This is a genomic window from Bartonella sp. AU16XJBT, from assembly GCF_028618665.1.
Lineage (GTDB): Bacteria > Pseudomonadota > Alphaproteobacteria > Rhizobiales > Rhizobiaceae > Bartonella.
In genome coordinates, this window is the sequence record NZ_JAQITF010000010.1 from 1 (window position 1) to 57671 (window position 57671).

Annotated in this window: 38 protein-coding genes and 2 pseudogenes (1 of these 40 running past the window's edge); 26 read left to right on the forward strand and 14 right to left on the reverse strand. The window is 37.5% G+C overall.

Going from position 1 to position 57671, the window contains the following annotated elements:
* The 7 genes from PVV66_RS06605 to PVV66_RS06635 form a co-directional block, all read left to right on the forward strand.
* Positions 1-3635 (forward strand): autotransporter outer membrane beta-barrel domain-containing protein (locus tag PVV66_RS06605; RefSeq protein ID WP_338070265.1); only part of this gene is annotated, 3635 nt, incomplete at its 5' end.
* Between the two features lie 2335 nt (positions 3636-5970).
* On the forward strand, positions 5971-6150 hold the full coding sequence (locus PVV66_RS06610; RefSeq protein ID WP_273719006.1) for a hypothetical protein: 180 nt from the start codon (positions 5971-5973) through the stop codon (positions 6148-6150).
* 449 nt (positions 6151-6599) lie between these two features.
* On the forward strand, positions 6600-9077 hold the full coding sequence (locus tag PVV66_RS06615; protein WP_273719007.1) for an autotransporter outer membrane beta-barrel domain-containing protein: 2478 nt from the start codon (positions 6600-6602) through the stop codon (positions 9075-9077).
* 667 nt (positions 9078-9744) lie between these two features.
* Positions 9745-12078 (forward strand): autotransporter outer membrane beta-barrel domain-containing protein, encoded by a 2334-nt coding sequence (locus PVV66_RS06620; RefSeq protein WP_273719008.1) that lies wholly within the window; start codon positions 9745-9747, stop codon positions 12076-12078.
* 146 nt (positions 12079-12224) lie between these two features.
* Positions 12225-14087, forward strand: coding sequence for an autotransporter outer membrane beta-barrel domain-containing protein (locus PVV66_RS06625; RefSeq protein ID WP_273719009.1), 1863 nt, complete (start codon positions 12225-12227; stop codon positions 14085-14087).
* A 131-nt stretch (positions 14088-14218) separates the two neighbouring features.
* Positions 14219-17581, forward strand: coding sequence for an autotransporter outer membrane beta-barrel domain-containing protein (locus PVV66_RS06630; RefSeq protein ID WP_273719010.1), 3363 nt, complete (start codon positions 14219-14221; stop codon positions 17579-17581).
* A 1047-nt stretch (positions 17582-18628) separates the two neighbouring features.
* A complete protein-coding gene (locus PVV66_RS06635; protein WP_273719011.1) occupies positions 18629-18952 on the forward strand; it encodes a helix-turn-helix domain-containing protein in 324 nt (107 codons plus the stop codon).
* Between the two features lie 3048 nt (positions 18953-22000).
* Here PVV66_RS06635 and PVV66_RS06640 read toward each other — a convergent pair.
* The 9 genes from PVV66_RS06640 to parA form a co-directional block, all read right to left on the reverse strand.
* Complete coding sequence (locus PVV66_RS06640; protein WP_273719012.1) at positions 22001-22405, reverse strand: flagellar protein FlgN; 405 nt, start codon at positions 22403-22405, stop codon at positions 22001-22003.
* A gap of 3685 nt (positions 22406-26090) precedes the next feature.
* On the reverse strand, positions 26091-26303 hold the full coding sequence (locus PVV66_RS06645) for an EexN family lipoprotein (RefSeq protein WP_273719013.1): 213 nt from the start codon (positions 26301-26303) through the stop codon (positions 26091-26093).
* 141 nt (positions 26304-26444) lie between these two features.
* Positions 26445-26591, reverse strand: coding sequence for a hypothetical protein (locus PVV66_RS06650; RefSeq protein WP_273719014.1), 147 nt, complete (start codon positions 26589-26591; stop codon positions 26445-26447).
* A 20-nt stretch (positions 26592-26611) separates the two neighbouring features.
* Entirely contained in the window at positions 26612-26935 is a 324-nt protein-coding gene (locus tag PVV66_RS06655; protein ID WP_273719015.1) for an EexN family lipoprotein, read from the reverse strand.
* 3 nt (positions 26936-26938) lie between these two features.
* Entirely contained in the window at positions 26939-27205 is a 267-nt protein-coding gene (locus PVV66_RS06660) for an EexN family lipoprotein (protein ID WP_273719016.1), read from the reverse strand.
* Positions 27206-27250: 45 nt separating this feature from the next.
* Positions 27251-27463, reverse strand: coding sequence for an EexN family lipoprotein (locus tag PVV66_RS06665; protein ID WP_273719017.1), 213 nt, complete (start codon positions 27461-27463; stop codon positions 27251-27253).
* Positions 27464-27649: 186 nt separating this feature from the next.
* Positions 27650-27937, reverse strand: coding sequence for an EexN family lipoprotein (locus tag PVV66_RS06670; protein ID WP_273719018.1), 288 nt, complete (start codon positions 27935-27937; stop codon positions 27650-27652).
* Between the two features lie 1087 nt (positions 27938-29024).
* The gene (locus PVV66_RS06675; protein WP_273719019.1) at positions 29025-29252 is read right to left on the reverse strand and encodes a hypothetical protein; all 228 of its coding nucleotides are present in this window, start codon (positions 29250-29252) and stop codon (positions 29025-29027) included.
* Positions 29252-29878, reverse strand: a complete 627-nt coding sequence (gene parA / locus PVV66_RS06680; protein ID WP_273719020.1) for a ParA family partition ATPase — start codon at positions 29876-29878, stop codon at positions 29252-29254. The genes PVV66_RS06675 and parA overlap by 1 nt, the downstream gene beginning before the upstream one ends.
* A 1285-nt stretch (positions 29879-31163) precedes the next feature.
* On the opposite strand from parA, the gene PVV66_RS06685 reads away from it, so the two are divergent.
* Positions 31164-31493, forward strand: coding sequence for a TIGR01244 family sulfur transferase (locus PVV66_RS06685; protein WP_273719021.1), 330 nt, complete (start codon positions 31164-31166; stop codon positions 31491-31493).
* A 617-nt stretch (positions 31494-32110) separates the two neighbouring features.
* Here the strand turns inward: PVV66_RS06685 and PVV66_RS06690 are convergent.
* On the reverse strand, positions 32111-33112 hold the full coding sequence (locus tag PVV66_RS06690) for a bifunctional riboflavin kinase/FAD synthetase (RefSeq protein WP_273719022.1): 1002 nt from the start codon (positions 33110-33112) through the stop codon (positions 32111-32113).
* Positions 33112-33957 (reverse strand): TIGR01459 family HAD-type hydrolase, encoded by an 846-nt coding sequence (locus PVV66_RS06695; protein WP_273719023.1) that lies wholly within the window; start codon positions 33955-33957, stop codon positions 33112-33114. The genes PVV66_RS06690 and PVV66_RS06695 overlap by 1 nt, the downstream gene beginning before the upstream one ends.
* A 1260-nt stretch (positions 33958-35217) precedes the next feature.
* Here PVV66_RS06695 and PVV66_RS06700 point away from each other — a divergent pair.
* Positions 35218-35588 (forward strand): annotated as a pseudogene (locus PVV66_RS06700) (helix-turn-helix domain-containing protein).
* A 660-nt stretch (positions 35589-36248) separates the two neighbouring features.
* On the opposite strand, the gene PVV66_RS06705 reads toward PVV66_RS06700, so the two are convergent.
* From PVV66_RS06705 to PVV66_RS06715, 3 genes are all read right to left on the reverse strand, one after another.
* Complete coding sequence (locus PVV66_RS06705) at positions 36249-36485, reverse strand: EexN family lipoprotein (RefSeq protein ID WP_273719024.1); 237 nt, start codon at positions 36483-36485, stop codon at positions 36249-36251.
* 140 nt (positions 36486-36625) lie between these two features.
* Positions 36626-36880 carry a hypothetical protein gene (locus tag PVV66_RS06710; RefSeq protein ID WP_273719025.1) on the reverse strand — a complete coding sequence of 85 codons (255 nt, stop codon included), beginning with the start codon at positions 36878-36880 and terminating at the stop codon, positions 36626-36628.
* Positions 36881-37526: 646 nt separating this feature from the next.
* On the reverse strand, positions 37527-38252 hold the full coding sequence (locus PVV66_RS06715; protein ID WP_273719026.1) for a hypothetical protein: 726 nt from the start codon (positions 38250-38252) through the stop codon (positions 37527-37529).
* A gap of 393 nt (positions 38253-38645) precedes the next feature.
* Here PVV66_RS06715 and PVV66_RS06720 point away from each other — a divergent pair, with 393 nt between their 5' ends.
* The 17 genes and pseudogenes from PVV66_RS06720 to PVV66_RS06805 form a co-directional block, all read left to right on the forward strand.
* Positions 38646-38966 (forward strand): TrbC/VirB2 family protein, encoded by a 321-nt coding sequence (locus PVV66_RS06720; RefSeq protein ID WP_273719027.1) that lies wholly within the window; start codon positions 38646-38648, stop codon positions 38964-38966.
* 1 nt (position 38967) lies between these two features.
* A complete protein-coding gene (locus PVV66_RS06725) occupies positions 38968-39276 on the forward strand; it encodes a type IV secretion system protein VirB3 (RefSeq protein WP_273719028.1) in 309 nt (102 codons plus the stop codon).
* Between the two features lie 22 nt (positions 39277-39298).
* Complete coding sequence (locus tag PVV66_RS06730; RefSeq protein ID WP_273719058.1) at positions 39299-41653, forward strand: VirB4 family type IV secretion/conjugal transfer ATPase; 2355 nt, start codon at positions 39299-39301, stop codon at positions 41651-41653.
* Positions 41650-42189: a type IV secretion system protein VirB5 gene (locus PVV66_RS06735; protein ID WP_273719029.1), complete on the forward strand. Its 540-nt coding sequence runs from the start codon at positions 41650-41652 to the stop codon at positions 42187-42189. Before PVV66_RS06730 ends, PVV66_RS06735 begins: the two co-directional genes overlap by 4 nt.
* A complete protein-coding gene (locus PVV66_RS06740; protein WP_273719030.1) occupies positions 42176-43156 on the forward strand; it encodes a type IV secretion system protein in 981 nt (326 codons plus the stop codon). The genes PVV66_RS06735 and PVV66_RS06740 overlap by 14 nt, the downstream gene beginning before the upstream one ends.
* 211 nt (positions 43157-43367) lie before the next feature.
* Positions 43368-43682, forward strand: a complete 315-nt coding sequence (locus tag PVV66_RS06745; RefSeq protein WP_273719031.1) for a type IV secretion system protein VirB7 — start codon at positions 43368-43370, stop codon at positions 43680-43682.
* Positions 43636-44340, forward strand: a complete 705-nt coding sequence (locus tag PVV66_RS06750) for a virB8 family protein (RefSeq protein WP_273719032.1) — start codon at positions 43636-43638, stop codon at positions 44338-44340. The genes PVV66_RS06745 and PVV66_RS06750 overlap by 47 nt, the downstream gene beginning before the upstream one ends.
* Positions 44337-45203, forward strand: coding sequence for a P-type conjugative transfer protein VirB9 (gene virB9 / locus PVV66_RS06755; RefSeq protein WP_273719033.1), 867 nt, complete (start codon positions 44337-44339; stop codon positions 45201-45203). The genes PVV66_RS06750 and virB9 overlap by 4 nt, the downstream gene beginning before the upstream one ends.
* Positions 45196-46374 carry a type IV secretion system protein VirB10 gene (gene virB10 / locus PVV66_RS06760; RefSeq protein WP_273719034.1) on the forward strand — a complete coding sequence of 393 codons (1179 nt, stop codon included), beginning with the start codon at positions 45196-45198 and terminating at the stop codon, positions 46372-46374. The genes virB9 and virB10 overlap by 8 nt, the downstream gene beginning before the upstream one ends.
* Positions 46371-47441 carry a P-type DNA transfer ATPase VirB11 gene (gene virB11, locus PVV66_RS06765; protein ID WP_273719035.1) on the forward strand — a complete coding sequence of 357 codons (1071 nt, stop codon included), beginning with the start codon at positions 46371-46373 and terminating at the stop codon, positions 47439-47441. Before virB10 ends, virB11 begins: the two co-directional genes overlap by 4 nt.
* Before the next feature lie 68 nt (positions 47442-47509).
* Entirely contained in the window at positions 47510-47716 is a 207-nt protein-coding gene (locus PVV66_RS06770; protein WP_273719036.1) for an antitoxin VbhA family protein, read from the forward strand.
* Between the two features lie 10 nt (positions 47717-47726).
* A complete protein-coding gene (locus PVV66_RS06775; RefSeq protein WP_273719037.1) occupies positions 47727-49343 on the forward strand; it encodes a BID domain-containing T4SS effector in 1617 nt (538 codons plus the stop codon).
* Positions 49344-49491: 148 nt separating this feature from the next.
* Positions 49492-51411 (forward strand): Ti-type conjugative transfer system protein TraG, encoded by a 1920-nt coding sequence (gene traG, locus PVV66_RS06780; RefSeq protein ID WP_273719038.1) that lies wholly within the window; start codon positions 49492-49494, stop codon positions 51409-51411.
* Positions 51412-51945: 534 nt separating this feature from the next.
* On the forward strand, positions 51946-53574 hold the full coding sequence (locus tag PVV66_RS06785; protein WP_273719039.1) for a BID domain-containing T4SS effector: 1629 nt from the start codon (positions 51946-51948) through the stop codon (positions 53572-53574).
* A 252-nt stretch (positions 53575-53826) separates the two neighbouring features.
* Positions 53827-54009: pseudogene (locus PVV66_RS06790) on the forward strand (type IV secretory system conjugative DNA transfer family protein); the annotation flags it as partial.
* A gap of 1554 nt (positions 54010-55563) precedes the next feature.
* Positions 55564-57162 carry a BID domain-containing T4SS effector gene (locus PVV66_RS06800; RefSeq protein ID WP_273719040.1) on the forward strand — a complete coding sequence of 533 codons (1599 nt, stop codon included), beginning with the start codon at positions 55564-55566 and terminating at the stop codon, positions 57160-57162.
* 307 nt (positions 57163-57469) lie between these two features.
* Positions 57470-57671, forward strand: partial view of a BID domain-containing T4SS effector gene (locus PVV66_RS06805; protein ID WP_273719041.1) — the beginning only. Its footprint extends 899 nt past the window's final position; only the first 202 of its 1101 coding nucleotides appear in the window; the start codon lies at positions 57470-57472; its stop codon lies beyond the right edge, outside the window.

Consider the following 57671-nt stretch of genomic DNA (forward strand, 5'->3'; position numbering starts at 1 on the left):
AAGAAAACAAACTGGAAAATGTAACCATATCAAGTGGTAAAGACGATGCACCACTCATCTATGGAATAGACGCAAACCAAAACAGTATCGTCGCTTTAACAAATGTAACCGTAAAACAAGCAGAAAGCGCCATAATCGCAGATGATCAATCGACAGTAACAGTCTCTGGAGGATCATTTGATGCAAAAGATGCAACAGTAACTTCTCACAACAACAGTATCATTACTTTAACCAACAATGCTCACATTACATCATCTGAAGCCCCCGGACTCTGGGCAAACAACAATGGCGCAATCAGTATGACAGGCGGAACCATTAAAGCTTCAATAATTGGTGCTACCTTTGAGAACAGTGAGAGAGAAGAAAACAAACTGGAAAATGTAACCATATCAAGTGGTAAAGACGATGCACCACTCATCTATGGAATAGACGCAAACCAAAACAGTATCGTCGCTTTAACAAATGTAACCGTAAAACAAGCAGAAAGCGCCATAATCGCAGATGATCAATCGACAGTAACAGTCTCTGGAGGATCATTTGATGCAAAAGATGCAACAGTAACTTCTCACAACAACAGTATCATTACTTTAACCAACAATGCTCACATTACATCATCTGAGGCCCCCGGACTCTGGGCAAACAACAATGGCGCAATCAGTATGACAGGCGGAACCATTAAAGCTTCAATAATTGGTGCTACCTTTGAGAACAGTGAGAGAGAAGAAAACAAACTGGAAAATATGACAATATCGAGCGTTAAAGACGATGCACGACTAAACGTAGGAGTATCTGCAGATAAAAGTATCGTCGCTTTAACAAATGTAACCGTAAAACAAGCAGAAAGCGCCATAGTCGCAGATGATCACTCGACAGTAACAGTCTCTGGAGGATCATTTGAGAGCGCAAGCAATGGAATATACGCAAAACAAGGAAGTTCCATTACTTTAAATAATTCTACAGTCACATCATCTCATGGAAATGGTGCCTATGCGGACGGTTCAGATTCAAAAATTATAATGATCGGAGGAAATGCAACTGCAAAAAATGGCAATGTTGCATTGCTTACAAAAAACAAGGGACAGATCGATGCCACAGATGTTACGCTCACAACAGATGGTATAGGAACCGGCGCACTTGCACTTGGTGAGAAGAGCACCATTGAATTGCATGGCAATACAACGATTAACAATACTTTTAACGGTCTTGGAGCCGTTGATGGCGGCAAAATTACCAGCGAAAATTTAATAATCAACGGTGGAAAGCCAATCAATTCGGGGACAGACACAGAACGCTCTGGTCTAACAACAGAAGGCGCTGAGAGTGAAATTAACTTAACTGGCAAAACAATCATTCAAAATGTTGATGAAGGTCTTTATGCAGATGGTGGAAGCAAAATCACCAGTGGAGATCTAACAATAATCGGTGGTGAGAGCGAAAAAATAACCAGTGCTGTAGGCTCCCACGAGTCTGAGAGCAAAATTGAATTAAATGGTAACACAATCATTAAAAATTTTGATCTTGGTCTTGGTGCCGCTGGTGGCGCCTCAATTAAAATGAAGAATGGTACTAAAAATGAAATAGACGCAAAAAAAATTGCACTATCCGCAGTAGGCACGGGAAAGATTGACCTAGCAAACACTTTTGCAAAAGCAGGAAGCATAGGTATGCAACTGATGGCTTTATCGAAAACCAATACAGATGAATTAGATGATCTACAAACATATGGAAATAATGAAATCAATCTAACCAATACAGAGACTCATGTTGACAATGGCACTGGAATTCTCGTTGGAGCTCTTGCTAAAAAGAGTATTGGAGATATTCCTACTCTATCAATCGGTACAGTTAATCTTCATAATTCAGAAATCCATGCCGATATTTTATTAAATGACGGTGTTTTTTGGGACAAAATTTCTTGGCAAGAGGAAAATGTCTGGAATGATAAAAACGTAAAGGAGATAGCCAACGGCAGCTTCACGTTAAATGCAGATCACTCTACTTTAGAAGGCAGAGCAAATATTGCACAAGAAAGAAACGTAAGCTTCAACCTGAAAAACGATACACAATGGTTCTTAAAAAACAGCACACAAGAAAAAGATGATGATGGGAATCTGCTTGATATTGCTCAAAGATCACGCTCTGATATTTCTGTGCTGAATCTTGAAAACAGCTCTGTTATTTTTAAAGAACCAACAGAAGATCATTATCATACATTGCATATAGGCTCTGGAAAACCGGATACCAAAGCCGTCTATAATGCAACAGGCGATGCAAAAATTTATTTCAATACAAAATGGACTGATGGCACGCCAATAGCAGAGCAAGAAACCGATCATCTTCTCATTCACGGTGATGTTTCAGGCTCCACAACAGTTTACATCAAAAGCGATTTAGGAGATAAAGACAGTGTTGTAAATGCTTCCGACCCCTCAAACACTGGCGGGCTTTCACTTATCCAAGTTTCTGGAAAGGCTGATGAAAATTCCTTCAAATTAGCTCATGGCTATATCACAAGAGGTGGTTCGCCTTACAAATATACGCTAACCGGTTACGGATCAGCATCAAGCCATGGCAAAGCGAATATTGAACAAAGTCTCTTTGATGAAAAGGATGAAAATTTCTGGGATTTCCGCTTACATAAAGAATTCCTTGGCCCTGATTCCACAGTAGAAGCACCTGTAGCACAAATGGCAAGCTATTTGGTCATGCCAAATGCCCTCTTCTATAGTGGATTGACGGATATGGCGCAACAAAACGCATTGTTGGCCAATCTCAGAACATCTGTCTTGGCAAAAGGACAAGAAAAACAGAGCAGCTTCTTCTTACACACCTATGGAAGCACTGGAACCTTATCCTCTGAAAGTGCGCCCCGTCAATATGGTTATAGTGGCGCTGATCTTCGCTATGCTGCTCTACAAGGGGGTGTTAACTTCGCAACGCTGGAAGGACACAATACCACAACATATTTGGGTCTTGTAGGTACCTATGGACAACTCTCTTTCACCGCAAAAGACATGCAAGATGCTGGGAAAAACACCATTGATAAATGGTCACTCACAGCCTACGGAACCATACAGCATGACAACGGCTTTTATCTTGATACGTTGTTATCCTATGGCATCCTAAAGGGAAAAATCAGCAATGCCCTCATTGGAACAACCGCAAAGTTGAAAAATGCCAAAATGTTGACGATCTCCACAACTGTTGGCAAACAATTTGCAACCGGTATACAAGGCGTAACATTCGAACCGCAGGCACAAGTTGCTTATCAACACTTGATGTTTGATACAATTTCAGATGCTGATAATCTGACCGTTGACATGCAAAATCCTTCTCAATGGATGATCCGTGTTGGTGGGCGTTTGACCAAAACCATTTCCACTGAAAACAACCGTCCTATGTCTTTCTATGGAAAAGTAAACTTGATCAAAACCTTTGGTGATGATGGTAGCATTCATATTGGAAGAGACTTTGAGCTAGATCCTATGGGACCTGCAATTGAAGGCGGCGTTGGCATCAATGCACAACTGTCTCACAATTTTTCCCTTCATGGTGATGTGAGTTATCAACAAAAACTGCAAAAAACAGGTATAAGTGGTGCAAATTTTTCTGGCGGCATACGCTATCAGTTTTGAGGCAAAATTGTAAAAAACAGGTATATTGTTATTCTGTATACTTCATCAAACCAAAAAGGCAGCACAATACGCTGCCTTTTTTATTCTTGATACTCTTTCATTAAAAGATCTCGCGAATAACGTTGTTCTTTATTTCCTTAAAGTCATGTCCATCAAGATTTATTAATTTACAAGGTTGAATATTTTCTTTGAAGCATATCAGATTAAATGCGTTCATCTCTCTCAAACAAAATATCGCAAAGCACTTCATCTCCAAGTGAAAGAAAAACTCTCAGAAAAAACACCTAGAGATGACTATACTCAATCCAGATGTTATTGATAAATCTCGTTTTCTTCATAAAATCCCCTTCCCTTTTTCTCAAGAAAAAATGTCAAGTATTTTTATCGAGAATATGTCAAAAAACCAAAATAATGAAAGCGGAGACCTTTTAATAAAAGCATAATTTCTAATAAAAGTGGGATTTTATGAACCATAAATCATTCATTTCAAAGCTTTCAACATGAAACACTGTATGAATTGCGTTTTTCCACTTTAAATAGGCTTTTCCGCCTTTTCACACGAGTCCCGGAGCATATATTCTATTAGCGAATTTATCCATAAAGCTAAGAAAAGTGCATTTTTAGACAATAAACAGATAGCAATATTTAAAAAGCTCTTTCTTTGTACCCTGCTATGTTTATAAACTCCCATTCTTTCAATCAACAAGCTTATTACACCCTCTATAAGGCTTCATTGACACTTTCCTGTATCGTTTTAGGTAAACGATTTTGAGAAAGCCTATCCCTCTCATACCAAGCTCATCTCACTGAAAGAAAATAGAACAATGAAAAAAACCGTCAAAATCAGTATCATGGAAATGATTTTTTTAAGCACAATAAGATGCTACCAATCTTAAGATGATGCTATGAAAGCAATACCTATTTATTCTATTTTCCTTATTTTTTTACAAACAGCACTATTTTTCTAATAATTTATTAAGTCGTAAGACTATTAAATCTTATAAAAGAGCAAGATTTTTAATTAATATTTCATATAAATTATAATATTGTTATAAAATAAACATAAATTTATAGTTTATTTTTATTTAATATAATAAATATAGTTATAGATAAAATTATATATTATTATTTTTTAATCGCAAATATAAAATAAGAAATATTTCTAGCTAAAAAATATTCTATCGTACACAGAAGCTATAAAAATTTACCATTTTCTACCTATAATGCAGAAACGAAATCCCTTAAAATTTTTGGTACAAAAAACATATCCAACGGAACTTATGAGATACTTCAGGCAGAAGATGATAAAAAATCATCGATGAATATTTAACAATAACGAGAGAACAGAAACTCAAACTTCTGTCCCTAAAAATGCTTCCACGGCTGTAAAAATGAAAGAACGAACAGCGTAATCGGATTATTGAATAGCATAACTATTATAAAAGGCAATTCATTGATTTATAAAGAGTGTTCGCTATTTTTCCTGGTGAATGAGCGTCCCGAATATCGTCAGACTCTCTCATTTCAAACCTGTTCCATGTTGAATAAATCAAAACTATGTCCTTGTACGTTACGAATAGAGCTTGGCATATGAGGAAAAATTATATAAGAAAGACATGCCTTTTTATGAACCGTTTCAAGAGCCAAGAGCTGTCGCAACATTAGAAGCTGGTAAAATATGCAATGGGCTTGCTGTTTTATCAAGTGTAAAGGCGCCAACTTGCTCCTTCATAAGCATAAAAATGATGAAGCTCTATGGATTTATCGTTATACCATTCACAAACGCCGACCGCAAAATGGTGTGACGTAATTTGAAAGACGTTTTTTTAAGAAACGTTTTTTCATATCACTTAGCCTTAAAGCGATTTTAGAAGAGTATTATAGAAAATGCTTCTAATCTTTTAAGGACTGGTGGATTTTTGCTTAATCCAAGCCTCTGGGAAAACGACAGAAGACTTTTCAAGCGATCCAATGTCCGCCCCCACAAGAAATGATTTGTCTTATAAAGATACGCTGACTGGCTATACAGAATAAAACCATGAAAAAACGAATATCAAGCAACCTCTCTTTAATGATACGAATAAACGTTTCGAGAATTTTCGCTTACGCAAGGCATTTCTTAACGCTGGTTCTTGCACAAAGCTATCCAACATCGCATCATAAATGGTAGCACATTAATTAATTTATAATGATAATTTACTCATTTCGAATGAGCGTCCCGAATATCGTAAGACTCTCTCATTTCAAACCTGTTCCATGTTGAACCAATCAAAACTATGTCCTTGTACGTTACGAATAGAGCTTGGCGTATGAGGAAAAATTATATAAGAAAGACATGCCTTTTTATGAACCGTTTCAAGAGCCAAGAGCTGTCGCAACATTAGAAGCTGGTAAAATATGCAATGGGCTTGCTGTTTTATCAAGTGTAAAGGCGCCAACTTGCTCCATTCATAAGCATAAAAATGATGAAGCTCTATGGATTTACCATTATATCATTCATGAACCACCGTCATGAAATGAGCTATGCTGACTTAGGAAAATGAGCTTTAGCGCCTTATCTCTTTGAAGAAAATCCGTCCTCTCATCTCTTCTTTTTATAGCGTATCTTCTCCTATAGCAGAGAAAATTGACTGAAATTTTTCTGATTGTCTAAAACAATTCATCTCAACGCTATAAAGCTTTTATAACGATTATCCTGAAATGACAATTTTTAAATAGCGTACTTCATCGTTGTTTTAGCATAAGCTTACCAAGCGAAGTTTTATGAAATCCATTATTTCATTGCTTTTTATGATCATGAAAAAAGCTTTTCTGAAGCAAAACTTCAAATTATAGAGAACAGCACAATATAATTTGTTTTGTTATTTACAATAAATACATTATGATATAGAAGCTGATTGGGTACTTGCGCCATTAGGGGAATGAAGTAAGCATCGAAACATACCAAATACTAAAGGCATATCTATGTGTAAGAAATATATTTATAAAAAAAATTTTTTGTTATGTACAATTGCTGGAACTTTCATTTTTTCTCATTTCGGTTCAACTTATGCAAATACACAACATCCTGAAATTATTGATGAGTTCAAGCTAGAAAACGGAGAGGAAAAGACTCTTAATAATGTTTTTATCCGCAATGGATTAAGCGCAGTGCACGCCTCTAAAAAAGCAATTGCCACAATTACGAACTCAACAATACATTCAGCTTCGTTTGCCTTTGCTGTATCACAAGGTGGGCGTATTAATGCTAAAGGAGTTAAAACCAATGCCTTGTATACTGGTCTATCAATTTCAAACGGTATCATTAACATTGAGGATTCACTCATAGAAACCAAAAGAAAATCCGGTATTATTTTTCATACCATTTTAGATGCTTTTCTGAAAGATGGTGAAGAAGTTGTCAATAAGGCGATTCTTACCAATACAAAGCTTCTTGTGAGAGATGGTGTAGGTATTTTAGGTCCCTCATCTTCAAAGTCTGTTGCCGAAGTTCGACTTAAAAATTCAGAAATTCGTTCTGATGTATTATTACAAAATATTGTAAAAAAGAAAACAGATTCAGATCCTCATCCTGTGACTTTTGTATTAACTGCCGATAATTCGATTCTAGAAGGAAGAGCAAGAACCTTAGAAGTAAATACAACTGTTTTTAATTTAAACAACAATAGCAAATGGTATTTAAATGTAAGTCAATACGACGTAAATGATGATTTTAGTACATTTAATTATGCACTCCATGACATTAAGCAACGAGCATTGTCTACCGTTTCAGTCTTAAACTTTAACAATAGCTCTATTGTGTTTAATGCGCCACATATACTGGCAAGGGGTCAATATCAAACCTTGAGTGTAGGACGAACCATTGAAGTTCCTAATTCACAAGCAAACAAGGACTCTGCTGTAGAAGCTGTTTACAACGCAACAGGCAATGCAAGAATTTATTTTAATACAGAATGGAGTGATGGTCTGACAAAAGAACAACAAAAAACAGACCGCCTTCTTGTCCATGGGGATGTAACAGGCATCACAACAATTAATTTCAATAGTCTTTCAAAAGGTGAGCCATCAAAAGCAGAAGCTTCTATTCCCGCGAATATGTGTGGTCTGTCACTCATTCAAGTATCTGGAAAAGCAGATAAAGATTCCTTCAAACTAGCAAATGGCTACGTCACAATAGGTTCTTTGCCTTATAAATATGTCTTAAATGCCTATGGACCGACATCGAGTCTTGGGAAAGCAGAGCCCGCGCAAAGCCATTTAGGAGAAGTATCTCAACAATCAAAAGAAAAGAACTCAAAAACCGACACAACCACCGTTGTATTAGGAGGAACAGTTTTAGGAATTGAGAATAATATAAAAGGTGAATCATCATCAAATTCTGAGCAAGAAGGGAGCATACAAAACCATTTGAGAGAAAATCAGAATTTCTGGGATTTCCGCTTGCAAAGTGCAACACTCGATGATGAAGGAAAGATCAGAGCTCTTGTTCCTCAAGTAGCAAGCTATTTGGTCATGCCTAACGCTCTATTCTCAGCTGGATTGGCTGAAGTAAACAATCAAAACACTTTACTGAACACGATGCAAGAAACAAGCTTTGAGACAAAAGATCATAAAAACAAAGGAATCTTTTTCTCGGCTTATGGCAATAAGATGACATTATCCTCTCACCGTACGCCCTTACAATATGGCTATGGTGCCGATATTCACTATGCTGCTTTACAAGCAGGCATTACATTAGCAGCTCTAGAAGATCAAAACATGACCACCAATTTTGGTCTTTTAGGGACATATGGAAAATTAGCTTTCACTCCAAAAGGTATGGAAGGTGCTGACAAGAGTACACTCGATAAATGGTCACTGACTGCATATAGTGGCCTGCGTCATAATAATGGGGCATATGTCCATGCACTTTTCTCCTATGGAATGCTCAAGGGGAATATCACCACAGCTCTCATAGGAAAGACTGCAGAATTGACAAGTGCTGATACATTCAGTGCATCGGCAACCATTGGACGAAAGTTCGAAACCAGCACGAAAGGATTGGTCTTTGAACCACAAGCACAAGTTGTTTATCAACGTCTTATGATTGACACACTCTCAGATGTTGATGGCTTTGATGTGAATATGGGCAATCCTCATCAATGGTTGGTGCGTATTGGTGGACGCTTAATGCAAACAACAGTTCCAACTGAAAATAGCGGTATTCTTTCTTTCTATGGTAAATTGAATATTGTTAAAGCTTTTTCTAATAGTGGCACCATACAGATTGGTGAATCGTTCCATCTTGATGCTATGGGAGCTTCCCTTGAAGGTGGGTTTGGTGTGAATGCACAATTATCACAAAATATTGCCCTTCATGCTGATGTTCATTATCAACAGAAACTTCAAAAAACGGGTATATCTGGAACAAGCTTTTCAGGCGGAATACGCTATCAGTTTTAAGAAAAAGAAAAAAACAACTTATAGTCTATTTATTTTAACAAAAAGCAGTACGAATGTGCTGCTTTTTTGCAATCTTTCGGCAAGAGACATCAATAATGGTTCTTTCTATACACCCTTCTTGAAAGGATTAATTTCATTCAAACCAAATGCCACAAAATCCTTTATCTCTCAACGATTGTTGTATTCTCAAAAGAGCGCGCTTTTTGATGTATAAAAATCGAATGGATTCAATAAAAATTGTTGTATATCGATAAAAAATACAAAATATTTTAGCTTTTTTATATCAAAAAATTTATCGTGAATAATTCTATATGCAAGAAACCCAACTGAAAGCTTTTGGTAAGCGCATGACAAATCTTCTCCAAAACTTTATAACGTTTTTAAACAGCTTTAAGCAATAAGCATTCTCCCAAAATATTTTGATTCTTAGCACTTTAAAACAAAAAGACTTATCAAGCTCAGTTTTCTGAAATTCATCATCGCTGAATTGCGCTTTTCTATTTTACAAACTTTTCCAAAACCAATTTTTAAAAGATAAATAACAAAACACGATATTTCGTTTTGTTATTTACAATAAATACATTATGATATAAAAGCTGATTGGGTACTTGCGCCATCAGGGGAATGAAGTAAGCATCGAAGCATACCAAATACTAAAGGCATATCTATGTGTAAGAAATATATTTATAAAAAAAATTTTTTGTTATGTACAATTGCTGGAACTTTCATTTTTTCTCATTTTGCTCCAACTTATGCAAATACACAACCTCCTGAGATTCCTACGGTCCAAGTAGCTAATGGAGAAGAGAAGAACTTTAATAACGTTTTTGTTCGTGGTAAGTATGATACCGCAGTTGCTAAGAAAGGCCACATTACCATTACAGACTCAATAATGCACTCAGATTTCACTTTGCTTTCTGCAACATCAGGTGGTCAAATTAATGCTAAAGGAATCGTGGGAAAAGCTAAAGAGCGTGGTTTGTCACTCACAAACGGCATAATCCGTGTTGAAGATTCAATCATAAATGTCATAGGCCACAGCAAAGTCTATGGTATCAATTTTGGTTATATTCTAAGCTCCACAATAAAAGAAGGAGAAGAAGTTGTAAACAAAGCCATTCTTAATAAGACAAAACTTTTTGTAAAGGATGGTGTTGGTATTTTCGGACCTTATTATTCCAAAGCTGTTGCTAATGCGGTATCCCTTAAAGACTCAGAAATTCGTTCTGATATGTTATTAAAAAACGAAGGCTCACCGTTCACCACAATTGAACCAACTACTTTTACATTAGACGCTGACAATTCAATTATGGAAGGAAGAGCCAAAACGCTTCCTCAAAATACAACGATCTTCACCCTAAACAATAACAGCAAGTGGCATTTAAAAATTAGTCTATTTGAATTGGAAAATAGTTTTAGTTTATTTGATTACAAGCTTCTTGATCTTAAGCAACGAGCACAATCCGTTGTTTCAGTCCTAAACCTTAACAATAGCTCTATCATATTTGATGCACCGCATGATTTAGTAGAAAACCATTATCAAACCTTAAATGTGGGAAGACATCCCCAAAAAACAGAGCAAAACAGAGACTCTGATGCCGCAACAGTTTACAATGCAACAGGCAACGCAAGGATTTACTTTAATACCGAATGGAGCAATGGTCTTACAAAAGAACAACAAAAGACTGACCGTGTTCTCGTTCGCGGTGATGTCTCAGGCACCACAACGATCTATTTCAACAATCTTTCAAAGCATCCCGAACCCTTTGATAATGAAGAAGCAGAAGGTTCAATTCCTTTGAATATACGTGGTCTCTCACTCATTCAAGTTTCTGGGCAAGCCAATGAAGATTCCTTCAAACTTGCCCATGGCTATACCACAATAGGGGGCTTACCTTATAAATATATACTCAATGGCTATGGACCAACATCCCGCCTTGGGAAAGCGGATGATCAGCAAAGCCTTTTTCCAGAAGGTGAAGAATTTTGGGATTTCCGTCTCCAAAATACTACTCTTGATTTAGTGGAAGAAATCAAAGCTCTTGTTCCCCAAGTTGCAAGCTATTTGGTAATGCCTAACGCGATATTCTCCTCTGGATTGACTGACATAAGTAATCAAAATACGCTGTTAGATAATATGCACTCAACAGTTTTTGGATTAGAAGGTCATAAAAAGAAAGGCATCTTCTTATCAACGTATGGCAACAAGGTGACGTTATCTTCCAGCCGTAGTCCATTGGAGTATGGTTATGGTGCGGATGTTTGCTATGCTGCTTTACAAGCAGGCATGGCATTAGCAACGCTAGAAAATCAAAGCTTAACTGCAAATTTTGGTCTTTTAGGCACCTATGGAAAGCTCGCTTTTACGCCAAAGGATATGGAAGGTTCTGACAAAAGCATACTGGATAAATGGTCCTTTACGGTCTATGGGAACCTCCACCATGACAATGGTCTTTATGTTAATGCATCACTCTCTTATGGCATTTTAAATGGACATATCACAACAGCTCTTATTGGCAACACCGCAGAGTTAAATAATACGGATATATTGAATATATCGGCAACCGTTGGACAAAAACTAGCAACCGGTGTTGAAGGATTGTCCTTTGAACCACAAGCGCAACTGATTTATCAACATATTGCATTTGGTACGCTTTCAGATATCGATGACTTCCAGGTTAATATCAAGACTCCTCACCAATGGTTGGTGCATATTGGAGGACGTTTAACAAAAACCATACTTCCTATTGAAAACGATCGTGTTCTTTCCTTTTATGGTAAATTGAACGTCATCAAAGCTTTTGGTGAAAAAAGCACAATCGATATTATTGAGCCTTTCCGTCTTGATTCTATGGGCTCTTCTCTTGAAGGTGGGCTTGGCATTAACGCGCAACTTTCCAAAAATATTGCCCTTCATGCTGACGTTAATTACCAACATAGACTTCAAAAAGCTGGGTTTTCTGGAATTAATTTTTCCGGTGGAATGCGCTATCGCTTTTAGAAATCTTAGCTTTCACTTTTGACACATAAGCAGCGCTGGAATGTAAGCAGTGCTGCTTATATTTTACACATTACAAAAAATCGTAATGTGTGGAAGAGTAGTTCATTTTTTATCAAAACAAAGAAAATATCTTAAGGAACGTCTCTATGCATAAGAATCTTTTGTTATGTACAGCCGCTTGTGCTTTGTTTTTTTCTTCTTTTACCTTCATATCGATCAGTACCGCCTCTGGCTTAAGTCCTGAAACACGCCATGCTCTTGAAGGAATGATCGAATTACCGGAACAATATCGCCATACCATTGATTTAATAAACACACCTACACAGACAGAAAAAAATCTTGAAAAAATAGCCTCTGGCGCCATGACGCGAGGTCATTCACCTTTCAACCAAGCACATCAAAATTCTATGGATCGTGTAAGAGAGAAGATTAAAAGCTCTTTTTCAGGCGATGGTCGTGCTAGCTCTGGTGCACATCATGTAGTATTAAAGCATGAAATGGATAATACACATACCAAAGTCATAGCAAACCAATATCCTCAAGATACACAGTCTATGGTAGATACCAACGCAAAACTTAACCAATTGAGAATAAAACGGAGTGCCTCACAAAAACAAAACAATACAGCTACCAATGTTTTACAAAATGCATTGTATCTTAACACGCACCCCCAAAATACCTCAACCACCGATGGAATAGCAAACGTGGAGGGGAAAGAAGCCTCTCTTGCACATAAAGAGAATAAATACTCTGTTATTGATCCCAAGACAAACACGGATTCCTCAGCACCGAAAAAGGCTCTTAACACATCCACGGAATCTCATGTGAAATTGCCCACAAAGATTGAGAACAGCCCCATCGCTCATACTGAGAGCACGTCTCAATTTACAGCTGATAAAGCAACTGCAACTTCTTATTCTCTTGATGGAGCAGTAAATGGCAAACTCCTTACACCACAAATAGAAAACTCTTTCGTCATGCCTATCGCGATGTTTACTGTTGGGGTTGCTGATGCCAACAATCAAAATATCTTGTTAGACAATATGCAAATAACAATGTTTGAACCCAAAGAGTATCAAGAGAGAAGCATTTTCTTATCCACTTATGGCAATAAGAACACATTTTTCTCCCGCATTCATTCAAAACAAGAAGGGGCTCAAACAGAACAAAATGATGTTCAAAAAGAACAAGGAGGCGCTCCAGCAGAACAAGAGGGCGCTCCAGCAGAACAAGAGAGCACTCACGCAGAACAAGGGAGCCTTCATGCGGATATTCGCTATGCCGCATTGCAGGCAGGGGCTACATTAATCGCGCGAGAAGATCAAAATATCAGCACTAATTTTGGTTTTTTCGGAACCTATGGAAAATTGTCTTTTGCTCCTAAAAATGCAGATAGCTCTCATAAGAAGATGTTTGATAAATGGTCTCTCACTGCCTATGGAAACATTCAGCACGACGGTGGCATCTATGCAAGTGCTTTTCTCTCTTATGGAATTTTTAAAGAAAATATGAGCAACGATTTTATCAAAGATGCCCCTAAAATAAAGAATAGTAAAATATTAGGAGCTGCTGCAACGGTTGGTCAAAAACTATCAACTGGTTTCGAGGGTGTCATTCTAGAACCGCAAGCACAACTCGTTTATCAGCGTCTCATACTTAGTGCATCCTCAGATAACAACACGTCCTCAAATGGCAACAGTTCTTCAGATGACGATAACCCTAAAATAAACATAGGCAAACCTGATCAATGGTTGCTGCGTATTGGTGGGCGTTTGACGCAAAACAAAGGCCATGCCCTTTCCTTCTATGGTAAACTGAACATGATCAAAACTTTTAGTAAAAGTTTTCAGCTTGCTGCGATGGGATCTTTAGTCGAAGGTGGTTTTGGTATTCACGCACACTTATCGCCAAATATCGAGCTTCATAGTGATCTGAGCTATCAACATAAATTCAAAAAAGTTGGCATCTCTGGAATAAATATTTCTGCTGGAATGCGCTATCACTTTTAAAAATACTTGTATTCTATCTTGAAATACAAAGCACTCTCATTATGTTTCGTTTTGTCTCTTACAAAAGAGACATAATGAGGTCAAAATTTTATATTCTATGAGAGAGGGGAAATATTTAGGAATACATCCATATGAAAAAAAATATTTTACTATACACAATTTCTAGTGTGCTGTTTTATTCTTCCACCAGCTTGTCTTATGCTGTTCATAGCATGACTCCATCACCAGGTATTGATCTCCCACCTCCGCCACCAGGCGCTGAAGAGGGACGGGATCCAGTCCCTCATAGTCGTCGCCGAATAGATGCACCCCAAAATTATCTATATGATATTTCGCCTGATGGGGAGTCACATTATCCATTTCTCCTCTCCCATCCACCTTCAACATCTAGCGTACCTACGCCCCCTAAAAACACAAAAACGTCCAAGGTTTCTTCTCAAGATTCTAAAGAAAAAACGCCATCCCCAAGTGTAACCAGTGAAAATACAACTTCTCCCGCGGAACAAAAGCCTGAGCCTAATCAAGAAGGTACACAGGCATCAAAGACTAAAGCGACAGAAAATGTACAATCTAACCCTACAGCCACACAAAACACGGTTACACAATCTTCATCGACAGAAAACACTCCAACGAGAGGAGAGTCTCCAACAATAGGGACAACTTCAACAACAGGAATGGAAGCAAAAACGAGAAGGCGTTCAGGTGTCTCTTCTTCTCCCTCAGACTCTTCCAGCGAAAAAACGTCACCGAATTCTGCTGCATCTTCACAGTCAGAAGCGACACAATCTTCACCTAATTCACAGTCAACACCTGCAAACTCTGGCCCTACAAGTCCGGGATTTATAAGACCAACAACAGAGCAATCACCGGCACCAAAATCTGTACAATCAACGTCCGTGCAATCTGCATCTACACAAGGTGTATCTGAAAAATCTAAACCTACAAAACCGGATTCTGACAAAACAACGACAAAACTATCGTCAACGCCTAAAGAATCAGAACCCGGGCAGCGAATACTTTTAAGACCAGAAGCGAATACACAAAAAGTATCTAAAAACTTTGAACCTCAAAAGCCAGAATCTACAAGACCAACAGCAGAGCAATCACCAACGTCTAATGCATCAGAGCTCTCAGCAATATCTGTCAGACCAACAGCTGGAAAATCAGAGCTTGCACAACCAATATCCCCCATAAAACAGCCTGAGAAACCTGTGCAAATCGAAGATATCAGTACCCGTGTTGAAGCTCAAAACGGTAGAATTGTAACTTTGCATAACAAAAAAATTCAAGACAGATGGAGTGCTGTCGATGCAGAGGGAAGTAATTCAAAAATCCAAATGAGTGGAGGAACCGTTGACGCTGGTTTTATTGCATTAAGTGTCTCAGATGGTGGAGAGATTGATGCCACAGATATTACGGTAACAGCAGAAACAGCTGGTTTGGTCAACATAGAAGGCACAATCAATCTTAAAGATTCCAGCATCCATGTCACAGGAGAATCTGAAGCGAGTGGTATTATTTTCCGCAATAATCCATATCATGCCCCTCGAAACCGATATCCACGCAGTGCTGAAAGAAATACCAACGCCATTCAAGAACAAGATATTGCCGGTAAAGTAAATCTAGAGAATACAAAACTTTTCGTTGAGCAAGGGATTGGTATCAACCTTTATGGAACCAACACAAACGGTGTTGTCAGTCTTAAAAATTCAAAAATCCATGCCGATGTTTTATTAAAAAATATAAAAAACGAAAGTGGCTCCACAAATACCCTTAAACTGGTTGCGGATCACTCTTCTTTAGAAGGTCGAGTAAGAACCTCTAAAGATAATAGAACAATTTTTGATCTAAAAGAAGAGACGAAATGGCTCTTAAAGCCAAATAAAAACGCTGTAAATAGTGATAACATCTCAAGTGACGATGCTGTTTTAGATGACTATGGACAGTTTGCTCTTGATGAAAAATCATTCTCTAATCTTTCTGTATTGCGCCTTACCAACAGCGCCATTATGTTTGAGAAGCCCGTTGAGAGACATTACCAAACTTTGTTTATAGGGCCTAATCTTTCGCAAGAAGACGAAACTGCTCACACAGCAACAGTTTATAGTGCAGCAGGTCTTTCAGAAATTTATGTAAACACTCAATGGAACGAACATTCTCCTGTCACGGAACAACAAACCGATCGTATTATGATTAATGGAGATGTCTTAGGGAGTACTGTTGTTCACATCAATCTCCAAGAAACAGATAAAAAAACCGATAGCTCTGCTGTTTGGGAAGAACACATGGCGTCGCTCCCTTTAGGGACACATGGCATTTCAATCATTCAAGTTTCCGGACAAGCAAATGAAAATTCCTTCAGGTTAGCAGGAAACTATATGACAATAGGTGGACAACCTTATAAATATGTACTCACAAGCTATAAACCAGGAACATCTCATGAGAGCCAAAATCTTTTTGGCAAAAATAATCGTGATTTCTGGGATTTCCGCTTACAGAATGCCTACATTGATAAGGATAAAAAAGTTCGAGCACTTTTACCACAGGTGGCAAACTATTTAACCCTGCCTAATGCTTTATTTTCTTCTGGATTTGCTGATGTAAATAACCAAAACACGTTGTTAGATGCAATGCAAACAACAGTATTTGGTGCAAAAGATAATAAAAAGAATAACTTCTTTTTCTCTTCATACGGCGAGAAAGTCGCCTTATCTTCCAACCGCGGCCCATTGCGTTATGGTTATGATGCTGATTTAAACTATAGCGCTTTACAATTGGGAGCCGTATTAGCCGCCTTTGAAGGCAAAGACATAAGCACACATTTTGGTCTGTTAGGAACCTACGGAAAACTTGCCTTTACGCCAAAAGAGATGCAAGATTCTGAAAAGACGACCCTTGATAAATGGTCACTCACCGCTTATAGCGGCATCCAGCATAGCAATGGTCTATATGTCAATGCTCTTCTTTCTTACGGAACCTTAAAAGGAAATATTACCACAGCTCTGGTTGGGAATGCCGCAAATTTGGATGGGACTGAAATCCTTAATCTATCTGCAACCCTTGGTCAGAAATTAGCAACCGATACAAAAGGATTGGTCTTTGAACCACAAGTGCAATTCATTTATCAAAATCTCATGTTTGATATTTTCTCAGATACCAATGGCTTAAAAGTAGACATGGGCAATCCGCATCAATGGTTGGTTCGTTTTGGTGGACGTTTAACAAAAACGATAACGGCTGTTGAAAAAAACAAGGCTGTTTCCTTCTATGGCAAAATGAATGTTATCAGAACTTTTGGTGATGGTAAAATAATAAAAATTGCTGATACCTTTGATCTTGATCCTACCGGCTCTTCAATTGAGGGAGGCATGGGTGTGAATGCTTATTTTTCTGAAAATATCGTGCTAAGCGGCGATATTAGCTACCGGCAAAAATTGCAAAAAGCTGGTGTATCGGGGACCAATGTATCTGGCGGAATACGGTATCGTTTTTAAAGCAAAAACACTTTTAACTTCAATAAAATAAAAGGGCAGCATGTTGTGCTGCTTTTTTATTTAAACGTATATTTTTAAAATTCTCAAAAGTCATTACATCATCAAATAACATATTTATTTATAATGATTTTTTATCTATTGAATAAAAACTGAATACCATCGCATTCTCTCATTTCCAAGAGATTCATCTTGAAGAATTCGCTTGCACATCACAAGCAGAAACGTTGGTGTATGGATAAAAACAATTTAAGAAAGATATAAAAATGCTTCTTATGAACCATAACGCAAGGAGGCTCTCAACATTGAAAATTGGCACAGTGTATCATAATACCAGCCTGATCCCTTGATATGCAAAAAATAGCAACGTTTATACCATTCTTTTGTACCACTTAGAGGCTTTTACACTCTACACTTCACGGAGCATCGTCCTATACCATTCACGAAACACCATTGTGAAATGATCCGGAGCATTGAGAAAGATTTCTTTAAAGCAAGCATATAAATTGGCAACAACAAATCTATTCTGTTTTAAATATTTTGTTTTGCATGGGGCGTGTTCCCTCAATAAAAACTCTCCCCGATCATTATGATATCTCCGCTGCATCAAAAGGACCAAACAAGTTATTTTGGTTATTGGCTAAAACAGCACCGTAAAGATGCCTTGAGCTTAACAACCAAGTCTTTTCCTTTGTGAAAAACAGAGCTGAAAACTTGAGTTTAGTGAGCGAATATTGAAAATTTGAAAGGCAAACAGTCTCTCATTAAAAAAATCTATCCGTTTCAAGAAAAACTATTTTTATTGCCAATCTCCTAAAATTACTTTACACATTAGAAAATGTTTTTGGTCGCATACGCAACGACCAATAGGGCCTTGAAAACCTGAAACCCTAGCGTAAAAATGAACCCACTCTGTGGGTGTCCCGGAATTCCGGGAGATTTTGCTATGTCCAGGTGCTTTTCAGCACTAAAAGCAAAATGCTGACTAGGGTTCAGTGTTTTCAAGCTCCCGGAATACTCATGCGAGGGCGCTCGCAACCGGAGGGGAAAATGAAAACTCAAAATCTTAATATTGATCTTTTTGTTGGCAAAAAAATTCGTTTGAGACGAAAAGTATTGGGAATGTCTCAAAAAACATTAGGACAACACTTAAGAGTTACTTTTCAACAAATCCAGAAATATGAAAAAGGCTTAAATCGTGTAAGCGCAGGACGTTTAAAGGAAATTTCCGATATTTTGAATGTTCCTCTTGCCTTTTTTTACACTGATATTATCACAAAAGAAAATGCCCCGTACCATCATGAAGAAATCGCATCAAGTAAAGAGGAGTTTTTGCTTTTAAAAAGTTTTAGAATCCTTCCGTCTATCAAATAAAAAGCTATTTTAAACTTAATTTGTGATCAAAATTAAAAGGCTTTAAATGGATCTCTATACTTGACTATTCTTGCCCCCTATCCTGAATAACAAAGTACTGCAATCTATAAAAATTCGGTTTTTAGCAAACTTTACTTGGCTGATTTCATATGATATGGAGCCCGACACTTTTTCTTCATATGTTTTATGCTCTTCATAAATATTCCTGAAAATATCTTAAAACGCACCATGACAATAGCGTTCTTTTTTTCCTTAACACCCTCTTAGATCTATAAACAATCCAAATTCTTATCTAGCGGGTTCTAACTCATAACCACTCCTATAACTGTATCTCCTAAACGTATCTTCACTGATCATTTTATTAATAATTAACACATTGATTTATCGTGATAAATTATCTTTTTTTCAACTTTAGTACCGAATAGTGTAGAGTTCTCTCATATTGATAAATCAATCACAATCTCTTGGTTTACACACAAGCAAGGGGGGATGGGTAAAAAAGAATAAAAATGCCCCAAGAATCTCAAATACCAAAAGTTATCGCAATATTAGAAACTGGAAAATGTATGACATTGCTGAGAAATATGACAATGCCAACTTGCTCCTTCATTAAGCATAAAGATGGTTGTGCTCTATAGATTTTATATTATTTTCCACTGGAGCTTGCCCTTCACAGGCGCCGTCGCATTACAAGCGCTGTTGCGAAATAGGCTTACCTTGATGAAATATTTCTTTAAAACAGCACGTGAATTGACAACCCAAGTACATTTCGTTTGGAGTATTCTATTTTGCGTAAAGGATGTGCCCCCATTAAAAGACCCATTACAGCCGCAGTTCCCCAAATGGGCGCTATTGTGAAATGGTGGGCTTCCTTGAGAAATATTTCTTTAAAACAAGCGCCGTATATTGGGAACAATAAGTGTATTCTTTTTGAAGTGTTCTGCTTTGCATGAGAGCGTAATCCCATTAAAAAACGCAAGAAACAAAAGCATGAAGCAATATCTTCATTATTTTAAAGAAAATGTTTTAGATGTTTTTGAAAATCATAACTTTAAACCCAAAAGAGACGCTAACGATATTACCTTTAAAACTTTATAATTCTCTCCCAATGGGATTGTTTTACCGTTTCAAAGATAGAGAAGACACCTTAACAAAATAAAAATACACACACCTTCTCTCTTCAACGCCCCTCTTTGTAAGAAACAGATTTTTTGCAATACAAAAACCAAATTTTATCAATTATGATAACTTTCTTCTCTTCTCAAAGAACAAAGATCTTACCCCGAACCAATCTGTAAACAATCCGTTTTCTACTAAGTCGCATCAAATTGATTCATAAAGATAATTTATTTTTTCATCTCAAATGAAAATCCCTAATATCTTAGGATTTTCTCATTCCACATCTACGCCATGTTATATCAATAAAAACCATTTGCTTACACATCACATGCAAAGATATTAGATAAAAAACATTTAAGAATTGGCTAAAAATACCTATAATGAACTGTCCCCAATACCAAAAGCTATCGTAACATTGAATGCTGGCAAAGTGTATGACCATGCCAACTTGCTTTTTTATAAGGATGGGAGTGTTCTGTAGATTTTATATTATTTCCATGGGAGCTTTATACCATAACGGGCGCCATCGCGTCACAGACCGCTGTCACGAAATGGGCGCTATTGTGAAATGGACTTACCTTGAGAAATATTTCTTTAAAACAAGCGCCATACATTGGAAACAAAAGTGTATTCTTTTTGAAGCGTTCTACTTTGCATGAGAGCGTAATCCCATTAAAAAACGCAAGAAACAAAAGCATGAAGCAATATCTTCATTATTTTAAAGACAATGCTTTAAATTCTTTTAAAAGCCATAAATCTAAAAAACGATGGTAAAAATATCACCTTTACAGCTTTGTAATTCTCCCTCAATAAAGCTGCCTTCCATTTTCAAATATTAATCCCAACAGAGATACCCTCGCTCCAATCTGGCATACAAAAGCTACAACAGAAGAGAAAATACCAAACCACCTTAATCTTTGTCTCAAACATAGAGCTTTCAGCGACTAACCGCTTCATATCACCACATCTCAAACAACGGCACTCCATGAAAATTATAGGCAATATTCCTCAAATACTCTTAAAAAGCTTAATATGTAAAGCCTTACATTACCACACCTAAAAGGAAGCTTTTTCATAAAGTATCACAGACTGGTCTAAATATCCTCTCAAGCACCTCCTCAAGCTAAAAAATGAATCTCCCTACAACCTACTCTGTAAACAATCCACCTTCTTTAAAGCCATTTCCACTTGGCTTCCCACAGCAGTGCGGTTCATATCACCACACCTCAAACAATAGTGTTTCATAAGGTTTATAGGCAATATCCAACAAATATTCTAAAAAGATTTAATGTGCAAAACTTTACATCACCACGCTTCAAAGGAGGCTATTTCATAAGGCATCACGGAATGGTCTCAATATTCTTTTGCCCCCTTCCCCAAAGGAAAAAACAAAGCGCTCTATCACCCCCGTCTTTAAAACAATGCTCTAATAATCCGCATTTTCTTAAAGCCGCTTCACTTGGCTCCCCATAGTAGGGCGGTTCATATCACCACACCTCAAACAACAGTGCTTCGTAAGGTTTATTGGCAATATTCATAAAATACTCTGAAAAAGCTTAATGTATAAAACTTTACATCACCAGGAGGCTGTTTCATAAGGCATCATGGGATGGTCTCAATATTCTTTTGCCCCCTTTCCCCGAAGGAAACAACAAAGCGCTCTATCACCCCCGTCTTTAAAACAATGCTCTAACAATCCGCTTTCTCTTAAAGCCGCTTCACTTGACTCCCCGTAGAAGCGTGCGCTTCACGTCACCTTAAAAGAAACTGCTTTAAAGATTCTGTTTCACAGCACAACAGAATGATAATTTAAATACAAAAACGCGCTAAAAACATAGAGGTTCAACAAACACATTCTCTATTCAAATCAATGAATACTCTACCTCATCATATCATCACGTAGAACAGCCGATATGAAACAAATTTAGATTATTCCTCTAATTCTTTTGCAAACCCAGACAGTTGCATAGCTTGCGAAAGACTATTGACGGCATTTAAATGCGTTTGAAGTAATTCACTATTACGCTGCAATTTTTCTTGTAAATCAGACAGTAAACTTTCAACCTCATGCTCAATATCTTGATTCATGTAGCGTCTAACATCGCTCATAGACTTATTAAGATCACGCAAACCACGTATTTTACATAAATTTATTTCTTCGTAATCTGGAACACCACTGCTCTCTAGCATATTGCTTTCATAATCAACCACTTGGGCTAATCCCTTAACAGCAGCGACAAATTTTGTCATCGCCCAATCACGGTCAATAAGATTATTATCAAGAACTTTTGCTTTTGCCGCAAAACTATCATCACCATATTGCACTACAGACATTTTTATTTCCCCTTCAACCATATTGTTCAATCTTGCTTTCAAATGAGGGAGATTAAACAGTTTTTCTTCAATGCTGATACACTCAATCGAGCTTGTGATGCGAATATTGCTCAGACAACAGCACGACAATCCTTAAAAGCGTATACCACGACAACTTTCAACGTATTCTCTGAAATATTTTCTTGCTTTGCTCCAAAACCATTATTGCTACTATACTTCACCAAAACGCTATAAACTTAAACCTCTGCACAGCAATATCGAAACTTCGAAATTTTCTCTGTCTATTTCGCCTTGCCTATTTTATTTTGCCTATTTTATCACCACCAAGCCTTCAACAGAAAACAACAACACTCTGACGATAACCTTGGTAATAAAAAACACCTGCCAACAAAATTCGCAGCATATTAAAGATTGAGCCCATTAAGGGACTTCAGTATTTCACCGATAGCAGCATTTTACCCTCCATAACTTTATGGCTTTCCCTGCACCTAAACCTGCACACCCTCTTCCCCCTGGCACCTCCATAAGATAGCACCCTACAAGATTAGTTTGCACCCATTCAAAAAGACACCCCCTCACGCCATGCTCTTTCTGCACACATACAGTATTTTGCACAAAACACAAAAAGAATGCTCTTTTGAACAGATTAGCCATACAGTACTCTTAAAAAAGACATCTTAAAATAGCTAAATAGCCATCAATCTCCCTTTTTCAACTATCATTCGCTTTTCTTTGCAATGAGCGACTATATAAGATTTTTTGAACCTTTTCAAGCATTTCTTACCCCATCCGCTCGATACGCCTTCAATCACATATTCACGCGCTTGTTTTGAAAAAAACGATCTCTTAAGAGCCCCCAAGCTCATTTCGCTCTGGTACCCATGAATGGATAACAATAAATCCCCCATGAAATGTATAAAATCCATTAAGCCCCTCATCTTTAGGTTTTATAAAAGAACAAGCCGACACCATCACACAACTCAGCCCCCCAATGTTGCCCCCCCTTGGCACTTAAGACGAGAGGTATTGCCCTTCTTATACAGTTTCAACTCCGCACGACTCTCCCTGCTTGTAATGTTAAAAAAATACGCCTTCAATCACATATTCACGCGCTTGTTTTGAAAAAAATAATCTCTTAAGAGCCCCCAAGCTCATTTCGCTCTGGTACCCATGAATGGATAACAATAAATCCCCTATGAAATGTATAAAATCCATTAAGCCCCTCATCTTTAGGTTTTATAAAAGAACAAGCCGACACCATCACACAACTCAGCCCCCCCCAATGTTGCCCCCTTGGCACTTAAGACGAGAGGTATTGCCCTTCTTATACAGTTTCAACTCCGCACGACTCTCTCTGCTTGTAATGTTTAAAAAACATGGTTTTGGTTGATTTAAGATAAACAGACTTGAAATGAAAGAATCCTATGGGATTCAAGGAACTTATTTAAGTTGAATAACGCTAGATTATCCTTATAAATAAAAATATTATCAAGGAATAACGTTTAACTCTCCCCCATTGATATTTTCAAAATTTTCCCTCATCTTCCTATCAATTATTTCACGCCATAACGCACAATCCGCTCTTAATATCGCAGCTTTACATGCACTCCTAGCCTAAAAATCATTGTATAATAAAGGCACAATTTCTACGACACCCCTCTTCTCATCATCACCTCTCTAAATGAGGCCCTTTTCTTTCGTAATCATACCAAAATATTTATCATTATTTTGTATGCCTGATGAAAAACTTAAAGATCGTAGAATTATCACATTTCAAATCTATTCTAGGTTCAATCAATTAAAATTACTTCCTTGCACATCACAAACAGAACCTGACATATCAATAAAATACGCTGAAAGAAAAAGGGTCTGATGAAACCAGCGCCCAAAGGGCTGTAGGAAACAAAGCCGAGGGCTTGAGGCAACATTAAGAACAAGTATAGAATGGGGCCTGCTTACTCTTTTATGAAATATAAAGATGGTAGCACTCTATAGATTTTATATTATTTCCATGGAGGCTTGACCGTTATGCCCTTCATGGTATCGGTGCGAAATGGGCTTATCTTAAGAGATGTTTCTTTAAAACAAGCGCATTAATATGCAAATAAGTATATTCCGTTTGGAACATTCTTCTTTTCGTGCAAGACTATACCCAAAAAGCAGCATTAGCCAATTTTGTTATGAGCTAAAATCGATCAGAAAGCGTGTTTGACCTTCTTCTCACGCCTTAAAGGACAAAGACCTTAACGTAATCTGCTCTGTACACAATCCGAATTTTTATCAAGCAGGCGCCTCTTGACTTCCTCCTCATATGTTTCACTTAAACGAAAGGTTCAACAAACAAGCCTACGAATATTCATTCGCGCACTAAAAAAACACTCACACGCAATAAAAGACACTAAAACGTTTTAAGAAGGTCTACATGCCTTATATTAGCACCATAAATAACCGTATTTTATGGCATTATAGGGTAAAAAGAGTTTTCATGGTAGAAAACCTATAAAATCAATCAATATTTACTTTAAAGCTTTCCTTTTTTATGCACTCACAGTGCTCCCACGCTTCAAGCCTTTATAAATAAAGAAAAGATTTTAAGCTTGCCGAATATATTATATTAGCATACATTATAGGCTATAACATATTGTTCTTCATAAAATCGCCTCCAAAAGAACAAAAAGAGGCCCTTATAGCTGATCTCGTAAAAGCCGCGGTGCTTTATTCAACCTTGATTATCACCATCAATGCTTTTGTTGTTATTTTAGTGCTCATCATAGATGATATATTTAATCTCTTAGCTTTTTGATGAAATCTCCAGAGAAGCGTCTCAAATTTAAGATCCCAAAAGAGAATTGAACACAGCAGATTAATCATATACCAATTCAGCTGCTGCATCTAACTATTCTTTACTCTTTGTCTCAGCATTTTTTACAATCAGACTCAACATTTTTATTCCCCTTTGAAGCATGATGATCCTTTTATTAAAAACCTTATCCTCTTCGACATTCTATTAGTAGAAGCCCCCCAAACTTTGTTGGCTTTTCATGAAGTGCATGCATCTCATGCACCTGTACGCATAGTTTAAATATAACTCTATTTTCACGCGTAAATACTGTAAAATCCATGTGTCAATCTAAACACAATAGTCTTTAAAGAAGCTGTATGATAAAGATTTATTCTGCTTCTTTCATCCTAAGTTTCTGCATCAAAGGGGATTGTTGTTTCTGCTAGCCAATTTGCTAAACTAGAATGAAAACTATAAAAACATAATCAATCCCAATCTGGTGGCATATATCGTGATATTTAAGAAAAAATGCGCTCTCTCTTGAAAGGAAGAAAAAAGCGCTGTTGTCACAATTACTTTTATTTATACAAACAACATATTGATTTATAATGATAATTTATCGTTATTCATATTGAGTTAGCCCCCCTAATAACGTAAGATTCTCTTATTTAGAATCTGTTTATCTTGAATCAATATCACTTGCTTGCACATTACAAGCGGGATTAGCGTGTGGATAAAATTTGTATAAGAAAGGAGTAAAAATGGCTCTTATGAACGCTCTCAAATGCAGGGGCTGTCGCAACATTGGGAGCTGGCACATAGTGTGATGGTGCCGGCTTACTTCTCCACATACCTTTCTCAACTATCTTTTTCCCCCAGATTTACAAAGTTTGAGCACGGTTTTTAACCTCCAAAAAGAAGTTGCCTCTCTGCTATTATTGCATTCTCACAATTTTTAGATTTATGCATAGAGGCCCCACCTAAATAACATTTCTTTTGCCATTCGAGGCGTAATTCTTTATCTTTCTTAAACTCTTCTACGCTATAAGTTTTTTCGCAACCAGCAACAGTAAGTCCAGTACAAAGCAGCAATGCTGCTATAATGACTTTGTTCATCAATAAATTTCCCTTCTTTCGGATTGACAAAATTTGAGATACAATTTAGGGCCTCAAAAAAAGTTCTACATATGCTTGTCGAAGTTTTTTACAATTTTGAGAGGATTTGAGCGGTGAATCGCCATTTTCACATTTCTTTGCCTATTCTTCATATAATTTTTCATTGGTTTTAAATTCTTCTACACTGTAAGATTCTTCAAAACCAGCAACAACACCCCCTTGTGCAAAGCAAGCAATACTGTAATAATAACGAGCTTCATAGGGCCCCCTCTTTTGTTCTGATACCAACCACCCTCTTGCTTTTTAGATTATTCTTTTGCCTTTTGTTCAGATTTGCGCTTTTTCTCTTCAGAGGTCATTTTATTTAGATTTTCCATTTGCTTTCTATTATACTCGTCTCGATACTTACGATATCTTTCGTCTGCTTTTTTTCTACGTTCTTCAGCAAATTCACGATCCGCTAACCGCATATTTTTACAGCTTTTCGAATTACCCGTCCAACCACATTTTTCTGCATATTCTTTGAATAATTTTTCATCTTTTTTAAAATCTTCTACACTATAAGATTCTTCACAGCCAACAACCACAGCCCCTGTGCAAAGCAATAGTGCTGTTATAATGACTTTATTCACGATTTAATTCCCTTCCTTTTTCTCTTCAGTTTTTTCCTTGTCGTCCTTTCCAGAGCCAAAAATCCCCCATTTTTTACGCGTTTCTAATTCAGCTTGTTCTGCATTTTTACAATTTTTTGAATCAAAACTTCCTGCAATAAAACATTTCTCTAACCACTGATTGAGTAATTTAGGATCTTTCTTAAATTCTTCTACGCTATAGGTTTTTTCGCAACCAGCAACAGCAAGCCCAGTACAAAGCAGCAATGCTGGGATAATGACTTTATTCATCAATAAATTCCCCTTCTTTTGGATTTACAAAATTTGAGATACAATTTAGGGCCTCAAAAAAAGTTCTACATATGCTTGTCGAAGGTTTTTACAATTTTGAGAGGATTTGAGTGGTGAATCATCTTTCTCACATTTCTTTGCCCATTCCTCGTATAATTTTTCATTTGTTTTAAATTCTTCTACGCTATAAGTTTTTTCACAACCAGCAACAGCAAGTCCAGTACAAAGCAGCAATGCTGAGATAATGACTTTATTCATCAATAAATTCCCCTTTTTTCAAATTTACAAAGTTTGGGACACAATTGAGTATCCCCTTAAAATTGCACATTCGGTTCAGTGTGCATTTTCAAAAATCTTAAAATCGACCTCTGGAGGCGATTTTTCGCAACTTATGACGATAAATCGCGTACAAAGAAAAATACTGCGATCAATATTTTTTGTGATTTAATTGTTATTCTTCTGTTTTTCAGTTTCATTCCCATTTTTGCTATTTTCACGAAGTTCCTTTGCAAGATTTCTATAATGCTCTTGAAAAAGTTCCATATCGGCTTGCATGGCATTTTGACAATTCTTAGTAGAAAAAGCAGAGAGTCCCATTTTATCGCATTTCTTTCCCCATTCTTGCACCAATTTTTTATCTTTCTTAAATTCCTCAACGCTGTAGTTTTTCTCGCAACCAACAGCGACAAGCCCTGTGCAAAGCAACAGCGCTGTTATAATAGCTTTATTCATGGTTTTATCCCTCTCTTTGTTTTATACTTTAATAACGATGTCGTTGGATTCACAAAATCCCTGTATCGTGCTTTTACGTATAACTTTCCTTTGACAAATACGTACACTTTTAACGCCAATAGGTTGAATCATGAGAGCCGCTTTATTATCAAACTTGCATTTGTAACGTTATCGACACTGCTACTCTTGAGTATTTGAACTGTTAAAACTCCAGCAAAAATTTTGATATCTTGACATTTTCAAGAGGCTTTTTAATCATTTCTTTTCTTTCAAGAGTTTTCCTTCAAAACCACCTCATCAATGAGAAGCAGCACGAATTCTTATCAAAAATTCGTAATGCCTATATCCATTGCAAATTCCCTGCAAACGAAAGAATACACCTTTTAATCAACTGATTGCGCTCTTACTTATTTCTTAATCCACCGAGAAAGAAAAAAACTTAACTCCCCCCCCCCTACACTTTTTACATGCCAATAGAAATTCTAATAAAGCGATCTTATACATTCCGATAGCAGAAAAAAGATTATTCCTTGCCTGCCATCAAGTAACATTCAATACTTAGACTATAAAATCATGTAAATGAAAGGAACACTTTCCATATCATGCTCAATGATTTCTTTTTGTTATGAGGAAAGCTTATAGCACACCCCTATCAATCAATTTTATTGATTTTATCCCCCCCTTATAAACATACATATAATTTTAAAAAGAGAATGTCACATAGCAGAAAAAAAGAAGCAACGCTACTGTTAATTTACATTATTTACCTTGTATTTAGTAAAATAAACAAAGTATTCAGTAAAATAAAAAAATAACTTCACATTTAAAATCATGATCAAGCCAATTTTTATGGAAGAATAAACTTACCTATCCAGCGACGATACAAATAACAAGGGGACTGATGATGATCTCATCCATAGGATGAAAAGTTGAAACGAAGAATTTTTCATAGGTTCATAACTATTTTATGAGATGCCCCCCATAAAAAATGGACGCTTTTATAACAATTAACTTCATGGAAAAACGACCAATATCATCTTTTTAAAAACACTCAAACCAACGCACACTTATTATTGTATATTATCTTTTATTTTCCGTATTTTTTTGAAAGCAATTCGCGCACCTCATCGGCCATTTTAGTTCCACGACTTGCACAACTGACCTTAATTAACCGATGCAAACTTTCCGGCACATCAATTGTGAGACGCTTCATACCGCCATCCACACTGCCTTTATTATTTTCCACCCATGCATCAGCCGTTAAAGGAATGGATTTATTGGTTGGTTTCGTGCCAATTTTAATTTTTTTATTCATCACGCTAACTCCTTGATTTCGGCCGCAACAGCTTCAATCTCTGCGGTTGCTTGTCCTTGCTTATCCACTTCGTAAACAGCCTTGCCCTGTGCAGCAGCTTCTGCAAAAATCACACGTTGCGCAACACTCGAAGAAAGAACATGCACGGGATATATGCCAAGAGCTTCATTCACATCACGCCCTATCGCTGTATTGACTATTTTACGATTAATAACAAAAGCAGATTTGAGATTTTCTTTATAAACGCGTGCTTCGTCAATCAGCTTTACAATTCCATCAGCAGCCCAAATATCATAGGGACTAGGCAAAACAGGTATAAGCACAAAATCCGAAGCCATAAGAGCACTCCGCGCAAGATCAGTCACACGCGGAGGACTATCAATAATAATATGATCATAACCATGACCAATCTGTGTAATCTCTTTGTGAACTGTTGCACGTGGTAAACCAATAACCGAAAATAAAGGATCCTCTTCACGCGCAGCAGCCCAATCCAATGCGCTCCCCTGTGGGTCAACATCAATAAGCAATACTCGTGCACCGGTACGTGCAAAACTGGCTGCAAGATTCACGCTCAACGTGGTCTTTCCGACACCCCCTTTTTGATTCAAAAGTCCAATGATCATTCGTTACGTCTTTCAGTATTATCGTTTTTACGATTATACTGAAAATAACAAAAGAAGCAAGCATACAACACCTGAAAAACAACCATTTGTCTTAATTTTTAAGATAAAAACAACAGCCCCCAATTTTATCTTTATAATATTCTTTTAGCATGAGCCCAAAATATTATGAAGGGAGTGTTCTTGCTAATAAAAAGATAAATTGAAACAAGAAATAGGGTCTTCTTTCCCCGCCTTAAAATGAAAATTTCTTAAATCTGCGCTAACCTATAACTAATGGTCTCTCCATAATCTTTACCCCTCGGATTTTACTCTCCATGAGGTCCACTGCATACGACTCGACAAATAAGCTCTGCCCTAAATAGATAGCAAATTACCAAGGAGAATTGATGGTTTTACATGTTGAATGAGAGAACAGAAATCTATACAATTCTCTCGTTTTCCCTCTCTTATATTCAATCAATTAAAATCACTTATCTACCATCACAAGCAGAGTTGGCATATGAGAATAAACACTGAAAAAAAGGAATAAAAATACTTCTTATGGAGTGTTTTAAATATCAAAAGCTTGTTGGTAGCATCGGTGGCTCATGTATGATCGTGCCGGCTTATCCCTTTTCTTGAGCTAAAGATGGGGGTACAATGAATGTTGTACTCTTTAAATTTATACCCTTTGCGCACAACAGAGTGAAATGAGCTTGAGAAAATACGGATAGCTCTGCGCGCAAACAAGCAACGCAATGGATTGTTCTATGCTTCGTGAGAACAATGAATGATCCATAGAGAGAGAGCTATCTTTCATAACGGTAATTCATTGAGCTCTCCCCATCTTTACGCTTGAGAAGGAGCCCCCATCACATACTTTGTGCCATCTCGTAGGTGTTACACCAGCTCTTGACCCTTGCAACGGCTCATGAGAAGGCATCTTTAGTTCTTTCTTCTACAATTTCACTCCACACGAGGCCCTCGCTTATAACGTGCAAACAAGAGATCTTGATTGATACAACATAGAACAGAGTTGAAACACAAGAATCTTACGGGTTTTAGGGTTCTAATTCAAGTTAAGGAACGCTATATTATCATTATAAATCAATGCGCTGTCTAAGATTGAATAACAAAGATGTTGCCGTATGAGATATTTTGCACCTTGACAGCGCGTTTTTCCAAACAAGTTTTCTCGACAAAAAGAATATTTTTGTTAAGATGCCCTTGCAAGATCTCACTTTCATCATGTTCTTTTATAGACCTAAGAGTATTGTAAAAATCGTGCAATTGGGAATAAACAAAAATGAATTTACAACAAATTGACCCTGATATTTTTATCGGCGCCCAAATTAGCATAGAAAATATCAAAACATTAGCAGAAGCTGGTTTTAAAACAATTATCTGTAACCGCCCCGATCACGAAGAGGCTCATCAACCTGATTTTTCAAACATTAAAATGGTTGCAAATAACTATGGCATAAAAGCCTATTACATTCCCATTTCTCCTCCGACCATAGAAAAATCAGATGTTGAAACCATGCAAACAATTTTAAAAACAGCCTCTCTCCCTCTTCTCGCCTATTGCCATCATGGAACGCGTTCACTGCATCTTTATCATTTAGCACGTCTTTAATCATAGGTTGCATAGGCTTCCCATGCACTTTACAAGACAAAGTTCTTAAATTTGCACTGATCTGTAAACAATAGTTTGTCAAGAATGTTTTTCTTACACCTTCCACTTGGGTTCTCCCTTTACTTGGGGCTTCCCTCTTTGTGGAAAGCACTGCATAGGGCACGATAAACAAACTTTGCTCTTAAATAGACAACAAACATCTACCCCTGAAGCCATAAAAATACATGCAAATTGGTGAAGCGATAAACTTTTAAAATAAAAAAGTCATCGATTTTAAATTTTGTGAAATTCTAAGAATAAAAGCACAAGAAATTTTAAAAACAGCCTTTCTCCTTCTTCTTATCTATTCTTGCCAAATACGCGGTGTGCTTATTCATTGATTTTTCATCATGGATTTTAACGGATCAGAAAGAAACAAGCAGTAAACTTTCAACTGACAGCAAAAACCATAAAGTTAACTGTGAAAAAGATAATGCTTAAATCAGATCTTCAGATATTCGATTCTCCCTCTCAACAACGGAAAAAACATATATTCCATGATGTTTTGGAATATATCTTTGTGATGATCATCACTTTAAGTGCTATTTTTACAGCTCTTCTCTCTTTTTCAGATAAACTTAGAGCATATTTTTAAAAGTAAGCAACCGATCCAACTTGGATAAGGGTTGAACTGTCTTTAAAATTTCTTTTGCTTTTTTTTCATCACGGTGCATTTGTGCAATCAAAGGTTCAAGTCCATCAAATTTTTCTTGTCCGCGCAAAAACTTGAAAAAAGAAACGGTACAGCTCTCCCCATAAAGGTCATCATTAAAGTCAAATAAATAGGTTTCCAAAAGGGGGGCCCCATCTTTAACAACCGTTGGACGACAGCCAAAACTTGCAACCCCATCATATAAAATACCGTTGGCACGACGCAAACGCACCGCATAAACACCATGAGCCAAACAAACTTGAGGAGGTAACATCTGATTAGCGGTAGGGAATCCCAAAAGACGTCCAAGTTTGTCGCCTTGAATAATATTGGAGCATACCCGATAGTGATAGCCTAACAAATGAGCGGCTTTGTCCACTTCTCCTTGTGAAAGAAGTTGCCGAATAAAACTAGAAGAAATGATCAACGGTTGTGAATCTTGAAGACGAGAAACGCAAGGAACTTGCACAACCTGAAATCCAACTTCTTTTCCTCTTTGGCAAAGAAGATGGACGTTTCCACTTTTCTGATGACCAAATTGAAAATTTTCACCTGTCACCACAACGGAAACCTCAAAAGCTTCCTTTAAAATCGACTTAATAAATTCATCCGCTGAAAGAGCTGCAAATTGTGCATCAAACGGCTGTTCAATCACGCCATCAAAGCCAAGGATTTTAAAAATTTCAGCTTTTTCAGCCGCCTCTGTCAAACGATAGACAGGGGCTGAACGTTGAAAAAAACTTCTTGGATGAGGTTCAAAAGTTAAAACAACAGCGGGTTTATTTTTTATCCGTGCGAAATCAAGCGCTTTTTGCAACACTACCTGATGCCCACAATGAACACCATCAAAATTTCCAAGTGCCAACACAGCCCTCCGCCAAGCCGAGGGAAACATATGGGTTCCCTTAAGACGCAAAAAATTAACCATTACTGAAGTGCCCACATGATTGCTTGTGGCCTATAACCATGACGTTCTAGAAAAGAATGCAAAGCTTGCTTATCCACCACACCATTTTGCATATAATCATAACAATGAATGCCCCCCATAATATAAAGGGCATCAAGACCAAAATGAGCCGCCCCCTTAATATCCGTCAAAAGACCATCACCAATAGCTAAAACTTGACTTTTTTCTACTGTCCCACGTATTTTTTGAAGTTTTTCAAAGGCACACTCATAAATAGGCGCATGAGGTTTTCCAGCAATGCGAACTTCCCCTCCTAATTGTTGGTAAAGACGCGCCAATGCACCAGCGCACCAAAATTCCTTATTTCCATAATGGACAATCACATCAGGATTAGCACAAATAAAAGGTAAATTCCGCGCGCGCATACGACGAAACATCTCCTCATAAGCAGAGGGTTCTTCAGCAAAATCTTCAAGAAAACCGCTACAAACAACAACAGAAGCTTCCCATTCCTCAACAAATTCACACGCTAACCCTTCAAACAGTACCAAATCACGTTGTGGACCAATGAAAAAAACTTTACGCGGTGCAGCACAAATGAGGTCACGCGTTACATCCCCTGAAGTGATAATGGCATCATAACAGTCACTATGAATATTCATGCTTTGTAATTGGGCCGCAACATCTTCCCGGAGTCGAGGAGAATTGGTCAATAAAATGACACTTTTTCCCATTTGCCGAATTTTATACAACGCTTTCAAAGCTGGTTCAAATGCCTGCACACCGTTATGCACAACACCCCACACATCACAAAAAACAGCATCATAATGCGCTATAACAGTCTCAATATGGGTCAGTTCATTCATAGTGCACCTATCTCTCTTTGTCATTGATCAAGCTGTCTTTTACTTCAAAACTACTTATCGAAAGATAATAGCTCTGTCACCTGCTTTCTCAAACCATACCCCAACTTTGTATCGCCTATAGAGATCATAAGAAATGATAAAATAAATAAGTTATCATTAAGTTGTGCAAAATTCTAAAACGCTTGATAGTAAAAGCTTATCATTCCACAATGCCCATTTTTCTCATAAAAATTTCAATTCTAACAACAACCGCGTTAATACAGTTTTTTAGTGAAAACACTCAAATTTTTTACTTGGAAAATAAACGAATGAAAACCCGCCTTAAAAATCGCTTTCTTCAAGATAAAACAATTGATTTATAACAATAATTTATTACTCACGCATAATGAAAAAACCGAATATCTTTTTTCATTTAAAATCTGTTTATATTGAATTAATCAAAAACTATTTGCTTGCACATTATAAGTGAGATGAACGTGTAGAGCAAAACACTTGAAGAAAGGAATAAAATATCTCTTAATAGTCTCTCTCAAATGTAAAGACTGTCGTAATATTTTGGACGATCAAAGAGTATGTGGAGTATATACCGTCGTACATCTTTTTTCAGTAAAGATAGAAGTATAGCTTTTATTCTATCCATGAAACTTTTACTTTATACTCTTCACGGAGTGCCGTTGTGAAATGATCTCGAGCATTAAGAAATGTTCCTTTAAAACAAACTCGTGAATATCCGAACAGCCCAATCTATTCTGTTTTGATTTTGTTTTGCATGAGGGATGTCCACTGATGAAAGCTTTTCCCTACCATCATGATATCTCAGTCGCATAAAAACAAACCATTTTGCTTATGAGTCAAGAACCTCATTAAGCGCCCCTAGGGGCTTAATCAAACCCATGGGGTTCTCTTACTTTCTTCGCCAAATTCAGGGCTGATGGCATAATTGTGATGAGCGATAAAAAATTGAAAAGCAAACAGCCTTTTATTAAAAAAGCTATCCGTCTCAAGAAAAACGATTTTTATTGCCAAGCTCTTAAAATTACTTTATGAATGGAGGTGTTTTGGTCGCATACGCAGCGACCAATAGGGCTCTAAAACCCGAAAGCTAAAATAAAAATTTACTCCGCTTTGCGGATATCCCGGAATTCCGGGAGGTTTTGTTATGTCCAAGTGCTGTAAGCACTAAAAGCAAAATGCTGATTTAGCTTCAGTTTTAGACTCCCGGAATACCAATGCGAGGGCGCTCGCAACCGGAGGGGGCAAATGCAAACTCAGAGCCTTAATATTGATCTTTTTGTTGGCAAAAAAATTCGCTTGAAGCGAAAAATATTAGGGATGTCTCAAAAAAACTTAGGAGACGCTTTAGGGGTAAGTTTTCAACAAATCCAAAAGTATGAAAAAGGCTTAAATCGTGTGAGCGCTGGGCGATTAAAGGAAATTTCCGATATCCTAAATGTTCCGGTTTCCTTTTTTACACGGATATCATCTTACATATCATCACAAACGAAAACACCTCGTACCCTCATGAAGAAATTGCATCAAGCAAAGAGGAATTTTTGCTTTTAAAAAGCTTTAGAGTCCTGACCTCTGTCAAACAGAAAGCCATTTTAAAATTAATTTGTGATCAGAATTAAAACTTTTTAAAACATGGATATAGGGTGCACCACGCTCTGTTCTTGGCTTTCTCCCCACACCTCAAAGAATGCAAATCTCTCCTCAAACCGGTTGATAAACAATCCGCCTTCTCAAAAACAGCTCCTTTTCAGCTTCCCATTTTATATGGTTCCTTTGACAAAATTATACAGGCAAACCCTTTCTGAAATCTTCACCGTACTCTCCCATCAAAAGGCCCCATGCATAAACTTTTTACCTCACTACCTCTCAAACGATGGTGTTTTACAGCACTAAAGGATACGCATTCATATATATTTTTAAAAGGGAAATCCCCTCTTGGCTGTGAACGCTCCATTGATTTTAGACGATGTGCATTTAACATACCTGCTATAAAGACTTAGTATCTGTTATAAATTCTTAAAAGGCATGTTTTTTCCTCTAAAATCTCAATGCTATACTAACACCATCATAAGACAATATTATCCAGTTTTCTCGTAATCATAATCCTCAATCTGATAAAGTTGAAACAAACGATATAATTGTGAATACAATTTTAGGCGATCATTTAGAATAACAAATGATAACGATTGCTTCTATAAAGATAAAAGAAGTCACAATCAATTGCACAGTAACTTCTTTATTTGAAACTTATACATCTACTATTGAGATATGTATTTTTCTCAAAAGCCATGCCCACGATCCGTAGAAGGAGTCTCTTTCGAGAAAAACAGTTCATTATCTGCTTTTAGAACGTTTTGACAATTCGTAGATTCCTGAACAGCTGGTCCTGAAAGAAAACACTTCTTTCCCCATTCTTCTCTTAATTTTGCATCTTTTTTAAAATCTTCTACGCTATAGTTTTTTTCACACCCGGTCACCAATAATAGAGCCATGCATAATAAAATAAATTTTCTCATTTTATCCCTCTTTAAATACCTTATCTGTTAACATTATCCCCAAAATGGATTTTGAATTTTCATATTTTATGAAGATAGAGCGTGATTATCCCTTGCTTATTTTCACAATGAACATCTAAGTACAATAATGCAAGAAGCGCTCATGACAGCCGTCGTATGCGTTTTTCATAAAATACAATGAGAAGAAAAGAGCCAAAACTCAATAAAAATGACGAAATCAAAAGACGCACGAATGCTTTTGTCCAACTGATTTCAAATACAGAGACTGCGATAGGAATTGCTCCTAACACTAGAAAACCTATGAGCATTATAATGCTTAATATCACGCTCAACGGACCACGAAGCCATAACAAGAAAAGTGCAAGCGCTTTTTTATTTATTTGTATTTTGGTCACTATTTCCCCCCTCATGTTATCGTTATTTTATACTTAGTGATTTAAAAATATAGAAGAAATACCAACGATACAAATCATGTTTAAAAAGATTTTTTCGTAAGGTCCTATTTGAGATCCATCATTTGGAAGAATGATTTTAGAAGAAGATAGCTTTTAAAGTTTCATAAAGCATGCGACAGATTGACGAACTTTGAAGAAATAAACCGCATTACCCAATACTGAAAACAAAATTCTGGTTAAAAAAAATCTTTTGCTATGAATTCTTTTAAGCCATTGTGAAATACTTATCAGTTATATCAAACATTCCATTATTTTGGGAAGTGTTCATTTTTTTACCTTTATCAACCCCACTCTACAAACCCGTTTCTTGAGCATTTTTTATCTTCTCACTTTCTCCTTCAAGTGCAAATATTGAAAAACCTTTTACCTCCCCAAATACCATTCCCCTTCTCCTTGAAAACATACAAGGAAAAAAGGCCATTTTAAGAGCCAATCTCTCTTAAAAATAAAAGTGTTATCCGTTCACCTTTATGAAAAAACGCAAATATTCTCACGGCTTATTCCAATTTATCCTATAGTAATTTGCAATTTTATTGGTAAAGTTTTCTCTCATAAAAGTTTAAGTAAATATGTTCGTCACAGTCTATCAAAAGTCAGAAAACGGGTTATAAGATCCATTATCACGCCGCCATTTTAAAGGTTCAGTGAAGTCGCTTGACCAAAGACCAATCTTGTTGTCACGTGCTTTTTCTTCCGCATGATAATACTGCGCTGGAATAGGATTTTCACCCTCCTTTGAGAGGAGCAACATACCTTCTGTAAGACCTGCCTCGGCTAAATCAACCCCTTGAACAAAACATTGCGCATAATAAACACCCTTGTGCATAAAAGCCTGCTTACAGGATAAATCCTGTCCAAGTGTTTTGGTGACAAGCCAAGCCGTTGTAACCGCACCACAGGGCCATTCTTGATTCTTTAATCTTGCTTTTTGACGTGGTGCGCATGTGTCCACACCATAAAGATGAATATCACGAGTAATACGGGATCGCCAAGATTGTGCAGAAGGTGTTAGTAATTTAAATGTAACCCCACTTGTAACCGATGCCCTACCATGAAAAACAACAGCATTATTTGCAACATCGTTTGATAAAACACTCTTCTGTAGATCAAGCGCTGGTTCATTTTCTTCTAATGGTTGTTTAGTGATCGATTGACGCAATTTTTTTTCTTCTCGATAGAGATCAACAATATCTTGGATATCTTGCGTCTTCAATGTTTCAAGAACGCTAAAATCTATTTTATCTTTATATTGGCTTAATCCCCACACTATGGAACCCATAATGTAAATAATAACAATCAATTTAAATAGCATCTCTTAACACGCTCGCTCAAAAAATTCATTGTTTTTTATCCTTTCACATTATTTACTAGCAATCCCCTTGTTTTTAAAGAAAAAATTGAAATACCTGTGTTACACATTAACTACATTTTGTAAAGAATAATATTCTCTCTCACCTTGTTTTAATATTGTTGTCTTAACCAAAAGCACAACTTAAAATTGCCATTTTCATATAACACACTCTCAATTTGAAAAGACTTCTGTCTCTTGAAAAAGAAGAGTTTGAGAGTGAGCAGATCCACTATCAAGACTTTTTAAATAAAAAACGAGGAGTTTAGACTGTCATAAAATAACAGAATTCTCCAGTTGTTAGAGGTAATGGAATGTCGAGATATGAACAAATATCGTTTGTTAAAGAGAGGTAAAATGACAGATCATAGATTCCAGAACATCATTTTTATCGTGACCATGCTGCTTTTTACAGCAGTGTTTGTATCCGATCTTTCTTATGCTGCTTCTGCTCCTAGTGGAGGTGGTTTTGGGAATCTTGATGGTGTTTTAGGCAACATTGTCACAATGATGACGGGTGGAACGGCGAGGCTCATTGCCATTATATGTGTTGCTGCTGTAGGTATTGGTTGGATGTATGGCTTTATTGATTTACGCAAAGCAGCTTATTGTGTTCTGGGTATTGCTATTGTTTTTGGTGCCCCTACTCTCGTCACTAAATTAGCGGGCACAACATAGAATGAATGAAGATACCCTTTTTCTTGCCTGTACACGTCCAGCCATGTTTGCCGGTGTTACAATGGAAGCGATGGCGCTTAATGTCATGGCGACATCCATTCTTTTCATTTTGACCAGTGGTTTTACTATGTTTGGTCTTGGGATTGGGATGCACTTTATTTTGCGAGAAGTGACAAAGCATGACCACAACCAATTTCGCGTATTATTTGCATGGCTCAATACAAGAGGAAAGCAAAAAAACCTCAACCGATGGGGAGGAGGGTCTACCTCCCCCTTACGCCTTGTCCGCAATTATAAAGAACTAAGTTGAAGGAACAAAAACGGTGAAACAGATGTCAATGATGAAACGGGAAACTTTGCCTGAAGAATATATTCCCTATATACGCCACATCAACCATCATGTCATTGCTTTAAATTCTCGCTGTTTAATGATTGTGATGGCTGTTGAAGGTGTAAATTTTGACACTGCTGATATTGACCAATTAAATTCTTTACACAACCAATTAAATACTCTTTTGAAAAATATCGCAGATGAACGGGTTGCTTTATATTCTCACATCATCCGCCGTCGTGAAACAATTTATCCAGAAGGCCATTTTCTTTCGTCTTTTGCAACCACATTAGATGAAAAATACAAAAAGAAAATGGTTTCGCAAGAGCTGTATCGAAATGATCTGTTTATTTCGCTGCTTTGGAATCCCGCAGCAGATAAAACACAACAACTGGCAGCATTTTTTCAGCGCTTGAGCAAAGCAAAAAAAACGCAATCTGAACCCGATGAAGAAGCTATTCATAAACTCGAAGAGTTAAGCCAAGATCTCATGCAAGGTTTAGAAGAATATGGAGTCCGTCTCCTATCAATCTATGAACATGAAGGACTTTTATTTTCCGAACAAAGTGAATTTCTCCACCAACTGGTGGGTGGAAGACGTGAACGTATTCCACTCACATTTGGCACCATTGCCTCAACGATTTACTCAGATCGTGTTATTTTTGGGAAAGAAATTATCGAAATTCGCCATGAAAGCAATGAACGCTTTGTCGGCATGTTTGGCTGGAAAGAATACCCTTCTAAAACACGTCCAGGAATGACCGATGGTTTGCTTACGGTACCATTTGAATTCATCTTAACACAATCCTTTGTTTTTAAAAGTAAAGCGGCCGCCAATGCAATTATGAGTCGCAAGCAAAATCAAATGATTAATGCAGCCGACCGTGCGAGCTCACAAATTGATGCATTGGATGAGGCCCTGGATGATTTAGAGTCAAACCGTTTTGTTTTGGGTGAACATCACATTTCTTTAGCTGTTTTTGCCGATCATCCCAAAATATTGACTGAGAACTTATCAAAAGCACGCTCCCATTTAACCAATGGGGGAGCCGTGATAGCCAGAGAAGATTTAGGACTAGAAGCCGCATGGTGGGCGCAATTGCCTGGAAACTTTAGCTATCGTGCGCGTTCAGGCGCCATTACCAGTAGAAACTTTGCCGCTTTATCGCCCTTCCATTCTTTCCCCGTTGGCAAATTGAATGATAATATTTGGGGGGCTGCTGTCGCATTGCTAAAAACACAAGCTGCTTCACCTTACTATTTTAATTTTCATTATGGTGATCTTGGAAATACTTTTGTTTGTGGTCCATCGGGATCTGGTAAAACAGTGATTGTTAATTTTCTTCTTGCACAATTACAAAAACACAATCCGACCATGGTTTTTTTTGACAAAGATCAAGGCGCAGAGATTTTTGTACGCGCTGGAGGTGGAAAATATAAACCTTTAAAAAATGGACAGCCTACCGGTATTGCGCCCTTAAAGGGCATGGAATACAGCGAAAAAAATAAAATCTTTCTTCGTAATTGGATCTTAAAGCTTGTGAGCACTGAAGGGCAAATCGTGACCGAAGAAGAACGACAAGATATCGCCAAAGCCATCGATTCTTTAGAAAACTTACCCCCAACACAGCGCTCTCTTGGTGCCCTTCAACTGTTTTTTGACAACACATCCAAAGAAGGGATTGCCATACGGCTACAACGCTGGATTAGAGGCAATGATTTAGGATGGGTTTTTGATAATGATCAAGATGATCTCAATTTAAATGCACAATTCATTGGCTATGACATGACCGATTTCTTAGATAACGAAGAAATTCGGCGTCCCTTGATGATGTATCTCTTTCACCGCATTCTTGATCTGATTGACGGACGGCGCATCATTATTGTCGTTGATGAGTTCTGGAAAGCTTTAGAAGATGATTCATTCAAAGCTTTTGCGCAAGATCGGCTCAAAACAATCCGTAAACAAAATGGCATGATGCTCTTTGCAACACAAAGCCCCAAAGATGCTTTAAACTCCACAATCGCGCACACAATTATTGAGCAATGCCCCACCCAAATATTTTTCCCAAATCAAAAAGCAAATTACAAGGATTATGTTGAAGCTTTCAAACTTACTGAGCGTGAATTTGAACTGATACAGTCAGAATTAAGCAGAGAATCCCGTCGTTTTCTTATCAAACAAGGACAAAGTTCCGTCGTTGCAGAACTTAACTTACGCGAAATGAACGATGAGATCGCCGTTTTAAGCGGTACAACCAAAAATATTGAACTCATGAATGAAATTATAAATGAATATGGAGCAGATCCTGAAAAATGGCTGCCCATATTTTATCAAAGGAGAAAAAATCAATGAAAAAATATGGCTTAGTAACATTGTTATCTTTTTCTTTTATTTCTCATGCACTCTCACAAATGTCCCCCGATGCAGATGAATATTATAAACAAGCTCTCGAAAACACCCAAAAATTAGATGCTGCAAAATCAGAAACCGCAGAAACCATTTATAAAACTGCAACTGAAACGACAAAAAAAATCAACGAAATAAAAGAACAACTTGAACAACTTAAATCACAAATAAATACAACAGAAACAACAGCTGAAGCTGAAACAGAGACGGAAAAAAAGTCTAAACTTGAAAAATTGCAGAAACTTCAGACCCTTCAGCAAGAGCTTCAAGTGAAAGCTTCTCTTCTTCAAGCGGATCTTCAGGCAAGTTCTTTAAAACTTCAGTCTTTGGCGATGATTCAAGCAAGAGATACGAAGACAAAAGATGAGCTGCGTGAAGAAAAGGAGCAAAAAAAGCATAAATATATCCAAGCACAATTAAAAGAAAAAGAAGAAAAATTAAAAGAAAAAATTGGAAGTACTGGTGCAGATGTCAGACTATAGTTTCTCTCCCTTTGAAAGCATTTCTGGGTATATTTTAAAACCTCTCGACAATGTGATGAACACAACGGTGAGTGGTTTATCTTCTGCTATTTCAGCACCCTTAAATCTTGCCGCAATCATTTTTATCTTTCTTTATGGCTATAATGTTATGACAGGTCGCGTTGCGCTTTCCATGCATAGCCTTCTCAATAATGTTGTTAAAATCGTCGTTGTGACAACAATGGCAACGAATGCGGATACATTTAATACGTATGTCAAAGATATTTTCTTCAATGATTTGTCCAACGCGATTGGGAATGCTTTGAACAGTAATCCTGCAAGCTCTAATGTTTTTGATTTTATTTTGTTGCAGGCCAGTTCTCGCTATCAAGAAGTCTTATACAATGCTTGGTTTTTTGAAAAAATCGTTGTGGGGCTTCTTGGTTCTATCATGCTTCTAGCCGTTATTCTCTTTTGTATAGGTGGTTTTGTTGTCCAAATGTTTGCACAAGTTGCACTCGTGATGATTATAGGTCTTGGACCTCTGTTCATTAGTTTATATTTGTTCAATGCAACGCGAAAATACACCGATGCATGGATTACAACTTTGATCAATTTTACCATTTTACAAGTTCTCGTGATCATGCTTGGAACAATTATATGTCAAGTAATCCTACAGGTCCTCAAAGTTTCATATGAATCAATCTACATTCTTTTCCCCCCTGTCATCGTCATTTCGATCATAGGGGTTATTATCTTCCGTGCGCTTCCCGGAATTGCAACAGCACTGGCCTCTGGCGGACCATACTTTAGCGCTGGTGTCTCTTCAGGAGGACAGATTTTCACAATGGTTGCCAATGGAGTAAGATCAAGTGGTAATGCAATAAAAAGTGCCACTTTACAAATCTCAGGAGCTGCCGGTAAAGGTGCGGCAGGCGCGGCGGCAAAAGCAGGAAAATCTGGAGGTGGTGGTCGTGGACGGTTTTAAGATAAAGCACTTACTTAAAAGAATAAGCATTTTTGTTTTTGCCTTGCGTGCGCCCTTTGGCGCACGCCCCGTGATCTTGTTCCATGAAAGTCGTAACATTTTGGTTCTTACAGCAAAACCAAGCACAATCTTGCATCACATAAACTTGTAAAAGTGTTCAAAATAAAAGGCTCTCATGCATTGTATTCCAAGATATTTGTGAGTTCAAAAAATGAAACAAAAAATAACTTTTGTTATGATCCTAACGATAGCGCTTGCCGGCTGTGCCTCTTTGAGTGGCCCCAAAAAACCACCACGCTGTAATGGCAAACAGACACGTGCTTTAAATAAAGATAAGTGGAATTGGGAAAATAAAAACGTTGTCCACCCAGAAAAATCCGTAAAGTCTGCTACCATACCCATCATTCTCAATACTTTGGAAAGTGAAAAAGCAACAGCAAACTCGGTGCTTAATTCAGCTTCATTAAAGTCGGTTATTCATGAAGCAAAAACTGATAAAACTGTGGAGATTACGCGTGAAAAGTGATGCCCTTGAACAATATATAAAAGAAGCACGCTCATTTGACATTGATCGCATGCATAGCATGCGCATGCGGATGAAAATTTCCATGGCTTTAACGGTGCTTTTTGGCTTGATGACGATTGCGCTCGCTTTAGCTGTTGCAGCTTTAACGCCTTTGAAAACGGTAGAGCCTTTTGTTATCCGCGTTGATAACTCAACAGGCATCATTGACACTGTAAGCGCCCTAAAAGATTCCCCTAACGATTATGATGAAGCGATAACGCGTTATTTTGCTGGCCAATATGTTCGGGCTCGTGAAAGTTTTCAAGCATCAGAAGCAGAAAACAGTTTTCGCTTAGTCTCTCTTTTATCTTCTCCAAAAGAACAAAACCGTTTTGCAAAATGGTACGCGGGCAATAATCCAGAAAGTCCGCAAAATATTTATCATAACATGATTGCGACAGTCACAATCAAATCAATCTCTTTTATAAGTAAAGATCTTATTCAAGTTCGTTACTATAAAACGGTCAGAGACTTTAATGAAAAAGAAAATATTTCCCATTGGGTTTCAATTTTAAATTTTTCTTACGTTAACGCACACATTTCAACGTCTGATCGTCTCATCAACCCCCTTGGTTTTCAAGTATCGGAATATAGATCTGATCCAGAGGTGATAAAATGATCAGACTTTTACAAACCATCTTTTTAATTTTTACGCTCACTCTCAGCTTTCACACAGTCCTCTCATTTGCAGAAACAGCGCCTGTCAGTGCACGTAAAGATAACCGCATCAGATTTGTCAATTATGACCCCTACAACGTCGTACAAATCATTGGCTCCATTCGCTCTTCCGTTCAGCTAGAATTTGCGGATGATGAAGAAGTCACTTATGTAGGAATTGGAAATTCCGTTGCTTGGCAAGTTGCGCCGGCTGGCCACTTTGTTTTTCTCAAACCGCGTGAAGTCCAACCTGTGACCAATTTACAAATCGTCACAAGCCGCCAAGATGGAACAAAGCGGTCATATCAATTTGAGCTGCAAATCCGTGAAGGTGAGGTTTCAGCCGGCAATGAGACATATTTTTTAGTAAAGTTTCGTTATCCAGAAGATGAAGCCTTGCGTAGAAAATTAGCCGAAGCCGCAAAAGCCGAACAACGTGAAGAAAATTTTGTCAATGATATTTTAAATATCCATGAGGATTTTGGACCACGCAACTGGGCTTATGAAGCCCAAGGCTCATCCCTCATTGAACCTTCTTCTGTTTATGATAATGGGAAAACAACAACCTTTACCTTTTTAGGCAATGTTGAAATCCCCAGCATTTACCTTGTAACGCCTGATGGGCAAGAAGCTCTTATTCCAAAATCAATTAAAGGCAACAAGGTTATTGTTCATGCGACAGCGGCACAATTCACGCTACGGCGTGGAAATGAAGTCTTGTGCATCTTTAATAAAAAGTTCACCCCAGAAGGAATTAATCCTGAAACGGGAACGACATCACCATCTGTACAACGTAAAGTGAACATAGGAAACAGCCATGAATAACGCCGTGGATGAAAAAAACATTAATGATCGTGATACCATAAAAAATGCTCAAGGAAAAAGTCAACAGAGCAATGTAGGCAAAGCAATCGCCCTTGTTATTCTTTTCAGTGTCTGTCTTTATTTAGCCTATTCAACGCTTGTTACAGACAAAAAACAACCTACAGAGAAAAAACAAGCGATTGAATCTTTAAAAGAAGGAAAAGTTATCAAACAAACAGAACTTTTCCGCCCTGCAAAGCCTACCTCCCCTTCCCTTGAACAGGCGCACCGAAATAACGCTCTGTTACCCAAAGTCGAGCTACCAACCCCCAAGATCAATCAATTAAATTCTGACGATCCTCTGTTGGAAGCAGCACAACGTGCTCCTGTATTAGCTTATGCGAATGCACAACAAGGCAAAACAGTTTCACAAATCAATAAAAACGCTTTGCCTCACCAACTGGAAAGCAAGCCTGATGAAACAACACAACGCTTTAATCATCTTCTCAAACCCACAGTGCTTGAAGGTATTCGTGCTTCAACCCTTGGCAATCGAAATTATATCATCACGATGGGAACTTCTATCCCTTGTATCTTAGAAACAGCCATCAACAGTGATCAACAAGGTTTTGCCAGTTGTATCATCTCCAGAGATATTTTATCAGACAATGGTCGTGTTGTGCTTCTTGATAAAGGCACCCAAATTGTTGGTGAGTATCGCGCCGGATTGAAAAAAGGCCAAAAACGTCTCTTTGTGCTATGGAATAGAGCCAAAACCCCCAATGGTATCATTATATCCTTAGCTTCACCGGCAACAGACAGTTTAGGACGCTCTGGTATTGACGGTGATATTGATAATCATTGGTTAGAGAGGATTGGATCTGCACTTCTTGTATCCCTGATAAAAGATGTAACAAACTATGCCAATAAACGTTTATCAAAAAAACAAGACAAAGAAGAGCATGAAACACTCTCTTCAGGACAAAACATTGCAAATATTATTGTCGAAAATTACGCCAATATTCCTCCAACCTTATCCAAAAACCAAGGGGAAATGGTGAACGTTTTCGTTGCCCGCGATTTGGATTTTTCCGGCGTTTATAAATTAAAAGTCATCGAAAACAAAAAACAGATTATCAATCGAGCTGTTTCAAGAAACTTTTACAAAAACTCTGCGATACCTTTAGAATGAACCAAACCTTACATACCATGAGCGATGAAACCGTCGCGATTGTTCTCACAAAACTTGAACCCATCAGTGCTTTTTTGAAAGATGAGAGTCTTTTTGAAATTGTTATCAATCGTCCCTATCAAGTAATGACGGAAGGGATAGATGGCTGGAAAACAGTAGAAGCACCGGCTCTCTCTTTTAATGAGCTTATGGGGATTGCGAAAGTTGTCGCGTCTTATTCCAAGCAAAATATATCAAATAAGAATCCAATCTTATCAGCGACCCTCCCAGGCAATGAGCGCATTCAAATTGTCATTCCACCCGCTGTCGAAAAGGACACAATTAGTATGACAATTCGCAAACCATCATCGCAGAATTTTTCTCTCGAAGAGCTTGCCAATAAAGGTCTCTTCTCGCTATGTGAGCAGGTATCTTTCACGCCATTGAATGATTATCATACGCGTTTTAATGAACTCAAAATCATCGAACATAATTTAGCCAATGCTTATTGCAATAAAGACTTTGTCTCCTTTTTAAATCAAGCTGTAAAATGCCAGAAAAATATTTTGATTGCGGGAAAGACTGGTTCGGGGAAAACAACATTATCAAAAGCATTGATCGCCAAAATTCCTCAAGACGAGCGTATTATCACCATTGAAGACACACAAGAATTGGTGATACCGCACCCTAACCATGTCTCGATGATCTATTCAAAAGATGGACAAGGTTTAGCTTCTGTTGGCCCCAAAGAATTGCTTGAATCATCTTTACGGATGCGTCCTGATCGTATTCTTTTGCAAGAACTTCGAGATGGTACAGCCTTTTATTATATCCGCAATGTCAATTCTGGCCATCCAGGCTCCATTACGACGGTTCATGCCTCAACAGCTCTTGCTGCCTTTGAGCAAATGACCCTTTTGGTTAAAGAAAGTGAGGGAGGGGGTGATTTAGAACGTGATGATATTCGAGGTCTATTGATTTCAATGATTGATATCATCATCCAATGCAAACGGGTTGAAGGAAAATTTAAGGTCACAGAAATTTATTATGACCCATTCAAACAACGAAACATCTTTGGCGGTAACTAAAGATAAAACACGCCTGCTAAAAAAGGTTTGTTTATGGCAATTATTGAAAAGCTGGAAAGGAAGAATAAATGCTGACAAAGACGACAGAAAATCTTTTATCGATGACAGCGGAAGAGTTGAAAAAACGTCGTAAAGCGGTTGATACAGCGATCAGCACCCATGCAATAGAGGGAATAACACTTCATTCCACAACGCTCAAAATTTTAGAAGAATATGCGAGAGGGAATATTTCACTAGAGGAATTTAATACTCTTATGGACAATGCTAGATTATAAGGAGGTAACAATGCCAAAAGCAAAAGGAATCCCTTCACCTTATCATTATACTTACCCTAAAAGCGTCACGCTAAAAAATAAACATGGAATAAAGAACCTTAACGCCTTTCTTGACAAATGTTCCCATGAATCAGCAAAAGCAATAGTCAATTTACGCGAAGAACCATCGCCACAACGATTTGATTCATCCTATCTAAAATATCTTCATTATCAGTTATTTAAAACAACGTTTGAATGGGCTGGCCATACCCGCAATGAACACTTTACATTTGCAGATGGCACCACTGCCACCATGCCAGAAATGAAAAGAACAGGCTGGGAACATGCTTTTGCAATCGGTAATGAAGTTCAAGAAGGCTTACAACAATTAGATCAAACGCTTAGCCAAAAGAATAATTTGCAAGGCTTATCGCGCGAAGAATTTAACTCTGAAGCAATAAACTTATTTAACTCTCTCAACCAAATCCATCCATTCAGAGAAGGAAATGGACGCACACAACGAATCTTTTTTGAAAAACTTGCTCAAGCCGCAAACCATCAACTTGAATTTTCGCTTGTCACAAAAGAACGCATGATGCTTGCCAGTATTGCAGTAGCAGAAAACGGCGATCTAGAACCTATGCAACATCTTTTTGAAGATATTTCCAATCCAGAAAAGACATGTCTTTTACAAGAATTTATGGATAACATGAAGAATCTCAGTCGCAAGGTTAATGATCGCCCTGTTATGGTTGCAAAAGAAGGTGAAACTTACACAGGCACCTACAGAGGTGCTGGTCATGAAAGTTTTACCTTCAACGTGAAAGGTGCTTACATCATCGGAAATAAAGAACATCTCACACCAGAACAAATAAAAACATTAAAACCCGGTGATAAAATTACTTTTACAGCTCCCCAAGCCCAAGAGCTTGAACAAACACTCATTCCTGAAGAAAAATTAGCCCCTTTGACAAAAAATGAAAAAGCCGAAATGATTGCAGAAGATGCCTGTGTCCACACAACTCGAGACCAAATTCAAAAGTTAGCAAAAATTGTTTATGGCAATGCAAAAACATTAGACAAACAGATGGTCGCGATTATTAAAAATCCAGCCTTAGGTCAACAGCTCGCCAATCAGATTGAAAGAGCACCAGACTCTGTTGCTCATCTTGCAGGCTTCAGTTTATTTGCACTACAAAATCAGGCACGTGCAAATGCTAAAAATCATGTTGATATGCTCTGTAGTGCTGTTACAAATTTCGCCCATGCTGTAAAACATGCGGAGAAGGCAATTACGCAAGAACATGCAACAGAACAAGCTCGCCGTGCAAAAATAGTAGAAATGCCAAGTAAAAACTTGCAAGATCTTTTTTCCTTGCCAAAAGAATTACAGCAAGAAGCTTTAGCAAAAAATCCTGAACTTCGAAAAGAGCTGACTACCTTTGTAAAAAACATCAATAGCCGTCTCTCAGAAAATGAACATAAAGCTGTCAAAAATAATGAGTATGAGACATTGGCTCAAAGCATTGGTGTATCAGAAAATAAAGCCAAAAAAATTACACAAACCGTTAAGCAAGCCCAAGAAGTACACCAACAAGTTTGCACGCGCACAGTCAACCGTTCAAATGTACTCGCTATGGCCGGCTAAGGATGGATAAAACCTTCCTTTTTCATGAGTAAGGCGCATAAACGAAAACGGGTTAGCATTATCTTGCAGCTTTGCAAAAAGAGTATTACACAGCTGAAAAAAAGAGCATTTCACAGCAAATTCTAAAGAGAATTGAAAGTAAAATACAATGAAATATACCAAGACACAAATGGTACTTATTTTAACTCCTATTGCTTTAGGTGCTTTAACGATATTCCTTGTCCCTCATTTTTTGTTGCTGATAACAAATGGACTAAAGAGCGATCAAATTTATTGGACTCTTCGTTCAGAGCCTTTATTAGTCTTAGCCCTAACAGCTGCTGTTTCATTGTTGTATAGTCTCTCGCAAAAACTGCACCTGCGTAAAACAATCACTTTTGTCTCTGTTGCCTTTTTTGGAACCACAGCTCTTTACTATATTGGAGGTGAAATAAAACGTTTAAGTCCCTATGTGGGCCAACAAGGAATAACGTGGAGCTATGCACTTCAATTCATGGATCCCATGGTTGTCTTTGGCATCATCATTGGTGCTTTTTTCTCCATTATTCAATTCATAACAACCTCCCCCCCTAAAAATAAGGTTAAGCGTGCCAAAAAAGGTGTTTTTGGTGAAGCCTCATGGATGGATTTAAGAGAGGCAGCAAAAATCTTTCCTGCCAATGGGCAAATTGTTGTGGGAGAAAGATACCGTGTTGATCAAGATAATGTGTGCAAAATTCCCTTTGCACCTGGCAATAAAACAACATGGGGCAAAGGTGGAACAGCACCTTTGCTAACTTTTAATCTTGATTTTGGTTCAACCCATATGATTTTTTTTGCTGGTTCTGGTGGCTATAAAACCACAAGTACAGTGGTTCCTACGTGTTTAAACTATCCTGGGTCTGTTATTTGTCTTGATCCTTCAACAGAAGTTGCCCCAATGGTCAAATTTGCGCGTCAAAAAATGGGCAATAGAAATGTTATTGTTCTCGATCCTAATTCACTTTTAACAAAAAGTTTTAATGTCATCGATTGGCTTTTAGATGACAGCGTACCCCGCACACAACGTGAAGCAAATATTGTTAGCTTTTCCAAATTGCTTCTCACAGATAAAAAATCAGACAATTCTTCAGCGGAATATTTCTCGACACAAGCCCATAATCTTTTAACGGCTCTTCTTGCGCATGTCATATTTTCTGATGAATACGAAGACGAGGAGCGCAATTTAAAAACATTGCGTGGAATTCTCTCTCAATCAGAAACAGCTATTATCAATCAATTACGCATGATCCAAGAAACAACGCCTTCTCCTTTTATTCGTGAAATGGTGGGTATTTTTACAGAAATGGCAGAGCAAACCTTTTCAGGAGTCTATACAACCGCCTCGAAAGACACCCAATGGCTTTCTTTATCCAATTACGCAGATCTTGTCTGCGGGGATGATTTTTCTTCCTCAGATATCGCCAATGGCAATACGGATGTTTTTCTCAATCTTCCCGCAAGCATTTTGAACAGTTATCCAGCGATAGGACGTGTTATTATTGGTGCCTTTCTCAATGCCATGGTTACAGCAGACGGTAAATATAAAAAGCGTGTTTTATTTGTCTTAGATGAAGTAGATCTTCTAGGCTATATGAATATTTTAGAAGAAGCGCGTGATCGTGGACGTAAATACGGAACATCCCTAATGCTCTTCTATCAATCTTCTGGTCAGTTGGTCAATCACTTTGGAGAATCTGGAGCACGTTCATGGTTTGAAAGCTGCTCTTTTGTTAGCTATGCTGCCATTAAAGATCTTCAAACAGCCAAAGACATTTCAGAACGCTGTGGTCAAATGACCGTTGAAGTCACCGGAACAAGCAAATCAAGAGGTTTATCTTTAGGAAAGAGCTCTTACAACATCAATTACCAACAAAGAGCTCTGATTTTACCCCATGAAGTTATTCAAGAAATGCGTCAAGATGAACAAATTATTCTGATGCAAGGCCAACGCCCTTTGCGATGTGGTCGCGCCATCTATTTCAGAAGAAAAGAAATGTTAGCCGCAGCTGCAAAAAACCGCTTTGCCCCAAAAGCACAGAAAAACTAAAAAACATACTCTAATGAAGACATGCATCAAAACAACAACATCAAAGGATAAAAGCAAAGATTCTATTTCATAAAAGCCTATAAAAAAGAAATTTCCCCATGATCCAGCAAAAAAATATGAGGGGAAAGAGTCCTTAAATGGTATTTTTATAGCTGTGCTCACCAATATCAATATTTTTTATGAAGCATCCCCTCCATTACCAAACAATGCATACCAATCATGTCTACGCCTTGAGATCCCCATCGAGAGGCTTTTGAAGACAGCTGTTTTATAGAAAAATCGCTTGAATAAAATCTTTCTACAAAAAAATAAAAAGACAATATGCATTACAGCAACACAAATGAACCATTTTTTCTCAGTAAAAGAAAAAAATGCCAAGATAAGGATTGATACACTCAAAAACACCCATGAATTTGAGCAGATTCTTTTCCCTTATCCAAGGCTTGAAACCTCAAAAGAATATGCGAGGGGGGAATATTTCACGAGAAGAGTTTAAGACTCTCATGGAAAGTCCAACATTATAAGGAGGTAACAATGCCAAAAGCAAAAGCAAAAAATATATCTGTAGCTTCTCCCCATAATTATCTCTATCCTGGTACACAAATCCTCAAAAATAAATATGGAGAAACAGACTTTAAACTCTTTCTGGAAAAATGCTCACATGATACAGAACAGGCAAAGGTTAATCTGCTTGCAGAAGCTCTACCAGAATATTTTGATTCCTCTTATCTATGTTATATCCATCAACAATTGTTTAAAAATACCTTTGAATGGGCAGGACATCTGCGCCATACTTCTTTCACATTTGCAGATGGTAGCATTGCCGCCATGCCAGAAATGAAAAGAACGGAATGGGGCAATTCTTTTTCAACCAGTGAAGAAATCCTTGAAAACTTACAAAAATTAGATCAAAAACTTGCCGAAAAAGACAATTTGCAAGGCTTAACGCGCGAAGAATTTGTCGAGGAAGCAACAAGTCTATTTCATTCTCTTCACAAGATTCACCCATTCATAGATGGCAATGAGCACACAGAACAAATCTTTTTTGAAAATCTCGCCAAAGCTGCAGGACATCAGCTTGACTTTTCGCTTGTCACACCAAAACGTATGATGGCTGCCTATAGCGAAGCAATGCAATATAGCAATACACAATTAATAAAAGATCTTTTTGAAGATATCTCCAATCCCCAAAAAATACGTCTTTTAAAAGAATTTATGGAGCACATAAACAATACGGGACGCAACGTGGATGGTCGCCTTGTTATGGCAACAAAGGCAGGAGAAACCTATATGGGAACTTATAAAGGTTGTTATTCAGAAGGTTTTGTACTCGATGTGCAAGGGACTTACATCATTGGTAGCAAAGATGATTTAACACCAGAACGATTAAAAACACTAAAATCTGGTGATACCATTACCTTTACCGCCCCTAAAAGCAAAGAGCTTGAAAACACGCTTATTCCAAAAGAAACATTAGCGCCTCTCACAAAAAGTGAATGTTCCAAAACAGTTGCGGTAAATAGTTATGTTCTCAAAGCTCAAAAGCAAGTCCGAACATACGCAAAAACTGTTTATGGCAACGCAAACACATTAAACGAACAGATAGAAGAGATTATTAAAAATCCAGAATTAGGCAGACAGTTTGCTAATCAGATTAAACAGGCCCCGCACTCTGTTTCTCCTCTTGCAGGTTTTAGTATATGCGGTCTACAAAATCCGGCACGTGTAAACGCTAGAAATCATCTTGATGTGCTCTCTCTTGCAATTGAAAATTATGTGTATACTGTAGAAGCTGCTTATAATATAATCACTCGAGATCATAAAATTCAACAAGAACGCCTTGGAAAGGCGGTAGAAAAGCCCAGCCAAAACTTGCAAAATGTTTTTGCTTTATCACCGGAAAAACAAAGAGAAATCTTGTCTCAATCTCCTCAATTATACCGAGAACTCCGCACTTTGATAAACAGTTTAGAACATCGTCTTTCATCAAATGAGTGTAGTGCGATCACAAACAAAGATTATGAAACGCTTGCACAAAGTATTGGTATATCAGAACAGAAAGCACAAGAAATTACCGACATTGTTCAAAAAGCAAGAAACGCTCATAGCCAATTCTACACACGCACCCAAAATCGTTCAAATACACTTGCTATGGCCAGCTAAAAAATATGAAACTTTGTTTTTTGATTTAAACAACTATGTGGAAGAGATATTTTAATATTCTTATCATACATGCAAAAAACAGATTACTTAAGCGCCCTACCACCAATTTTGCACATAGCATATACACCATATCCAGAGCAATTGGACAGGATAATTGTTAATTCCTTTTAAACGTCATGATTACCACTGACGAAAGCTACAAAAGCCTATTTTGTTTGTCTTAGATGAAGTAGATCTTCGTGGTTATATGAATATTTTAAAAGAGCACTCATTTTTCCCCACAAAGTTATTCGAGAAATGCGTCAAGATGAACAAATTATTCTGATGCAAGTCCCTTTGCGATGTGGTTGCGCCATCTCTTTCAGAAGGAAAGAAATGTTAGCCTCAGCTGCAAAAAACTGCTTTACCCCACAAAGAAAAACTACCCCCCGATGAGATATTGACAAAAAAAGCACAAATTCCTGTTTTTTAAAAGCCGATGAACAAAAAATAACCGCCCACATACAAGAAAAACAGGGTCAAAAAATCCGTAATTTTCCTTTTTATATTTTGTGCATCGTTTTATCAGCAGTCTTTAAAAGGTCTTTATAAAAAACGCCCATAGACCCAACCAATAGCGACACTAATATATCCACTTGGAAAAGGAACCCATTTATACAAAGTTTTTCATATATAATTTATATAACATATTGATTTATAAATGATAATTTATATTTTTTGTTAAATTAGAGACTAAATAGCATAAGATTCTCTCATCTTAAATCTGTTCCATGTTGTGTTACATCAATCAAAACTCTGTCGCCTGCATGTCACAAGCGAGGGCCTCATGTAGAGTGAAACTGTACAAGAAAGGCATACCTTTTATGAACCGCCTCTAAGGCCCAAGGTTTTGTCCGAAATATTAGGCACTCAAAATATGTGAGGGGACCGGCTTCTTTATGAAGCGTAAAAATGGGAAAGCTCAATAGATTTTATACACTTCATGGGAGGCTTTAACGTTGTACCATTTATGAGCACCGTCGCCAAATGGATGTGTTAAAAGATGTCTCTTTAAAACAAGCCCGTGAATTAGTAACCCAATGGTGTTTTGTTTTACGTAAAGGACGTATATCTATTAGAGAACATAATCAACAAAAGATTTTTCTTTAAGACAAGAGTACTCACCCCCCACACACAACAAACATTGATTTTTCCCAAAAAACATTCAAGATATACACCAAAATGAATAAATCATTCTTATACAAGGTTTTCCCTCTTTACGATATCATTTTGTGTTCTATTTTAATTATCAAGGGCTGAAAAAACACCTTTCTCTCTCACCAAAAAAAGCTTTTCCCCTCTTATGGGGCTTAAAGTAACACAAGATAATAAGAGCAACAACACAAAGTAAAAAAACATTTTGTTATAAACATATAAACAAGATGTCAGCATAAACCAATAAAAAAACATAATGGAGAAAAATTCTTGATGACTGCTTTGATCCATAGACTTCCCACCCTCAACACTATGTATGAAAAGTCCCAAAGCCTTCCGATAATCAAGAGCGATCCTCTCCGCCATATCCAGTCCCTTCATCAAAGCACTCTTGCAAACAACTTTATTAAAGGCAAAACAGCGAAAATTTTAAACAATATTTTTCTTTTTGACCTCTTGCCCCCACCTCAAAGGATGAAGATTTCCCCCAGAGTCGATTTATCAAAAATCTGTCTTTTGACCCCTTATGGGATTCATATCGCCATCTTAAATATCAGTATTTTACAGCACAACAGGATCATAAACAAAAAGAAACATCAGAGAAGCTAAAATAAATGAAACAAGGAATAGGCATGCAAACAATCGCAACAGAGCTTTGTGCATCCCTCACAACCAAAAGCTTTTCAAAAGCCTTACAAAAGGGTTGATACAACCATTCATACACGTGAAGGGGAACTTTCAACATACTGCGTTTAAAACGCGCATCCCCCCCCCTAACCTTTAAGGAGAGATGATATGTTAGAGCAAAATTATTTATATAAAGGAACCAAAACACTCAAAAATAAATATGGCATCAAAGACCCCAAAAAACTATATGAACGCAGTGCCCATGACGCCGCTAAAGAAGCTATTAATTTTCGCCATGAACCACCCCCACAAAAATTTGATACTACTTATCTCAAATTAATCCACTGGAGCCTCTTCCACAAAACTTTTGAATGGGCTGGACAAACCCGCGATACATCCTTTACGTTTGAAGATGGCAGCACTGCTCATATGCCAGCGATGCGTCCAAAAGGTTATGAAGTTCCTTTTGCCATCGGTCCGCAGATAAAAAAAGAGCTCCAACAACTCGAAAAAACACTAAGCGAAAAGAACAATTTACAAGGCTTATCACGCCAAGAATTTTCTGAAAGTGCCGCTGAAATTTTTATGAAGCTCGAGCACGCACATCCTTTTCGAAAAGGCAATGGGCGCGTCAATCGAATGTTTATGGAAAAACTTGGACAAGCAGCAGGACATACCATTGACTTCTCTTTCATCACAAAAGAACGCATGACAGCCGCTTGTATTGAAGCGATACAACATGGCAATCCCCAACCGATGAAAGATCTTTTTGAAGATATCACACATCCGCAAAAATCCCTTGTTTTAAAAGAATTCATCTCCCAGATGAGAGAAGCTGGACTGGATGAAATTAACAATCGTGTTGTTGTTGCAGCAAAAGAAGGTGTAACCTATGATGGCATCTTTAGAGGCACTTCAGCAGAAGGTTTTGTTATGGAAGTAGAGGGGGCTTTCGTCGTTGGGCACAAAGATGATCTCTCCCCAGAACACATCAAAACATTACGCAACGGCGACCGCCTCTGCTTTGAAAAATCCAATGTTCAAAATGTAAAAGAAACACTGATCCCAAAAGAAACATTAGCCCCTCTCACCCATGAAGAGTTATTCATGAAGATTTCAAATGATGCTTATGTTGAAGAAAGCCGCAAAGAAATCGAACATTTATCAAAACGTGTTTATGGTAAAAACCACGCCTTAAAGACAAAATTAGATATCATAACGGCAGCTCCAAACTTAGGAGATCAATTTGCCGATGAAATTTTACAAGACCCTCAATCAATTTCTAAACTTGCAGGGAGAAAAATTCTTGGCATGAAAAGTTCTAATCGCAGACAAGCCGAACAGGCTGTTCCACAACTCAGCCAAGCCCTTAAAAATTATGGTACAATAACCCAACAAACAAAAGATGAAATTCTGAAGCATCATCAAAGAGAACAAAACCGCATGAGCCATGCTGTTGAAAAACCTGGAAAAAATTTACAAAACCTTTTTGCCTTATCAGAAGAACAACAAAGGGAAGCTTTATTGCATTCTCCAGCACTACGACAAGAACTCCATCACTTTTCACGCCAACTACACAATCGTCTCTCCTCAGAAGATCGTAAAGCCATAGACGAAAAAGATCATACAAGACTATCGTGCCTTCTTGGTACATCAGAAAGCAAAGCAAAAGAAATTGCACAGACTATGAAAAACACCAAAGAAGCACAATATCAAGCCCGCAGCTTAAAAGTTAGTCGCTCCTCATCGCTGGCTCTTACCGGCTAAAACGCGCCAATTTTTGCCTTCCAACAGAACTCTTGGCGCCAATTATTCATCACCATTGCACCAACGCAATTGTTTTAGAATGTTACAAAAAATAGTCTTAAAAATGCATCCTGTAATTTATTATAACTTATTGATAAGATTTCACAAAAAAACTTTATAAAAGACATAAATGTCCATTACAAGCCAACATGAATAGCGCGAAATCTTTGGATGCCATTCAATTTGATATCTTCTTTTGTCTTAAAAGGTATCAAAAAAGTGGGGAATGCACCAAAGAGGTTTTCTAAAATATTGAAAGGAAACAGCCATGAAAAAAAGTCACCCACACCCAGAAACCCAAAGCCAAGAGCCCCTCTACGCACGAGTTAATAAACAAAACAGAAGAGAAGGCCCGCGCATACCAAGTCCAGAAGAAATACAACAAGCAAATGCTAGCGCATCTAACACAAGACAGTTTCCCAGTGACTATGACACGCCTCCTCAACGGCCACTAGAAACTGTCTATGCAC

Excerpts from the sequence above, each read along its gene's own strand:
- PVV66_RS06610 (WP_273719006.1), top strand. The coding sequence starts at position 5,971 with ATGCCTTTTTATGAACCGTTTCAAGAGCCAAGAGCTGTCGCAACATTA.
- PVV66_RS06615 (WP_273719007.1), top strand. The coding sequence starts at position 6,600 with ATGTGTAAGAAATATATTTATAAAAAAAATTTTTTGTTATGTACAATT.
- PVV66_RS06620 (WP_273719008.1), top strand. The coding sequence starts at position 9,745 with ATGTGTAAGAAATATATTTATAAAAAAAATTTTTTGTTATGTACAATT.
- PVV66_RS06625 (WP_273719009.1), top strand. The coding sequence starts at position 12,225 with ATGCATAAGAATCTTTTGTTATGTACAGCCGCTTGTGCTTTGTTTTTT.
- PVV66_RS06630 (WP_273719010.1), top strand. The coding sequence starts at position 14,219 with ATGAAAAAAAATATTTTACTATACACAATTTCTAGTGTGCTGTTTTAT.
- PVV66_RS06635 (WP_273719011.1), top strand. The coding sequence starts at position 18,629 with ATGAAAACTCAAAATCTTAATATTGATCTTTTTGTTGGCAAAAAAATT.
- PVV66_RS06640 (WP_273719012.1), bottom strand. The coding sequence starts at position 22,405 with ATGTCTGTAGTGCAATATGGTGATGATAGTTTTGCGGCAAAAGCAAAA.
- PVV66_RS06645 (WP_273719013.1), bottom strand. The coding sequence starts at position 26,303 with ATGAACAAAGTCATTATAGCAGCATTGCTGCTTTGTACTGGACTTACT.
- PVV66_RS06660 (WP_273719016.1), bottom strand. The coding sequence starts at position 27,205 with ATGAATAAAGTCATTATCCCAGCATTGCTGCTTTGTACTGGGCTTGCT.
- PVV66_RS06665 (WP_273719017.1), bottom strand. The coding sequence starts at position 27,463 with ATGAATAAAGTCATTATCTCAGCATTGCTGCTTTGTACTGGACTTGCT.
- PVV66_RS06670 (WP_273719018.1), bottom strand. The coding sequence starts at position 27,937 with ATGAATAAAGCTATTATAACAGCGCTGTTGCTTTGCACAGGGCTTGTC.
- PVV66_RS06675 (WP_273719019.1), bottom strand. The coding sequence starts at position 29,252 with ATGAATAAAAAAATTAAAATTGGCACGAAACCAACCAATAAATCCATT.
- parA (WP_273719020.1), bottom strand. The coding sequence starts at position 29,878 with ATGATCATTGGACTTTTGAATCAAAAAGGGGGTGTCGGAAAGACCACG.
- PVV66_RS06685 (WP_273719021.1), top strand. The coding sequence starts at position 31,164 with ATGAATTTACAACAAATTGACCCTGATATTTTTATCGGCGCCCAAATT.
- PVV66_RS06690 (WP_273719022.1), bottom strand. The coding sequence starts at position 33,112 with ATGGTTAATTTTTTGCGTCTTAAGGGAACCCATATGTTTCCCTCGGCT.
- PVV66_RS06695 (WP_273719023.1), bottom strand. The coding sequence starts at position 33,957 with ATGAATGAACTGACCCATATTGAGACTGTTATAGCGCATTATGATGCT.
- PVV66_RS06705 (WP_273719024.1), bottom strand. The coding sequence starts at position 36,485 with ATGAGAAAATTTATTTTATTATGCATGGCTCTATTATTGGTGACCGGG.
- PVV66_RS06715 (WP_273719026.1), bottom strand. The coding sequence starts at position 38,252 with ATGCTATTTAAATTGATTGTTATTATTTACATTATGGGTTCCATAGTG.
- PVV66_RS06720 (WP_273719027.1), top strand. The coding sequence starts at position 38,646 with ATGACAGATCATAGATTCCAGAACATCATTTTTATCGTGACCATGCTG.
- PVV66_RS06725 (WP_273719028.1), top strand. The coding sequence starts at position 38,968 with ATGAATGAAGATACCCTTTTTCTTGCCTGTACACGTCCAGCCATGTTT.
- PVV66_RS06730 (WP_273719058.1), top strand. The coding sequence starts at position 39,299 with ATGTCAATGATGAAACGGGAAACTTTGCCTGAAGAATATATTCCCTAT.
- PVV66_RS06735 (WP_273719029.1), top strand. The coding sequence starts at position 41,650 with ATGAAAAAATATGGCTTAGTAACATTGTTATCTTTTTCTTTTATTTCT.
- PVV66_RS06740 (WP_273719030.1), top strand. The coding sequence starts at position 42,176 with ATGTCAGACTATAGTTTCTCTCCCTTTGAAAGCATTTCTGGGTATATT.
- PVV66_RS06745 (WP_273719031.1), top strand. The coding sequence starts at position 43,368 with ATGAAACAAAAAATAACTTTTGTTATGATCCTAACGATAGCGCTTGCC.
- PVV66_RS06750 (WP_273719032.1), top strand. The coding sequence starts at position 43,636 with ATGAAGCAAAAACTGATAAAACTGTGGAGATTACGCGTGAAAAGTGAT.
- virB9 (WP_273719033.1), top strand. The coding sequence starts at position 44,337 with ATGATCAGACTTTTACAAACCATCTTTTTAATTTTTACGCTCACTCTC.
- virB10 (WP_273719034.1), top strand. The coding sequence starts at position 45,196 with ATGAATAACGCCGTGGATGAAAAAAACATTAATGATCGTGATACCATA.
- virB11 (WP_273719035.1), top strand. The coding sequence starts at position 46,371 with ATGAACCAAACCTTACATACCATGAGCGATGAAACCGTCGCGATTGTT.
- PVV66_RS06770 (WP_273719036.1), top strand. The coding sequence starts at position 47,510 with ATGCTGACAAAGACGACAGAAAATCTTTTATCGATGACAGCGGAAGAG.
- PVV66_RS06775 (WP_273719037.1), top strand. The coding sequence starts at position 47,727 with ATGCCAAAAGCAAAAGGAATCCCTTCACCTTATCATTATACTTACCCT.
- traG (WP_273719038.1), top strand. The coding sequence starts at position 49,492 with ATGAAATATACCAAGACACAAATGGTACTTATTTTAACTCCTATTGCT.
- PVV66_RS06785 (WP_273719039.1), top strand. The coding sequence starts at position 51,946 with ATGCCAAAAGCAAAAGCAAAAAATATATCTGTAGCTTCTCCCCATAAT.
- PVV66_RS06800 (WP_273719040.1), top strand. The coding sequence starts at position 55,564 with ATGTTAGAGCAAAATTATTTATATAAAGGAACCAAAACACTCAAAAAT.